This window comes from Rahnella sp. RcJ3 (assembly GCF_009498575.1).
Classification (GTDB): domain Bacteria; phylum Pseudomonadota; class Gammaproteobacteria; order Enterobacterales; family Enterobacteriaceae; genus Rahnella; species Rahnella aceris.
On sequence record NZ_QSNX01000025.1, the window covers coordinates 1 to 53,846 of the forward strand.

The following is a 53,846-nucleotide window of genomic DNA, read 5'->3' on the forward strand; positions in this document are numbered from 1 at the left end:
GATATTTTTTTCCACCGAAGTGGCTGATATCGTCTTGTGAGTGCCCACACAGATTGTCTGATAAATTGTTAAAGAGCGTACGCTGCGAGACTTAACTCAGCAACGTGGGAGGCAGATAATACTCTTTCTCCCTGAAGAGTCAACCATTTTCTTTTACAAGATGCGGTGTTTTCACCGGGTTGATTCTTCCTGACTGGGCGACTTGGTTCTTGTTAGAGGAGTCGTTGTTCCCGGTCAGTGGAGGCGCATTATAGGGAGTTCTCAGAAGGCCGCAACCCCTAATTTCAAAAAATTTTCTGAATGCTTTCTTTTTGGCCTGAACGTCTATTAAGCCCGCATTAGTGCGATTTTTTATACGATATTTGCCCAAAATCTTCAGCGAATTTGGCCACCTGCTGCCAGTCGGTATATTCCACTTCTTTACGGGTATCTGTTTCACCACCTGTCATCCGCATAATCAGTTGGATCATTATCTTATCGAACCAGCGATATCGCGGATAACGTAATGCGCCAGCAAAGACACCGCACATTGCCGGTTCCCACGGGGATGCCAGCAGGAATTTACGTACATAGGCATTAGTCTGTGGCGTTCGTTTTTCGGGTTTGCGCGCTGTCAGGTTGACGCCGAAAAAAGCCGACGGCATGTGATTCAAGGTTTCGGCGTGTTTTTTAACGAACTTATCCAGTACCGGGTTAAAGTGGCCGTAACGTATAGAAGCGCCGATCATCACCTGGTCATAGCTTTTCAAATCGACATGTTCCGCATGTACCAGATCAACAACATCGCAGTTGCACTTTTCTTTCAGCTCACTTGCTATATAAGAAGCGATAGCATGTGTCTGCCCGTCACGACTTGAATAGAGTATCAACGCTTTCATACTTGTTTTCCTTTCTTAAAACTCATTCCCGCCAGAACGTCGGCGTGAACAGCACTAATAATGTGAAGACTTCCAGACGACCAAACAACATGGTGACGATCAGGATCCATTTCGCCACGGAATTCATCGAAGCAAAGTTATCAGCCACCACCCCCAGCCCCGGGCCAAGGTTATTGAGTGTGGCGGTAACCGCAGCAAAGGCGGAGAAGTTATCCACACCGGTGGCAACAATCGCCAGCATGCTGACAATAAACACCAGTGCGTAAGCAGAGAAGAAACCCCATACCGCTTCTATGATACGTTCAGGCAAAGCTCGGTTACCCAATTTGATGGTGTAAACCGCATTCGGGTGAACCAGCCTTTTCAGCTCGCGTGAACCCTGTAAATAAAGCAGAAGAATACGGATCACTTTAAGACCGCCGCCCGTTGAACCGGCACAACCACCGATAAAAGCAGAGCACAATAATAGAAGCGGCAGGAACAGCGGCCATTTGGAAATACTGTCAGTGGTATAGCCTGCGGTGGTGGCCATTGATACCACCTGGAAGAATGCCTGATTGAGCGTTTCCAGCGGCGAGCCGTAGGTATTGTGGATCCACAGAATCACCGTGCAGATGACGACCAGCGTGAACTGCACGCCGATAAACATGCGAAATTCCGGATCACGCCAGTATACCTTGAGGTTTCGCCCGCTCAGCACCGCAAAGTGCAGGCCGTAGTTACAGCCGGAGATCAACAGGAATACCGCCACAATGGTATTAATCGTTCCGCTATGGAAATAGCCGATGCTGGCATCATGCGTCGAGAAGCCACCGATAGCGATAGTCGAGAAACTGTGGCTGATGGCATCAAAGACCGGCATACCGGCGCCCCATAATGCCAGCGCACAGGCGATGGTCAGCAGCACATAGATAAGCCACAGCGTTTTTGCTGTTTCGGCGATACGCGGGCGCATCTTGTTATCTTTCAGCGGCCCCGGCATTTCGGCGCGATACAACTGCATTCCGCCGACCCCCAATATCGGCAGAATGGCTACCGCGAGCACAATGATCCCCATACCACCAAACCATTGCAGCATCTGCCGGTAGAAGAGAATCGCTTTCGGCAAAGAATCCAGCCCGACCAGCGTGGTCGCGCCCGTCGTCGTCAGGCCGGAGAAAGATTCAAAGAAAGCATCGGTAAGGGAAAGATTCGGCCGCTCGGAGAACAGAAAAGGCAATGCCCCGACGCTGCCCAGCACCGTCCAGAACAGCACCACAATCAGGAAACCTTCCCGTGGCTTCAGCTCACTTTTCTGCTTCCGGTTTGGCAGCCAGAGAAATAACCCAATCGCCAGGGCGACAAAGAAGGTCTGACTGAACGCACGCCCCGCACCATCGCGGTAAATTAAAGCGACCAGACCGGGAATAATCATCGTTCCCGAGAAAAGGATGACGAGCACCCCCACAATGCGTGTTATGGCACGAAAATGCATGCTGGTGCGTTCCTCAGCGAATTAACCATAGAAAAATTTAAGAAACCGGACGCAGGATTAGCGTGCCACGGCTGATATCGAACAAATGGCTGACGGTTGCCGGTGCATCTGCGGCAGGCAACGCCAGAACGAGATCCACCGCCGCGCCGTATTCACTGCGTAAAATATGCCCGCCAACCTGCAAAAGCAGCGTTTCCACCAGCTGTAACTGGCTGTAATCACACTGCACCGCGAACTCCGCCAGCGGAACCTTTTGCTGCACGATAAGTTGTTTTAATGCCTGCTGAACACCGCCGCCGTAGGCTTTCACTAACCCGCCAGTACCCAGCATTATGCCACCGTAATAACGCACCACGACGGCGGTGATCTCCCCGACTCCGCTTCCCATCAGCTGACTTAAGATCGGTTTACCGGCTGTGCCCGCCGGTTCGCCATCATCAGAAAAGCCCAGTTGCTGAGAATCAGCAGGCGCGCCAGCTACAAACGCCCAGCAGTGATGACGCGCTGCCGGATGCTGGTTTCTGACCTCCTGAATAAAAGCCTTTGCCACTTCAACTCCCTCAGTTCTCGCCAGCAGGGTGATGAAGCGACTCTTCTTTATTTCTTCGCTGAAACTGACAGGCTCAGCGGGGACGGGATAAGGCTGCATCAGGCCAGCTTCAGATCACGTGTCATATTTTCGATACGATTATCGTGGATGACAATGTTGTCTTCGATACGAATGCCGCCAAATGACTTCATGGCATTGATGCGATCCCAGGCAAAGTGTTTGCTAAACTGCCCTTCGCGCCACGGTAACAGCAACGAATCGATGAAATACAAACCCGGCTCGATAGTCAGCACCATGCCTGGCTCAATCACACGGGTACAACGCAGGTAGGGATATTGCGAAGGCGCGGCCAGATGCGTGCCGGTATCATCCTGCATAAACCCGGCAACATCGTGAACCTGTAACCCCAGCGGATGCCCCAGACCATGCGGCAGGAAAGGCCCGGTCAGGTTCTGTTCCACCATGGCGTCTTCACTAATATCCACCACCAGCTTATGCGCTTTCAACAATTTGGCGATACGGTGATGCATCTGAACATGATAGTCGGTATAGCGCACACCGGCTTTAATCGTATCAATTAACGCAAGTTCTTCCGTATTGAGATCTTTCACGAGTGCTGCGAAATCACTGTCCGGTTTTGCGGCATAGGTACGCGTCAGATCGGCGGCATAACCGTTATATTCTGCACCGGCATCAAGCAGGAAGCTGTGCATTTCGGCAGGCGGCTGATTATCGAGCGTAGTGTAATGCAGTACAGAAGCGTGTTCATTGAGCGCGACAATGTTGCTGTAAGGCACATCGGTATCACGATGACCGGTAGCAGTGAGATACGCCAGATTGATATCAAATTCGCTCATGCCGGAAAGGAACGCTTCTTTCGCCGCGCGATGGCCACTGACCGCGACTTTCTGCGCTTCACGCATACAGGCCAGTTCATAGTCTGTTTTGTAAGCGCGATGATAATGCAGGAAATCCAGTACCACTTTCGGATTCACGTTCGCCGCAGGGATACCCATGCTGATCGCACGTTCCTGACTGTAACCGATGTAACCCACACGTTTGAGATCAACCGGCAACTGGCCTTTGATATCGTCAGCGTTGGCCAGCGGCGTCAGGGAAATCTCTTTCGTCCAGAAGGACTCCGGCAGCGGCTCATGGCTGTGCCAGTAATCCACCGGAGAATAGAACCACAGCTTCGGCGCATTCACGCCATCCACCCACAACCAGCAGTTCGGCACTTTGGTGACCGGCACCCAGGCTTTGAACTGCGGATTGACTTTGAAGGGATAACTGTGGTCATCAAGGAAGGTCGTCAGCAACTCACCGGAGTGAATCAGTAACGCATCAAGCTGAGAACGTTGCAGAATTTCACGGGCACGCGTCTGCAGCGTGGCGATATGTTCTTTATAAAGCGTAGTAAGCGATTCCATCCAACTGTCCTTTTTTCACCTGAATGACGATGCAGCATCTTACCACAGCCTCACCGCGACCATAGTCCCGGAAGGTTTGTGATCTTGCCTGCAAATAAAACACATCTCATTTGCAAATTATTAACATAAAAACCACACTCCAAAACATCTGGTCATACCAGATCATCCCAGATGATTCAGGAGAGACACATGCTCTACCAAGGCGAAACACTACACCTGCACTGGCTCGACGGCGGTATCGCGGAGCTGGTGTTTGATGCTCCAGGCTCGGTTAACAAGCTCGACACCCAAACTGTCGCCAGCCTGGGCGAAGCCATTGCAGTACTTGAAAAACAGTCTGACCTGAAAGGTCTGCTGCTCAGTTCGGCCAAACCAGCGTTTATCGTGGGCGCGGATATCACCGAATTTTTATCCCTGTTCAACGCGCCAGCCGAAAAACTGCATGAATGGCTGGATTTCGCCAACAGCATTTTTAACCGGCTGGAAGACCTGCCGGTACCGACACTTTCTGCCATCAGCGGTTATGCGCTGGGCGGCGGTTGCGAATGCGTGCTGGCGACAGATTTTCGTATCAGCACTGCCGATGCCCGGATTGGCCTGCCGGAAACCAGTTTAGGGATTATGCCGGGCTTCGGCGGTTCCGTACGTCTGCCACGTCTGATTGGGACCGATAGTGCGCTGGAAATTATCGCCGCCGGTAAAAATATCAGCGGAAAAGAGGCCCTGAAAGTCGGGCTGGTCGATGCAGTGGTTGAAGCCGATAAACTGCGCGACGCTGGCATCAGCATGCTGAGAAACGCCGTTGACGGCAAACTGGAATGGCATAACCGTCGTGATCCTAAACGTCTGCCGTTGAAACTCAGCCAGATTGAAGCGGCGATGAGCTTCAGCGTCGCCAAAAGTATGGTCATGCAAAATGCCGGTAAACACTATCCGGCGCCCATGAGCGCGGTGAAAACCATAGAAGCCGCGGCCCGTCTGGGTCGTGATGAAGCGTTGCAGCTGGAAACCGCCAGCTTTGTGCCGCTCGCACAATCAAAAGAAGCCCGCGCACTGGTCAGTATTTTCCTTAACGATCAGTTTGTGAAAAGCAAAGCCAAAAAACTGGCGCAAGACAGCGAAAAACCGAAACAGGCCGCCGTATTGGGCGCGGGCATTATGGGCGGCGGGATCGCCTACCAGTCTGCGCTGAAAGGCGTGCCGGTTGTGATGAAAGATATCAACGACCAGTCCCTGACGCTCGGCATGAACGAGGCTGCCAAGTTGCTGAACAAGCAACTGGAGCGCGGTAAACTCGACGGTCTGAAAATGGCTAAAGTGCTGTCGACCATTCATCCGACGCTGGATTACAGCGGCATCGAACGTGCCTCTGTGGTCGTTGAAGCCGTGGTCGAGAATCCTAAAGTGAAGGCCGCGGTGCTGGCGGAAGCGGAATCTCTGCTCGGCACCGATACCGTTCTGGCCTCGAATACCTCGACCATTCCTATCGATCTGTTGGCGTCTTCGCTCAAACGCCCGGAAAACTTCTGTGGTATGCACTTCTTCAACCCGGTGCATCGTATGCCGCTGGTCGAAATCGTGCGTGGTGAGAAAACCTCAGACAAAACGATTTCGCGCATCGTTTCTTACGCACTGGCGATGGGTAAAACGCCTATCGTGGTCAACGACTGCCCGGGATTCTTCGTCAACCGCGTACTGTTCCCGTATTTCTCCGGTTTCAGTCTGTTACTGCGTGATGGCGCTGATTTCCGCCAAATCGACAAAGTGATGGAAAAACAGTTCGGCTGGCCGATGGGTCCGGCTTATCTGCTGGATGTGGTCGGCATCGACACCGCGCATCACGCCCAGGCCGTGATGGCCGCCGGTTTCCCTGAGCGCATGGCACGGGATTACCGTGACGCTGTTGATGTGCTGTTTGATAACCGTCGTTTTGGGCAGAAAAATCAACTCGGTTTCTACCGTTACAGCGAAGACAGCAAAGGCAAGCCGCGCAAGGAAGTTGACGAACAGGCGATCAGTCTGCTGGCCGACAACCTGAAACCAGCAGACACTGACTTCTCACCGCAGGACATCATCGCCCGCATGATGATTCCGATGATTAACGAAGTGGTGCGCTGCTTTGAGGAAGGCATTATTGCCAGCCCGGCCGAAGCCGACATGGCGCTGGTCTACGGCATCGGATTCCCTCCTTTCCACGGCGGCCCGTTCCGTTATCTCGATACCCTCGGTACCACTGAGTATCTGAAAATGACTGAACAGTATGCACATCTGGGGCCGATGTATCAGGCACCGGAAGGGCTACGCGCCAAAGCGCAAACCAATGAAAGTTACTATCCGGTTGCCGCTCCGCTGGAAAACTTCAGCACCGGTAATCAGGCATAAGGACCGAAATCATGGAAAACGTAGTCATTGTTGACGCAGTCCGCACGCCAATGGGCCGTTCAAAAGGCGGCGCATTCCGCCATGTCAGGGCTGAAGATCTCTCCGCGCATCTGATGCGTGCCGTACTGGCCCGTAATCCGGCGCTGAACGCCAAAGATATTGATGATATTTACTGGGGCTGCGTCCAGCAGACGCTGGAACAAGGCTTCAACATTGCCCGTAACGCGGCGCTGCTGGCGGAAATACCGCACAGTGTTCCCGCGACTACGGTCAACCGTCTGTGCGGTTCTTCCATGCAGGCGCTGCATGACGCCGCCCGCGCCATTATGGTCGGTGACGCACAGGTCAGCCTGATCGGCGGTGTGGAACATATGGGTCATGTGCCGATGAATCATGGTGTGGATTTCCATCCGGGGCTGAGCAAAACCGTAGCGAAAGCCGCAGGGATGATGGGACTGACGGCGGAAATGCTGGCAAAAATGCACCAGATCAGCCGTGAAATGCAGGATGAATTTGCCGCACGTTCACATCAGCGTGCTCATGCAGCCACCGTACACGGGCATTTCGCTAACGAAATTGTGCCGACCGAAGGCCATAACGCCGATGGCGTTCTGACCCGTTATGATTTCGACGAAGTGATCCGCCCGGAAACGACGGTCGCCACACTGGCAGCTTTACGCCCGGCGTTCGATCCGGTGAATGGCACTGTCACGGCGGGAACTTCTTCTGCCCTCTCCGACGGCGCATCGGCAATGTTGCTGATGAGTGAATCCCATGCAAAATCTTTAGGTCTGAAAGCCCGTGCCCGCATCCGCGCTATGGCGGTGGTGGGCTGCGACCCGTCCATTATGGGTTATGGCCCGGTGCCGGCAACGCGTCTGGCTCTGAAACGCGCCGGACTGAGCGTGCAGGACATCGGTCTGTTCGAACTGAACGAAGCCTTCGCCGCACAAGCCTTGCCGTGTGTGAAAGATTTGGGACTGCTGGAAACTATGGAGGATCGCGTCAACCTGAACGGCGGTGCCATTGCGCTCGGTCACCCGCTCGGCTGCTCCGGCTCACGTATTTCCACCACACTGCTGAACCTGATGGAGCGCCGCGACGTCCAGTTTGGCGTTGCGACCATGTGTATCGGTTTAGGTCAGGGCATTGCGACCGTTTTCGAACGCATCTGATTCTCTCTTTGTGCAAAAGCAAAAAAGCGGGCATTTAGCCCGCTTTCATCAATGTGTTCTGCCTGTTTTAGTTGCCGTTTTCCCGCCTGTCAGGGGCGGGCTTTTTCATTGTTCAATCAGATGAAAGAGAAAGCATCACCAAACAGACGGTCTTCCTGCGCACCGCGCTCGGCGACAAAACGTTCACGGGCGATTTTAGCCATCTCAAAACGACCGGCGATATAAATGTCGTACTCAGCCAGTGAAGAGAAATCCTGTAAAACCGCGCTCAGCACGGTACCGCTTCTGCCCTGCCAGCCCTCTTCCGGCTGTTCAACTACCGGGATCACCTTCAGGTTCGGATGATTAATGCTCATCGCTTCCAGCTCACCAAGATCGTACAGATGCTTCAGTTCACGCCCGCCCCAGTAAATGGAGATATCGCGGTGCGGTTGCTGCTCAAGTGCGGTGATAAGAATCGAACGGACGTAGGAGAAGCCGGTGCCACCGGCAATCAGCACCAGAGGACGCTCGCCGTCTTCACGTAGCCAGGCATCGCCGTGCGGAATATCAACGGTGATTGCCTGTTCTTTCAAAATGCGATCCATCACGGCCATCGCGTACAAATTCAGTTCAGACGCGCCGATGTGCAGCTCAATCACATTGTGTTGAGCCGGCGTCGAGGCCAGCGAGAACGGGCGCTTGTCACGCTCATCCATTACCACCATAAGATACTGACCCGCGCGGAACGAGAAAGGCGCTTCCGGAACCAAGCGGACGCGATACACCGTATCCGTTATCGCCTCAACCGAGGTCACTTTACAGCTCAATGTTGTCATGCGTTCCCTCTGTGGGTCATCAAAGCAAAGCGTAGGACAAAGATTCGATTATTTTTTCGCATCGTCTTTATCATTAAGAATAGCGAGTTCATCCCAAATAGCATCGATACGCGCGGTGACTTCCGGATCTTTCACAATCGGACGTCCCCATTCACGCTGCGTTTCACCCGGCCATTTGTTGGTCGCATCCATCCCCATTTTTGAGCCAAGCCCCGAAACCGGAGAGGCAAAATCGAGATAATCAATCGGGGTATTTTCCACCAGAACCGTATCCCGCGCGGGATCCATCCGGGTGGTGATCGCCCAAATAACGTCGTTCCAGTCGCGGGCATTCACATCGTCGTCGCACACAATCACAAACTTGGTGTACATAAACTGACGCAGGAATGACCAGACCCCCATCATCACGCGTTTAGCATGACCGGCGTATTGCTTCTTCATGGTAACGACAGCCAGACGGTAGGAGCAACCCTCAGGCGGCAGATAGAAATCAACAATTTCCGGAAACTGTTTTTTCAGGATTGGCACAAACACTTCATTCAACGCCACACCCAGAACCGCAGGTTCATCCGGCGGACGGCCGGTGTAGGTCGAATGATAGATGGCATCTTTTCGCTGCGTCATGTGCGTAATGGTAAACACCGGGAAGCTATCCACTTCATTATAGTAGCCGGTGTGGTCGCCATAAGGGCCTTCCGGTGCCATTTCACCCGGCTCGATATACCCTTCAAGCACAATCTCGGCGCTGGCAGGCACTTCCAGATCGTTGGAAATACATTTCACCACTTCCGTTTTGTTACCACGCAACAACCCGGCAAAGGCATATTCAGACAGCGTATCGGGCACCGGCGTCACAGCGCCAAGAATCGTTGCCGGATCGGCACCCAGCGCCACGGAAACCGGAAAACGCTGGCCCGGATTCTGCTGGCACCATTCCTGGAAATCGAGCGCGCCGCCCCGATGGGACAACCAGCGCATGATCACTTTATTTTTACCCAACACCTGCTGACGATAAATGCCCAGATTTTGACGCGGCTTGTTCGGGCCACGAGTCACAGTCAGGCCCCAGGTGATGAGCGGCGCGGCATCTTCCGGCCAGCACTGCATCACCGGAATTTTGGTGATATCGACCGCATCGCCTTCCCAAATCTGCTGCTGACAAGGTGCCGAATGCAGCACTTTGGTCGGCATGTTCAGCACTTGTTTAAACTTCGGCGCTTTGTCGTATAAATCACGAAAACCGCGTGGCGGCTCAGGTTCTTTCAGAAACGCCAGTAATTCACCGACTTCCCGCAACGCACTGACATCTTCTTTGCCCATGCCCATCGCCACACGCTGAGGTGTGCCGAATAAATTGCACAAAACCGGCATGTCGTAGCCTTTAGGATTTTCGAACAAAAGCGCCGGACCACCTGCACGCAGGGTACGATCGGCAATTTCGGTCATTTCCAGATAAGGGTCAACTGACTGGCTAATGCGTTTCAGTTGGCCTCTCTTTTCGAGTAACGAGAGGAAGTCACGTAAATCACGGTATTTCATGCTGATTCTGAGTCGCCAGGTTGAAGGAGAGCATTATAGAGCCTCTCCGGAGTTGTTGCTGCTTTTTTGTTATCAGCAAGTTTGTTATCAGTAAATTTCTTATTGGTAAGTAAAGTCTGATAACGAAAAAGCAGTATAACCGTCAGGCCGGGTATTTTTGGTCTGACGGTGCGGAAGTTATATCGCGACGACAATCACACGCAGTTAAAAGACACCAGAGGCTGGAGCGCCTGAGTATCCTGATATTCCTGTGTGTCTTGCCCGTGGCGGAAAACCTTAAACCCCTGATTTTTAGCACTGAAGTAACTCAGATCATTGCCGGACACCTGCAACAGGCTGCCTTCACGCAACGCAATCACTGATTCAGACGGGTTAACCGCGCAGAATTCCGCAATGCGCTCATCACGGGTTTCGCCCATATGACCGCTTAAATGGGCATCGATGTAATGCGGATTGATTTGCACCGGGAACAGGCCGAGAGCAGGCAGAACCACAGAGTTGCGAACAGGCATATCATTGGTGGTGCGGATGCTTGGCGTGGCGACATTACAACCCGCACTCCAGCCAACATAAGGCACATTGCGCTCACGCACTGCCCGCTGAATCGGTACGATCAGGCTATGTTCATGCAGCATCTGATTAAGCATCCAGGTATTCCCGCCGCTGATCAAAATGCATTGTGCGCCGGCAATAGCTTCAGCAGGATTTTCTGCATGATGAATGCTACTGACGCGAATGCCCAACGTATCAGAAAGTTCCAAGGCGCGGGCATCGTAATCACTGCGGATCAGGGCGTAGGGGACCAGCACGGCAGAGGTGATATTGTGTGCCTCAAACATAGTCTGGATGCGCGTTTTAGCGTAACCCAGTAACTCAGATTCACCTGAAAGCTTGCCGTTACTCAGTAAAAACAGCTCCATGAGATTTCTCCTGATAAAATAGGATTAATAGAGGGGATAAGAACGCGCTTTTCTCCGATAATAAAAGATAACGGGCCGACAATCAGCAAACGTCTGCATAGACTTGCACTGTCTGTATCTCATGAGCGGCTTTTGGTATGCTGCCCCGCTCAACGCTTTTATGTGGGAAACTATGGAATCCTGGTATTTACTCTATTGCAAACGTGGTCAGCTTCTTCGCGCAAAAGAACATCTTGAACGCCAGAACGTTAACTGCCTGACGCCGATGATCACACTGGAAAAACTGGTGCGCGGACGCCGCACTGCGGTCAGCGAGCCACTGTTTCCAAATTACATGTTCATCGAGTTCGACCCTGAGCGGATCCATACCACGACGATCAACGCAACGCGTGGCGTCAGCCACTTCATCCGCTTTGGTGCGAAACTGGCCACCGTCCAGCCTGATGTCATCAAACAGTTGATGGAGCCACCAACAATTGAAATCCGTGATCCTGATACGCCGTATGAAGGCGATCAGGTGGTGATTACCGACGGGATTTTTGCCGGTATCGAAGCGATTTATACTGAACCGGACGGCGAAGCACGTTCACTGCTGATGCTTAACCTCATCAACCAGCCGGTTCGTCAGAGCATCGAAAATACGCACTTCCAAAAAATCTGACCGGCATCTCCGCCCAGTACAAATGATAAAGGCACCGTTAAAGGTGCCTTTATCATTGGGTTCAGCGGCGCGCGGACAATGCAAAAAGTTTACGTGTATTGTCATCCGTGATATCTGCCAGCCACTGAGGATCTTCCCCGCGCCACAGCGCGACCTGTTTAACAATATGCGGCAGGAAAGCCGGTTCATTGCGGCGGTTTTTCGGCTTGTTTTCCATATCACGCGGCAGTAAATACGGTGCATCGGTTTCAAGCATTAACCTGTCCGCAGGGATCAGCGGCAGCATGTCACGTAATTCCAGCCCGCGACGCTCATCGCACACCCAACCGGTAATACCAATCGACAGTCCGAGAGATAAATACAACTCAAGCTCCTGACGGGTGCCGGTGAAACAATGAACCACGCCGCCCGGCAAATCGGATAGCCAGGGTTTCAGCAACGCGGCGAAGCGCTCACCAGCATCGCGACAATGCAGAAACACCGGCAACTGTAATTCTTTCGCCAGCGCCAGCTGTGCCGTGAAAGCCGCTTCCTGTCGATCTGCCGGAGAAAAGTTGCGATTGAAATCCAGCCCGCACTCACCGATAGCCACAACATTGGGTAACACTGCAAGCTCACGGATACCGGCTTCAACCTGCGCATTCCAGTCACTTGCCTGATGCGGATGCACGCCCGCCGTCGACCAGCAAAAATCAGGATGCTCATCCGCCATTTTCTGCGCTTCGACACTTTCCTGCGCTGACGTTCCGGTGATCAACATGCCGCTCAGACCGGCAGTTCTGGCTCTTTCCACTACCTGCAGCCGATCTTTATCAAACTGACTGCTGGTGAGATTTATACCGATTTCAAACATGGGGAGTCCTGAAACAGAAACCGCCCAACAGGGCGGTTTCTATGTATAACGAAAGAAACTTTAAGCAGGCTGATCCGGATCGGTCTCGTTGTCGACGTCCGACCGGCGACGGCCTCCGACATAGAAACGGGCAAAGAACACGCCGATTTCAAACAACAGGTACATTGGAATGGCCAGCAATGTTTGCGAGAACACATCCGGCGGTGTTAACAACATCCCGACCACAAAAGCCCCGACCAGCACATACGGACGTTTCTTTTTCAAGTCTTCGGGTGTCGTTACACCACTCCAGCAAAGCAACACAATCGCGATAGGCACTTCGAAGGAGACGCCAAACGCCATAAACAACGCCATCACGAAATCGAGATAGTTGTTAATGTCGGTGGCTATCTGCACGCCAGCCGGTGCAGTTTTCGCAAAGAAAGCAAACGCCAGCGGAAACACGACGAAATAAGCAAACGCCACACCGAGATAAAATAACGCGGAGCTTGAAAACAGCAGCGGCATCATGAGACGGCGTTCGTGTTTGTAGAGCGCCGGAGCCACAAATGCCCAGACCTGATACAAAATGAACGGTGCAGAGACAAACACCGAGACAATCATGGTCAGTTTGATAGGCGTAAAGAACGGCGACGCGACGTCAGTCGCAATCATGCTCGCGCCCAGCGGCATTTGTTTGATCAGCGGTGAAGCCACCAACTGATAGATGTCATTTGCGAAATAAACCAGCGCTAAAAACACCACAATAATGCAGATAATGGCATTTAACAGGCGCTTACGCAGCTCAATCAGATGACTGATAAGGGGTTGTGTATCTTCAACTGCCATGTTTAACGCTCGCCTGTCGTTTGAGTTGATGAAGCCGGTTTAGCCGGTGCTGCGGGTTCAGCCACAGGGGCTTCAGCAGCAGTTTTCACAACCGGTGAAACGTCAACAGAAGCGTCAGCCGCGTGTTCCGCCGAGGCCGTCAGCTTTTCAGCCGCAACATGCGCCGTTTTATTTGAGGCCAGAGCGGCATCAACAGCACTTTGCGGTGCCGTTGCCGGTGCAGAAACCACATTGTCGGCAGCAGCAGGAGAGACACCCGCATCATGGTGCGCTTCAGCTTCATCCAGAACAGGGTTGTGGATGGTGTTGCCTTCCGCTTTGGCTTCTTCCACAGCTTTCTCTGCAGGATTCAATCCTGAATTGATCGACTGCTTCATAGATTCTGCGGCTTCTTTCAACTCGTCCATAGACGCTTTGATTTCTGGCGTGAGATTCTTCAGACCGGCTTCTTCCGCTTTCTTCAGGCTATCCTGCAATTCCTGGAGTTTCAGTTCCTGCGACAATTCGCTTTGAACTGAAGCAGCCATGGCACGAAGCGTACGGATCCAGCCTGCTACTGTTCTGACTGCTACAGGTAAACGCTCGGGCCCGAGGACAACCAGGCCAATCACCAATACCAGCAGCAGTTCACTAAATCCAATATCGAACACGGCTTATACCTGCTCTTTGTTTTGGCTCTTGGTGTCTTCTGCTTTCGCTTCTGGCTTGCTTTCAACAGACTTTGCTACGAAATCAGCATCAGTGGGAGAAACGTCAGCGTCTTTAGTTTTTGACTGGCTGTCGTCGTCACTCATGGCTTTTTTGAAGCCTTTGATGGAAGCACCCAGATCAGAACCCAGACCACGCAGTTTCTTCGTACCGAACAGCAGTACCACAAGAACAACGAGGATCAGGATTTTTGTAATACTAATACCACCCATTATTTTCACCTCAAACAGGAAGGAACGACATTTATTGCCGTCCGCAAACGGCATTCGATTTAAAACAATTTGCTCAGCTGGCGCGCTTCCATCCGATTAACCAGGAAACAACACCGGCTGCCATCAGGCAGGCGGGGTAAACCTTAACGCCACCCAACAGTAAGAGGGTTCCGCTCAGTAACAGCGTCGCACCCATTCCCAACAAATAACGAGACTGCCCCTGACGGGAACTCTGGTTATGGATCTGGGAGGAAAGCTTCTCAATGTTGTATTGCAACAGCTTGTGCTGATGCAGGCTCTGATAAACCAAATCTGGCAGTTCAGGCATTTTCTCAATCCAGAACGGCGCACGCTCTTTCAGTGCGCGGATCATCGCCGGCAGACCCACCTGATCACGAACCCAGCTTTCGAGGAAAGGTTTCGCCGTTGTCCACAAATCCAGTTGAGGATAAAGCTGACGCCCGAGGCCTTCTACATACAACAGTGTCTTTTGCAGCAACACCAACTGAGGCTGGACTTCCATATTAAAACGGCGAGCCGTATTAAACAGATTTAACAATACGTTACCGAAGGAAATATCCGCCAGCGGTTTCTCAAAAATCGGTTCACACACTGTCCGAATTGCAAATTCGAATTCTTCAACGTTGGTATCTCGCGGGACCCAGCCGGAATCGACATGCAATTCAGCTACTTTGCGGTAATCACGGTTAAAGAACGCGATGAAATTCTCCGCCAGATAGCGCTTGTCTTCCTTATTGAGCGAACCAACTATGCCGCAATCAATGCCTATGTAGCAAGGATCTTCAGGCGTTTCGTAGCTCACAAAAATATTGCCCGGATGCATATCCGCATGGAAGAAACTGTCGCGAAAAACCTGAGTGAAGAAGACCTGTACACCGCGCTCCGCCAGCAATTTCATATTGGTGCCCTGTTTTTTCAGCGCCTCAATATCAGAAACAGGGATCCCGTAAATACGTTCCATCACCATCAATTGTTCGCTGCAATAGTCCGGGTACACTTCCGGCACATACAGCATCGGGCTACCTTCAAAGTTACGGCGAAGCTGAATGGCATTCGCGGCTTCACGTAACAGATTCAGTTCATCGAGCAGCGTTTTCTCATACTCACGTACCACTTCACGCGGACGCAAACGGCGACCATCCGGTAACAAAATCGGTAGCCAGCCAGCAAGACGCGACATCAAACGGATATCAGCAACAATGGTCGGTAAAATATCCGGACGGATAACTTTGAGCACCACCGGTTTGCCGTTTTCTTTCAGGATCGCCGTGTGCACCTGAGCAATCGACGCAGACGCCAGCGGCGTCTGATCGAACTCATCAAACCAGGTTTCCAGCGGGCCACCCAGCGCGGCATCAATTTGCTGACGGGCTTTCGCACCATCAAACGGCGGAACATGGTCCTGAAGCAAAGCCAGCTGATCGGCTATGTGCGGGGGGAAAAGATCGCGGCGTGTAGACATCATCTGACCGAACTTGATCCAAACCGGCCCAAGCTGTTCCAGTGCCAGGCGCATGCGCTCACCTAACGGCTTTTCTTTATGACGATTTGGTAACCAGAAAAAAAGATAACGACCAATTCTCAGTGGTAACGTTAAGCGGATTTTAGGGATCAGTTCGTCAAGGCCGTAGATCAGAAACATGCGGATAATCAGATATAAACGTCGCATTTCCCTAGGCGTCACGGTTTGTCCTCCAGTTTTTTGATACGTTTATCCAGCGCATCCAGCTCACACACCAGTGCGGAAACCTCATCACTAAACCAGACAACTTCCAGCGGACCGGGTGCCATTTTCCACTCTTCAGTCAGCGTTTGCGCCACATAGCTCTGCTGGTGTTTCAACCCTTTTTGCAAAAAGCTGAAAACGCCCTGCACGGTCTGACTCAGCCCCTGTGCCGCAATGTCACCGATATAGGGTGCCAGAAATTCCGCAGGCTCAATTTCCGCCATATCCAGCAATGCAGAGAACTGCTGAACCAGGGCGATATCGCCATCAACTACCAGCTCGCCACTGCGCATCATGGGCGACAACTGCTGGCGATCACGTAACTTATGCAGCACTGACAGTTTCGAGGTGACGGTGCAATCTGCCGCGCCGTCCCATTGCCCGAGCACATCAATTTTCTGTTCACTGAACACAAACGTCAGTGGTGTACTCAGTTCCTGCAATTCAACACGCAGAACTTTACCGGCCAGACGTGTCCGCGCCGCCTTCATGCTGCGATCTCTGAAAAGCAGGTAATTAAGCGGCGTCTCGATAGCGGCAGTCAGTAACGGCGTTAACAACATCGGCATACTCATATCAGAATTTGAAACCCCGATGTAACGCCACAATGCCGCCAGTCAGGTTGTGATAAGTCACATTTTCAAAACCTGCGTCCGCCATCATTCCTTTCAGTGTTTCCTGATCCGGATGCATACGGATTGATTCAGCCAGATACCGGTAGCTTTCGGCATCGTGTGCAACCAGCTCGCCAATACGCGGTAAAATATGGAAGGAATAGGTGTCGTAAGCTTTGCTCAGCGGCTTCAGCACCGGTTTGGAGAATTCCAGTACCAGCAGACGCCCGCCCGGCTTGAGTACGCGGAACATGGAACGCAGCGCCTTCTCTTTTTCAGTCACGTTACGCAGACCGAAAGAGATGGTGATACAGTCAAAATAGTTATCCGGGAACGGCAGAGCCTCGGCATTCGCCTGAACGTAGCTGACGTTGCCGACGATGCCAAGATTGCGCAGCTTTTCGCGGCCCATCTTCAGCATGGAATCATTGATATCCGCCAGCACGACTTCGCCTTTCTCACCCACCAGACGGGAAAATTTTGCGGTCAGATCGCCCGTACCACCGGCCAGATCCAGCACACGTTGTCCCTGACGGACACCGCTGCAATCAATAGTGAAGCGTTTCCAGATGCGATGAATACCGAAAGACATCAGATCATTCATCAAATCATATTTTGCCGCAACGGAATGGAAGACTTCTGCCACCATTTCCTGTTTTTCATCTTTGGCTACTGTACGAAAACCAAAATGGGTGGTTTCCGGCGTCTGCTTTTCCATTATTTATGCCTGCTTTTTCAGTCGAACTCTTGGGGAGAAGTGTATCAGAACCCGTTCGAAAGCCCCATCACCGATGGTGATTCAACATATTGCAAAAATTCATGCATTGAATCACAAATACAGTGCAGGCCCTCTGACCCGCTATGTCTGCTGGTGGGGAGTTAACTCACCCGGGTTCAGCGTCTGTTCTTCTTCCGCATCAGAGGTATCGGGCAGAGATGCGGTGTCTTCAGGTTCATTTTCCGCTTTCGCTATTTCAGCCAGAGACGGACTGATAGGCCGTTTAACTTCAACACCCAGCGCGCGGAAACTTTCCACCTGTCCGATAAGATTACCACGGCCTTGCGAGAGTTTATTCATCGCGGATCGATAACTTCCCTGCGCTTTGTCGAGACTTTGTCCCATCGACTCCATGTCATCCACAAACAGCCGCAGTTTGTCGTAAAGACGTGCCGCGCGGTCGGCGATACGTTTGGCGTTCTGACTCTGATGCTCATAGCGCCACAAGTTACTGATCGTTCGCAGCGCCACCAGCAGGGTCGTCGGGCTGACCAGCATAATATTGTGCCGGAGCGCTTCGCTAATCAATTCTGGCTCACGGTCGATAGCCAGCAGAAAAGCGGGCTCAACAGGGATAAACATCAGCACATAATCGAGGCTGCGCAGACCGGGAAGTTGCTGGTAATCTTTGCGCCCGAGCAGGCGGATATGTCCGCGAACCGAGGCAATATGTTCATTGAGCGCCGCTTCCCGCTCGCTGTCATCCTCGCTGTTGAAATAGCGCTCATACGCGACCAGGGTCATTTTGGCATCAATCACTACGTCTTTATTCTGCGGTAACCTGACGACCACATCGGGTTGCATCCGGCTGTTGCTGTCAACCTGCACGCTGACCTGAGTCTGGTACTCATGCCCTTCACGTAAACCGGAAGCCTCGAGCACGCGGCTCAGCACCACTTCCCCCCAGTTGCCCTGCGTTTTGTTGTCACCTTTCAGTGCCTTGGTCAGGTTGACGGCTTCACGGGCCATCTCCACATTCAGTTGCTGCAGATTGCGGATCTCATGCGCCAGCGTATGGCGTTCACGGGCTTCCTGCCCAAAGCTGTCCTGCACCTGACGACGGAAACCATCCAGTTGCTCGCGCAACGGCAACAGTAACTTGTCGAGACTTTGCTTGTTCTGTTCGTCGGCACGGCGGCCATTTTGTTCGAAAATCCGGTTAGCCAGATTTTCAAACTGGCTGCTCAGGCGCTGTTCGCTGTTAATCAGCAGACGCTGCTTTTCTTCAGCCGCCATGCGGGTTTCATCCAGACGGGTTGAAACCTCACGCAACTCTGCTTCCTGCGCGCTGTTGATTTCCCGCTGCGCACGCAGTTCCTGATTCAGTTGCTCACACTCGTTTTGCCAGTGGGCAAGCAGTTGTAATTTTTCCTGACTGGCCGCCTGCAGGCTATGCAGTTTTCGCAGCTCAAGTTCAGCCTCACGCAGTTGCTGCTGCCCTGATTGCCGCTCGCTTTTGTGCGTATCATTTTCCGCTTTAGCCTGTTCCAGCGATTGTTCCAGCAAACGGCGCTGCGTTTCATACTCCGTCTGCTGTTGCTGTTGGCGCAGGCTGGCGATAAGCCAACCTACGAGTAAGCCCACTAACCCCGCCCCCAGGGCTGTCAGGATGCTGATATCCACGCGATTTCCCTCTTAAAGTCTCTTGCGGCCAAGGTAATGTCAGGCTGTATGGATGTCCAGTCTATTTTCTGTTGCATTGAGCCTTTGCGAGACGTCTTCCAAAAAGGAATTTCTCTGTATTTGCCCCCTTGCGATAGCCAGCCACAGAGAGCAGCATTCAAAACCAGCGGCTCAGCCACTGAATGCCGAAAGCACCTGGCGCCAGGATGCCGAAAGCCCAGATGAGTGCAGACGTCACATTCGCAATCTGGAAATATTTTTGCGGCATACCGCAGATACCGGCAACCAGTGGCACAACGGCACGAAGCGGGCCAAAGAAGCGGCCAATGAAAGCCCCGGGCATGCCCCATTTTTCAAAGAAAGCATGTCCACGAACCAGCATTTGCGGATGGCGGGAGAAAGGCCAGAAATTGCCAACCCGATCCTGATAACGGGCACCAATCCAGTAAGAAAGCCAGTCTCCCAAGAAAGCGCCTGCGGCGGCGGCGGCCCAGATGGGCCAGAACGGAATACCGGTTTCGCCGATCAGCGCGCCGAGTCCCAGCAAGATAAACGTTGCCGGGAGCAGCAGGGAAAGGAATGCCAGAGACTCACCAAAAGCCAGAAAGAAAACGATCGGTGCAGCCCACACCTGATGGGCGCGGATGAAGGTAGTGGTGTACTCAAGAAGGTCGTGAACAGTCAAAAATGCAGTTCCTTTTGTCAGAGATCCGGGAGGAGGTTCATCAATTATTCCAGATGGATTACTAACATGACCTTAACAGATCTGCTTAGCAGGGCAAAAAAACGGGCCGCCAGAGGCAGCCCATTGATGTGATGATGTGATGTGGTTGTTTTAGTTTTATAGGGACTAAATAAGCCTGCGGGCTGCTTCTACAACAATCTTCACCGCATGACTTTCAGTCTTTTTCATGGTTTCCGCATTAGGGATTTCCTGCTGCGTGCGGTTCACGATAACACCCGCCACCATCCCCGCGCGCAGACCCTGGCTTGCACACATGGTCAGCAGAGTCGCGGATTCCATTTCGTAGTTCATGACGCCCATTTCCTGCCACTCTTTCATCGATTCTTTGAAGCGACGGACAACACGGCCAGAGTAAGTGTCATAACGTTCCTGACCCGGATAGAAGGTGTCAGAAGAGGCGGTAACGCCAATGTGCGTCGCGGCACCCACGGCTTCTGCCGCCGCAACCAGCGCGGTGGTGCAGGCAAAATCGGCTACTGCAGGGAATTCCATCGGCGCAAAGTGCAGGCTCGCGCCATCAAGGCGAACGGCAGCGGTCGTGACCAGAACGTCACCGACATTGATGTGTGGCTGGATAGCGCCAGTTGTGCCGACTCGCAGGAAAGTACGGATCCCCAGTTGCGCCAGTTCTTCAACCGCAATAGAGGTCGAAGGGCCACCAATACCGGTTGAGCAAACAATCACAGATTTGCCATCAAGCTCAGCACGCCATGAGGTAAATTCGCGGTGGGAAGCCAGACGAACCGGGTTCTCCATCAATTTGGCAATTTTTTCCACGCGCTCAGGGTCGCCGGGAACAATCGCCAGCGTCGCGCCGTTTAAATCTTTTTTGGCCAGGCCAAGATGGAAAACTTCAGGCTGAGACATAACAAACTCCTCTGTGTGTAAGGTCATTTATTGGCAGGAGGAACACCCGGCAACTGTACTGAACATTGTGACGTTATTTCGTGACGGTCGTCACTATGATGTAACAACGGGAATTTCACATACATTTATTTTGTGATTCAAGTCACAAAATAAGGAGGGTGAGGGAATTTTAAACAGGCAATCTCCGCTGCCGGGGATTGCCTGTTTATCAGTTACAGTTAATCAGGCAGGAACGGCATCTGCCGCCGCACTGCGCGACCAGATCCGGTGTTTGAGCATGTCTTTCAGAAACGCCTTCAGCAACGCTCCTTCTGCTTTTTCACCTTCCACAACGCCCTCTTCCGGCACATCGTCCGTCAGCCCCAGCAGCGATTTGAAGCGGCGTGCATCGCCACTTAGCCCCACCACTTTCAGGTGTTTGTAGGCTTCGAGCACATAATGCCGTGCATCGCCATTCATCAGCAGTGCGTCGATATGCCCATGCGGAACAATCACTGCATCAACGGTGATGGAAGGCGATCCGGCAAACGTCGCATCAACCGGCAACGTAGAACCATCATCGGCAGTCACACTCCCTAAGTGACTGGCCAGCAGCTTAGGGTGAACGCCAGCGGCCTGAAGTGCCTGTAAGGTTTCCAGAACATCCGCCGCATTCACACCTTCACCCAGCAATATCGCCACCTGCCGCCCTTTGATCGTGCCTTTACCGCTGGCATACAAACTCAGCGACGGATCATTTTTCAGCCCATTCACGGGCTTCGGCGGTTTGATCTTCAGGGTGTCAGCGGAAAGGGTAATACCCAGATTTTTCGCCACTTTCTGCGCCAGCGTCTGATCAACATGCGCTAACAGATCCACGACCCGCTCGCGGATATACGGCCGCGCCACCTTCGATAATTCAAATGAGAAAGCGCCGATAATATGATCCTGCTCCGCTGTTGTCTGGCTCAGCCAGAACAGGCGCGGATGGGCATAATATTCGGCAAATGACGGACTGCGCTGACGGATTTTTTCTGCATCAACCCGTTCAGGATAACTTTCAAAGCCACCGCCGGACGCTGCCGGAGGTGTTTCCCTCGGCCAGTTATTGTTGATGGAATTCGGCTCGTAGTTCGCCGGATTCGTATCAATGTCCTGACGGTGCATGCCGTCACGCTGGAAGTTATGGAAAGGGCACGTCGGCCGGTTAATCGGAATTTCATGGAAATTAGGCCCGCCCAGACGACTGATTTGCGTGTCGGTGTAAGAGAACAGTCGCCCCTGCAACAGCGGATCATTGGTGAAATCTATGCCCGGCACAATGTGCCCCGGGTGGAACGCGGCTTGCTCGGTTTCAGCAAAGAAATTATCGGGGTTACGGTTGAGCACCATTTTGCCGATCAGTTCTACCGGCACCAGTTTTTCAGGGATGAGTTTGGTCGGGTCGAGCAGGTCGAAATCAAATTTGAATTCATCTTCTTCAGGGATCAACTGCACACCCAGTTCGTATTCCGGATAATCTCCGGCTTCGATGGCTTCCCACAAATCACGGCGGTGGAAATCGGCATCTTTCCCGGCCAGTTTCTGCGCTTCATCCCATAACAGAGAGGCTTTTCCGGCCAGCGGTTTCCAGTGGAAACGCACAAAAGTGGCTTTGCCTTTTGCATTCACGAAACGGAAAGTATGGATGCCAAAACCTTCCATCGTGCGGTAACTGCGCGGAATGCCCCGGTCAGACATCGCCCAGAACACGTTATGCAGGGTTTCCGGTTGCAGGGACACGTAATCCCAGAAGGAATCGTGCGCACTCGCTCCCTGCGGGATTTCGTTATGCGGTTCGGGTTTTACCGCATGCACAAAATCAGGGAATTTATGGGCATCCTGAATAAAGAACACCGGTGTATTGTTACCGACCAGGTCGTAAATGCCTTCATCGGTATAAAACTTGGTCGCCCAGCCGCGGATATCACGCACGGTATCTGCCGAACCACGGGAACCCTGAACGGTAGAGAAACGCACAAATACCGGCGTTTTCTTTTCAGGATCAGACAGGAAGCTGGCTTTGGTCACCGCCTTCATACTGCGATAGGGCTGGAAATAACCGTGCGCCGCAGCGCCCCGCGCATGAACGATACGTTCGGGAATGCGCTCATGGTCGAAGTGAGTAATTTTTTCACGGAGAATGAAATCTTCAAGCAGTGTCGGGCCACGATTTCCGGCTTTCAGCGAGTTCTGATCATCAGAGATTTTGGTGCCCTGATTGGTGGTCAGCGGCTGTTTTTCACCATTTTTGCGGTGGCGTTCTAATGCATCGAGTTTAGCATTGGTATTTTCCGGACTCTTCGCACTGCCGGACGCTGTCGGTTCTTTTCCTGGCGGTGTCGGTTGTGGCGAAGGCTGATAAATACGATCGCCGGGCGCAAGATCCCCCAGGCCTGGCTGTGAAGATTCAATGCCCGTGGCGGGGGCGCGGCTTACCGATTTTGACTCGCTTTTCTTGGTCACTTTAGAGGGTGATTTTGACATTGAACATAGCTCCTCGACAAAGGTTTCGGGTGTTCTGTAGACGTTCTGTAAATCTTCCATGATGACTTTCCTGATTAACTTTTAACTATAGAACATCTCTTGCGCCTTGCTGTTCATGCTTTCCGGCTATAGTTTTAATCCATAGCCACAGATTTTCGTATGGACACTTGCCTGGAGACCCCAATGAAAAAAGAAGAATTGCTTACCCTGAAACAGGCTCCGACCAGCTTTGCCCCTGCCGTCACTCCCGTCGCCAGCACCACTATCCATACCGATACTGACGGGCTGCACGCAGGCCAGACCACCATACCCTCGCAGGGCGAAGATATGCCCGCCTACCTCGCCCGTCCGGAACAGTTCACCGGTAAATTGCCGATCGTGCTGGTGGTGCAGGAAATTTTTGGTGTACACGAACACATTCAGGATATCTGCCGCCGTCTGGCGAAACAGGGTTATATGGCCATCGCGCCGGAGTTGTACTTCCGTCAGGGCGACCCGCGTGACTACACTGAAATCAGTGAGCTTTTTGCTAAACTGGTCAGTAAAGTGCCGGATCAGCAGGTGCTTGCAGATCTCGATCACACTGCACACTGGGCATCACAACATGGCGGGGACATTTCTAAATTAGGCATCACAGGTTTCTGCTGGGGCGGGCGCATTACCTGGCTGTACGCGGCGCACAATCCGCAGCTGAAAGCGGGCGTGGCGTGGTACGGCAAACTGGTCGGCGATAAAACGCTGACCAGCCCGTCAAATCCGGTTGACCGCGCCGCCGCGCTGGATGCACCGGTTCTGGGTTTATACGGCGCAGAAGATTCCAGCATTCCTCTGGATACCATTGAAACCATGCGTCAGGCCATTCGCGCAGCCAATGCTACGGCGGAAATCGTGGTATATCCGGAAGCGGGCCACGCGTTTAACGCCGATTATCGCCCGAGTTACCACGCTGAAGCCGCCGCCGACGGCTGGCAACGGATGCTGGATTTCTTTGCGCAGTATGGGGTTAAGTAATAAAAAGTATGGTGTGCAGTAAAAGGACACCGACCAGAATGACAAAAGCCCGACAGGTTTTTCCTGCCGGGCTTTTTACGGGAAGTTAACCCATTACAGCGACAACTGCCCAAAGGCACCCTGCCAGTCTTGTTCAAATTTATCGACAGCCGCCTGTACCGCAGGCGCACTGATAAATTGCTCCGCTACGTCCACCGGGATAGTGACCGACTGACAACCTGCCAGCAGACAGGCCAGAACCTGACGCGGCGTTTTAAAACTGGCGGCCAGCACTTTGGCATGCGGCGCATGCAGGGACAGCAATTGCTGCAACTCCGTCACCATCGCAATGCCATCTCCCCCCTGGGCATCCAGCCGGTTAACATACGGCGCGACATATTCTGCTCCGGCCAGCGCCGACAGGAGTCCCTGCCCGGCACCATACACCGCGGTTCCCAGCGTTGGAATTTTGCGGGTACGTAAGATCTTAATCGCTGCCAGACCGGCGGCGGTGACCGGCACTTTGACCACCAGCCCCGGCACGCGGGAATGCAGCAGTTCAGCTTCTTCCACTATCTGTTCGGTCTGATTCGCCAGCACTTGTGCAAACAGTTTCCCTTCACCACCTAATGCATCACGAAGCCCGGGCAAAACCTCCCACACGGAAGTCTGCGATTTAGCCACAATGCTCGGATTGGTGGTCACACCCTGTAACGGTAAAATCCGCGATAAACGTTTTACTGCACTGATATCAGCCGTATCCAGATAAAGTTCCATATTCTCTCCTGTCAGAGTTCCAGTTCTTGTTTAAGCAGCGCTTCAATCTGTGCTGCGGTGGTGGAATGCATCAGCACATCACGGAAACTGTCATGCATAATCCGTCGCGCCAGCTTTGAGAAAATCCGCATATGCTGATCGCCTGCAGCGTGTTTATTGAGAGTCAGCATGATGACAAACTGCGCTTCTTCATCGCCCCACCGCACCGGTTGCGGGAGTTTCGCGACGCTGATAGTCGATTGCTCAATGTGTTCTGATTTGGTGTGCGGTATCGCAAAGCCAAACCCGAGGCCGGTGGAAAATACGGCTTCGCGCGCCCAGACATCGGCGGCGAGTTTGCGCGGATAACGGCAACGCCCTGCCAGCATCAGGTTATCCACCATGCCTTTAATCACTTCTTCTTTACTGCGCCAGTCAGCATTAAGCGCCACACATTCCGCCGTAATCAACGGGGCATCGTTGACCGCCATCCTGAACTGCGCCAGCAGGTGTTCGACTTCCAGCGACGTGCGACACTGCATGGCGCGGTTCAGCAGCAGGCGACATTCGCGGCTGTCGAGTTTGGCCAGCCGTGCTTTGGTCACAGGAACCGACGGTGCACTCATGCTGATTTCATCAAGCCCCAGCCCGACCAGCAGCGGCAATACCGAGCCTTTCGCGCCAAGTTCACCGCATAAACCAATCCATTTACCGTGGCGATGCACTTCGCGCACAACGTGGTCGAGGCCGCGCAGGAAGGCCGGATTCAGGCTGTTGTAATGGCGTGTCACTTTCGCGTTATCACGGTCGACCGCCAGCAGATACTGCGTCAGGTCATTACTGCCGATGCTAAAGAAATCAATCTCTTCGCAACACTGATCGATGATGAACATCACCGACGGCACTTCCAGCATGATCCCAAGCTGAATTTTTTCATCAAACGGCACTTGCTCACTGCGCAACGACTGCCTGACTTCAGCCAGTTGATCTTTCACCCATAAGATCTCTTCCATAGAGGAGATCATCGGGATCATGATTTTCAGCGATCCGTGCGCCGAGGCGCGCAGGATCGCGCGCAACTGCGTATGGAATAACGGCAGGTATTCCTGATAAATACGCACGGCGCGATAACCGAGGAACGGGTTGTTTTCGGCAGGAATGTTCAGATAATGAACTGGTTTATCGCCACCGATATCCATGGTGCGGACAATGATGGTTTTGCCGTTGGCCGCATCCGTAGCCTGACAATAAATGTTGTACAACTCATCTTCGGAAGGAGCGCTGGCGCGATCCATATACAGCATTTCTGTACGGAACAGTCCGACAGCTTCTGCCCCATTGCCAAACGCCGCGCTGGCTTCGACCGAGTGGGCAATATTGGCCGCCACTTCAAGGCGCACACCGTCAGCGGTATACCCCGGTTTATTGAGATATTCACTTTGCTGTTCACGCAGCGCCTGATGCACCGCCTGTTCCTGACGATAATAACGGCGCACCGGTTCGCTGAGCGCACAGACAATCAGCCCGAGATCGCCGTCGATCTGCACATTCTGCTGCAAATAAGCCTGAAGTGGCTGTGGATCAACGCCAACGAGTGCAGGAATATTGAACGATCGGGCAAGGATCACAGTATGCGACGTACTGCCTCCGCTGCCGAGCAACAGCCCCTTCAGATGTGTTTTATCCAGTTCGAGAAATTGACTTGGCGTCAGTTCATCTGCCAGACAAATACTGGCTTCGCTCAGTGCCTGCTGGGAAGGAAAACGCTCCTCGCCATAGATTTGCTGTAAAAGCTGGAAGCTGACATCACGAATATCCAGCTCGCGTTCACGCAAATAGGCGCTGGACGATTGTGCAAGCTGCAAGCTGAAATGCGCGGCGGTGTCGACAATGCTTTGCGCACAGCTCCGGCCTTGCGCCACGCGGCTCAGCAAGGCTTCCCGCAGGCTGTTATCACGCAGCAAAGAACGGTGCGCTTCCAGCACTGCCGTGATCGTCCCGTTGTCCGCCATCAGCTGTAATTCGAGTGATTTTTCAAGCTGTGCCAGTCCGGTGGAAAGCAGACTTTGTTCTTTATCTTTACCCTGAGATTCCGGTAAATCCCTGAGTGTCGCCAGATTCACATTCGACAGGCTGACCAGTTTCCCCAGCGCACAGCCTTCACTGACTGAACGGGCGCGGAAAACCAGCGGAGAAAGATGCATCAGGGATTCAGGAAGCGGCTCAAATTCAGCATTTTCATCATGCTCAGGCAGGGCTTCATCGCAATGAGGCAGCTGATGTTTAATGAAATGTGCCAGCGCAGCATGCGCAGCATCTTCGTCATTCCCTTCAATGGTCACGTGACATTCATCGTTAAACAGAATATCGGCACCAATCAGTGAAAGGACACTTTTACCATCTGCAATGCGGTCAGTACGCCCATTGTGCCACTTAAATACAGACCCGAAACTGTTGCACAGCGTTTCAATATGGCTGGCCGGGCGGGCGTGAACACCATTTACCAACATGCAGGTGAAGCTCAACTTCTTGGCCATTTCTGAATCCTCATCCCAAATTCCGGTGTAATGCACCGGCTCCTTGCAGCATAAGAGTCAGGCGGATCCGATAGCTACCAGACAAAAATGACAAACACTGGATAAATGTAATGTGTATCGTTTTTTGCGAGCCAGCTCACGCGCCACTACCGTCACTAAACCGCGTATTGTCTCGGGTTATTTGAACCGGCTCGCATTTTTGTGAGGACATTACAAAAGTCCAGTAAAACACAAATTTGTCCACTATGAGCGCCACAGCCAGCAGCCTATTGTTGAGGTCGATAGCCTTTCTGTATCTGCGGTTTTTGAAATGAAACCCTGATATTTGCGATTTTCAGCCCGACACCGGTTTTCGTGGAGTTCATCATGAAAGACTTACTCAATATTCTAAAAAATACCCGCCAGCATCTGATGACTGGCGTGTCTCATATGATCCCCTTTGTGGTCGCGGGTGGCATTTTGCTGGCGGTCTCGGTGATGCTGTATGGCAAAGGTGCCGTACCGGACGCGGCAACCGATCCGAACCTGAAAAAGTTATTTGATATCGGCGTCGCCGGTTTAACCCTGATGGTGCCTTTTCTGGCGGCTTATATCGGTTATTCCATCTCTGACCGTTCCGCGCTCGCCCCTTCGGCAATCGGCGCCTGGGTCGGCGCCTCATTCGGCGCAGGATTTTTTGGCGCGATCATCGCCGGTTTGCTGGGCGGCATTATCGTTTTCTATCTTAAGAAGATCCGCGTACCGAAGATCCTGCGCTCGGTGATGCCGATCTTCGTGATCCCGATTATCGGCACCCTGCTGACTGCGGGCGTCATGATGTGGGGACTGGGCGAACCGGTTGGTTTGTTGACCACCTCCCTGACTCACTGGCTACAAGGCATGCAGCAGGGCAGCATTATTGTGCTCGCCATCATCATGGGGCTGATGCTGGCCTTCGACATGGGCGGACCTGTTAATAAAGTGGCCTACGCTTTCATGCTGATTTGCGTGGCACAGGGCGTGTATACCGTGGTGGCGATTGCCGCCGTGGCTATCGCGACACCGCCGCTGGGGCTGGGCTTTGCCACGCTGATTGGCCGTAAATACTATTCCACCGAAGAGCGCGAAGCGGGCAAAGCCGCCATGCTGATGGGCTGTGTCGGTATCACCGAAGGCGCCATACCTTTTGCCGCCGCTGATCCGTTGCGTGTCATTCCTTCCATCATGTTCGGTTCTGCTTGTGCGGCGGTGACTGCCGCCCTGGTTGGCGCGCAATGCTATGCCGGCTGGGGCGGGCTGATTGTACTGCCGGTCGTGCAGGGAAAACTGGGGTATATCGGCGCGCTGCTGGTCGGCATGGTTGTCACTGCACTGTGCGTCAACACGCTGAAATATCTGGCCGCCAAAAAGCAGTCGGCAAAAACGCGTCAGGAATCTGACCTTGATCTGGACTTCGAAATTAACTGAACCCAAAGGAAAACATCATGACTCACATTATTGCTGTCACCGCGTGCCCGTCCGGTGTTGCTCATACTTATATGGCGGCTGAAGCGATTGAACGTGCGGCAAAAGCTAAAGGCTGGGAATGCAAAGTTGAAACGCAGGGTTCAATCGGTCTGGAAAACGAACTGACGCCGGAAGATGTGGCGGCCGCCGACATCGTGATCCTGACCAAAGACATCGGTATCAAACAGGAAGAGCGTTTCAAAGGCAAAGTGACGGTGCGCGTGGCCATCAGCGATGCCGTAAAACGCGCAGATGCCATCATGGAAAAAATCGCAGCGCATCTCGCCAAAGCTGCTGTCACGGATTGATCCCAAGGAGAACGAGATGACTTCCCGCACAGAACGTCTTAAAGCCGCACTTTTCGCCAGCCCGCGTGAAATCTCGCTGGAACGTGCCCTGCTGTATACCGAAAGTCACCGCAGCACAGAAGGCGAACCCACGCTTTTGCGCCGCGCGAAAGCCACGGCATACATTCTGGATAACATTGAGATTGCCTTGCGTGAAGACGAGCTGATTGTCGGTAACCGTACGGTCAAACCACGTGCGGGGATCATCTCCCCTGAAATGGACCCCTGCTGGCTGCTGAAAGAGCTGGACACGTTTCCCACCCGTCCGCAGGACCGTTTCAACATTTCTGAGCAGGATAAACAGATTTACCGCAGGCAGCTTTTCCCTTACTGGGAATCGCATTCGATGAAGGATTTCATTAACAGCCAGATGCCGGAAGAAGTGAAAGCGGCCACTCAGACGCAGATTTTCAGTATCAACCAGACTGACAAAGGTCAGGGGCACATCATTATCGATTATCCCCGTCTGCTGAATTCGGGCCTGGATAGCTTAGTTTCAGAACTTCAGCAACACGTTGCCGGCGCGCCGGATAATGCCTTTTATCAGGCAGCGCTGATTACACTGCAGGCAGCACAGCGGCATATTTTGCGCTACGCCGCGCTGGCAGAAGAGTTAGCAGAAGCCTGTCAGGACGACTCAAGAAAACAAGAACTGGCGCGTATTGCCCGCATTTCGCGACATATTTCCGGCCATAAGCCACAGGATTTCTATCAGGCCTGCCAGCTGTTCTGGTATATGAATATCATTTTGCAATACGAATCCAATGCCAGTTCGCTGTCCCTCGGGCGCTTCGATCAGTACATGCTGCCGTTCTATCAGCACTCGCTGTCCCACGGCGAATCCCCGGCGTTTCTTAAAGAACTGCTGGAAAGCCTGTGGGTGAAATGCAACGACATCGTTCTGCTGCGCTCGTCGTCCAGCGCACGTTACTTCGCCGGATTCCCGACGGGTTACACCATTTTACTCGGCGGCCTGACCGACACCGGACGCAGCGCCGTCAATGTGTTGTCGTTCCTGTGCCTGGATGCCTATCAGAGTATTTGTCTGCCACAGCCTAACCTTGGCGTGAGAGTCAATGAACTGATCGACCGCCCGTTCCTGCTGAAAACCGCCGAAACAATCCGCCTCGGCACCGGCATTCCACAAATCTTTAATGATGAAGTGGTGGTTCCGGCATTTCTCAATCGTGGCGTGCGCCTTGAGGATGCGCGGGATTATGCGGTAGTGGGCTGCGTGGAATTATCCATCCCTGGCAAAACCTACGGGCTGCATGATATTGCCATGTTTAACCTGTTGAAAGTCATGGAACTGACGCTGCATGAAAATGAAGGAAACACCGCGATTACTTATCCTGAGCTGGTGGAACAGATCCGCCGGAAAATCAGCCATTACGTCAGGCTGATGGCGCAGGGCAGCAATATCTGTGATATCGGCCACCGCGACTGGGCACCGGTTCCGCTGCTGTCCTCCTTTATTACAGGTTGTCTGGACGGCGGCAAAGACATTACCGCTGGCGGCGCACGTTATAATTTTTCCGGTGTTCAGGGCATCGGCATCGCCAACCTCAGCGATTCCCTGTATGCGCTGAAAGGCATGGTGTTTGATCAGCAACGCCTGACCTTTGATGAATTACTGGCTTCGCTGAAAGAGAATTTTGCCAGCGAGGAAGGCCGCGCCATTCGCGCCCGCCTGATCAACCGCTTTGAGAAGTATGGCAACGACATTGATGAAGTCGATTTGATCAGTGCAGATTTGCTGCGTTTTTACTGTAAGGAAGTCGAGCAGTATCGCAATCCACGCGGTGGTCAGTTTACGCCGGGTTCTTATACTGTTTCCGCACACGTACCTTTAGGTGCGGTAGTCGGCGCAACGCCGGATGGCCGTTTTGCCGGTGAACAACTGGCAGATGGCGGACTTTCGCCAATGTTGGGCCAGGATCATCAGGGGCCAACGGCGGTACTGAAATCCGTCAGTAAACTCGACAATACACTGCTCTCCAACGGTACGCTGCTGAATGTGAAGTTCACGCCATCAACGCTTGAAGGCCAGCAGGGGCTGAATAAACTGGCCGATTTCCTCTGCGCGTTCACCCGCCTGAAGTTGCAGCATGTGCAGTTCAACGTGGTGAATGCTGAGCAGCTTCGTGAAGCGCAAAAACGTCCACAGGATTTTGCGGGGCTGGTCGTCAGGGTGGCGGGATACAGCGCGTTCTTTGTTGAGCTGTCAAAGGAGATCCAGGATGACATTATCGGCCGCACCGCGCACCAGCTCTGACCTGCGGATCCCTGTTATGGAAGCAACGGAAAGACGCGGGCGCATCTTCAACATTCAGCGTTTTTCACTCAACGATGGCCAGGGTATCCGTACCCTGGTTTTCTTCAAAGGTTGCCCCCACCGCTGTCCGTGGTGCGCCAACCCTGAATCGATGTCACCACGCATTCAGGTCATCAAAAGGCAGGCAAAATGCCTGAACTGCCGCACCTGTTTGCAGGATCCGAACGAATGTCCGAGTGGTGCAATGGAGTATGTCGGCGAAGATATTACGCTGCCGGACTTAATGACGCGCCTGCTCAAGGATGAGATTTTTTTCCGCTCGTCGGGCGGTGGTGTCACGCTTTCCGGCGGCGAAGTGCTGATGCAATACACATTTGCCGGTGAGTTGCTCAGGGAATTGCAGGCTTTAGGCATTCCGACAGCGATCGAAACGGCGGGCGATGCACCGCTGGGTCATCTTCTGACACTTGCTGATCACTGCGATCAGGTGTTGTATGACTTCAAGATAATGGATCCCGCTCAGGCACGAGCAGTGCTCAATATGGATCAGCCGCGTGTGTTGCAGAATTTCACGGCGCTGGCACGACGCGGCGTTAAGCTGCTGCCCCGCCTGCCGTTGATCCCCGGTTTCACGTTAACACTTGAAAATATGCAACAAATTCTGGATTTCCTGCACCCCTTCAATTTAACTGAAATCCATCTGCTGCCCTTTCACAAATACGGCGAAGCGAAGTATCCGTTACTGGATAAAACGTATTCAATGTATAAGACGACGGCACCGGATGCCGCAGCTATTGCGCCGTTTTATGCGATGGCCGAAAAATACGGTTATACCGTGACGCTCGGTGGATAAATTTTCTTAATCAGGGGAAACACTATGTCGCTCAAACTGGTCGCAGTAACCGCCTGTATCAGCGGTGTGGCGCATACTTATATGGCGGCAGAAAAGCTGGAAAAACTGTGTCAGCACGAAAAATGGCCGGTAAAAGTTGAAACTCAGGGTGCGCTGGGCCTCGAAAATGCACTGTCAGAAACCGACATTGCTCAGGCCGATGTTGTGCTTTTAGTCACTGAAATTCAACTGGAAAACGGTGAGCGATTTGCGCACAGCCGTTGCGTCCAAACCGGCATCCACACCTTTTTACGCACGCCGGAGAAAGTGATGGCTGCCGTAAAGAAACTCGCCACCTCGCCTCAGGGAACGAAAATCGTTCTGCCCTGACGATTACGACGCCCTATTTTCCAACTGGCTACGGTATTGCCGCCGGTATTCTGACGGAGAACGCTCAGTGCTTTTCCTGAACTGGCGGCAAAAATAGTTACTGTCGACAAAGCCACAGGCGTGCGCCACTTCCCTCACTTTCATGTCGTAGCCTTTCAACAAGTTCTTCGCCTGTTCAAGGCGGACATAATTCAGGTATTCGTTCAGCCCGATACCGCCGCTTTTCTGGAATAAATGCGACAGGTAATTTGGCGAAATATAGAAAGCCTTAGCGACAGAATCACGGGTCAGCGGCTCGCGGTAATGTTCTTCGATATACTGGCGAACGGCCTCAAAAAGCGCCTGACTGCGCGAGGCAGTTTTCACAAAGGAACTGAACAAGTCCAGCGCGTGGCTCAACAACCCTTTCACCAGAAACTGCGCCGTAGTCTGATCGCTGCGGTGCCAGGCCAGTTCGTTTAATGCCTGCAACATAAACGCCCCCACGCGCGACCCGCGCCTGCCCACATTGCCTTTTTCACCGGACGTAAACTGCGCGCCATCCCAGTTCAGCAGACTAAAGCCCAGTTGCTGCTTGCCAAATAACAGAGTCAGCGTGCGTACCGGTTCCTGCCATTGCGGGCTGTTCCAGCCTTTAGCGGGAACGAACAACACATCGCCCGCCAGCATGCGGACATCCTGATTGTTCCCCTGTTCGTCCTCGCATTTCATCATCTGCTCCCCTTCCAGAATCAGTTCCAGCCGGGGGAAATCGACCTGATAGGACAGTTCAGGCACGGAATGCTGAGCACCGGCAAAATACACCTGGCGGATACCGTGCGGATGTTCAAGTACTGGCGTTAAAAGGGGACAAAGCAGATGGGTCATGGTCAGGCTACCTTTCAGCAGAATCACACCATGATAGCGAATCTGCGCCGGAGAAAGAAAAACAAGACCAAAATTTGCGGAAGAAGATGGAAATTCCGCCCCGCCAGGCGTTGCACATCCGGTGCAGCCTTCAGGCGGAAGGGTTCCACCTGTAAAGCGTCACGGGCATGTGTCACTTTCAGAGGGCGGACTGATGCGGCAATGGCACGGGGACGCAAAAAACTCAAATAAAAAGGGGGCACCGGAGTGCCCCAAACGTTTCAGCAACAACACAACGTAAATCTAGAGAGCGTTCACTCAGGCTTTCTCAGCACGCAGACGCCTGGCGGCTTTCACCATGTTTTCCAGCGACTCGCGGGTTTCCGGCCAGCCACGGGTTTTCAGGCCGCAGTCCGGGTTGACCCACAGGCGTTCTGCCGGAATACGATCTGCAGCTTTACGCAGCAGGTCTTCAATCCATTCCACACTGGGCACATTTGGCGAGTGAATGTCGTAAACGCCCGGCCCGATTTCGTTCGGGTATTCGAAGTCTTTAAACGATTCCAGCAAGTCCATATCGGAACGTGAGGTTTCGATAGTGATCACGTCAGCATCCAGTGCGGCAATGGAATCCATGATGTCGTTGAACTCGCAGTAACACATATGGGTATGGATCTGCGTGTCGTCACGGGCAATTGCGGCATTCAGTTTGAACGCATCCACCGCCCAGCGCAGGTACGCATTCCATTCAGACTGGCGCAATGGCAGGCCTTCCCGCAGTGCCGGTTCGTCAATCTGGATGATGCCGATACCGGCTTTTTCCAGATCTTCGACTTCATCACGCAGTGCCAGCGCGATTTGTTTGGCGATCGTTTCGCGGCTGACATCTTCACGCGGGAACGACCAGCACAGGATCGTAAGCGGGCCGGTCAGCATGCCTTTCACCGGTTTTTCGGTCAGAGACTGCGCGTACTTCGCCCACTCTACGGTGATCGCTTGCGGGCGGCTGACGTCGCCGATAATGACCGGAGGTTTCACACAACGTGAACCGTAGCTCTGTACCCAGCCGTTTTGCGTGAACACAAAACCGTCCAGATGTTCACCGAAGTATTCCACCATGTCATTACGTTCAGCTTCGCCGTGAACCAGCACGTCGATACCCAGACGTTCCTGTTCTTTGATGGCTTGCTTAATATGCTCACTGATACCGGTACGGTATTTAGTGTTATCCAGACGGCCTTGTTTAAAGTCCAGACGCAGGCCGCGGATTTCAGTGGTTTGCGGGAATGAACCGATGGTTGTGGTCGGCCATGCCGGCAGGTTGAAACGGGCACGCTGCGCTTTGGCGCGTTCGGTGTAAACATGCTGACGCTCAATATCCGCAGCAGTAATCGCGGCAACACGTTTACCGACGGCCGCATTGTTTACTCGGGTGGATTCACGACGGGCGCGGATTGGCGCGCTGTATTCCGCCAGTTTTTGCTGCGCTTCGGCCGTGGGATTGTTCAGGGCAGCGGTCAGCAACGCCAGTTCGGCACATTTTTGCAGGGCGAAGGCGAACCAGCTTTTCACTTCTTCATCCAGACGGCTTTCGACGCTTAAGTCGATCGGGCTGTGCAGCAGTGAACAGGAGCTGCCGATCCAGATTTTACGGTCTTCAACCAGTGGCTTCAGACGGTCAAACCAGGTACTGAGATCCGCGCGCCAGACGTTACGGCCATTGATGACCCCCAGAGAAATCAGCCAGTCTTTTGGCAGCGCGTTGATGACGGTTTGCAGATCGTCACGACCGGCGACGGCATCAATATGCAGACCCTGAACCGGTAACTGGCGAATGGTGTCGAGGTTGTGCCCGACGCTGTCGAAATAAGTGGTCAGCAGCAGTTTAGTTTTACTCTGTTCCAGCACGGTGTAAGCCGGTTTGTATGCATCCAGCCATTCCTGCGGCAGTTCCAGAACCAGAGCCGGTTCGTCAATCTGCACCCATTCGATATCGCGTTTTGCCAGTTCAGCCAGAACCTGCTGATAAACAGGCAGAATATCGTTGAGCAGGGAAAGACGGTCAAACTGTTCGCCCTTCACTTTGCCGAGCCAGAGATAAGTCAGCGGGCCAAGCAGCACCGGTTTCACTTTGTGGCCGAGCGCCAGCGCTTCGTCCACTTCTTCCAGCAGTTGTGTCCAGGCCAGTTTGAATTTCTGACCTTTCACGAACTCCGGCACCATGTAGTGATAGTTGGTGTTAAACCATTTGGTCATTTCCGCCGCGGCAGCCGGTTTACCGGTCGGCGCACGGCCACGGCCAAGGCGGAATAAAGTATCGAGATCAACAGAGCCGTCGGCATTCTGATGACGGGCCGGTACGTTACCCAGCAACAGGCTGGTGGTCAGTACGTGATCGTACCAGGCGAAATCGCCCACCGGCACCAAATCCACGCCTGCTTCAGCTTGTTGCTTCCAGTGACGGGCGCGAAGTTCACGTCCGGTTGCCAGCAGTTCTTCCTGAGTGGAATTGCCTGCCCAGTAGCTTTCTTGTGCTTTTTTAAGTTCACGACGCAGACCAACGCGTGGAAAACCCAGAGTGTGATTCAGTATCGTCATCTTTTAAATTCCTGTTTAGCCATCCAGATGTTTACACATCCATAATCCGCAGGTAGTGTATATTCCACAAGCGCAAATTATTCATGACACAGTGAAGGACTCTCATGATCGAACTGAAACACCTGCGAACGTTGCAAGCACTGCGCAACACCGGGTCACTGGCCGCAGCCGCCTCGCAGCTTCATCAGACCCAATCGGCCCTGTCGCACCAGTTCAGTGACCTTGAGCAACGCCTCGGTTTCAGATTGTTCGTGCGAAAAAGCCAGCCTCTGCGTTTTACCCCGCAGGGCGAAATCATGCTGAATCTGGCAGAACAGGTGCTGCCGCAAATTCAACAGGCATTGCAGGCATGCAATGAGCCGCACCAGACTTCACTGCGTATCGCGATTGAATGCCACAGTTGTATTCAGTGGCTGACGCCTGCACTGGATAACTTCCATCAGAACTGGCCGCAGGTGTTAATGGATTTCAAATCCGGCGTGACGTTCGACCCGCAGCCCGCCCTGCAACAGGGCGAGCTGGACATCGTATTAACCTCTGACATCCTGCCGCGCAGCGGTTTGCACTATTCCCCGATGTTCGATTTTGAAGTGCGTCTGGTGCTGGCACCGGATCATCCGCTGGCGACCAAAACGGTGATCACGCCGGAAGATCTCAGCACTGAAACGCTGATGATTTATCCGGTGCAACGCCAGCGTCTGGATATCTGGCGTCATTTCCTGCAACCGGCAGGCGTCAGCCCGTCACTGAAAAGTGTCGATAACACGTTGTTATTAATTCAGATGGTGTCGGCGAGAATGGGAATTGCAGCGTTACCGCACTGGGTAGTAGAGAGTTTTGAGCGCCAGGGTCTGGTGGTGACCAAAACCCTGGGCGATGGCTTATGGAGCCGCCTGTACGCCGCCGTACGTGACGGCGAACAGCGCCAGCCGGTGACGGAAGCCTTTATTCGTTCGGCGCGGCAGCACGCGTGCGATCATCTGCCGTTTGTGCGCGACGCGGCACGACCCAACGCCGGTGTACCCACAGTGAGGACATAATCACAGCGGCACCGATACTAAAGCTCGGCCAGTGCGGCTGCTGTTGCCAGATGGCCAGGTTAACCAGCAGCCCGGCCGGGACGTGAAAGTTGTTCATAATCCCCAGCGTTCCCGCATCGACCTGCGTCGCACCGTAGTTCCACATGAAATATCCCAGCCCTGAAGCGCCGATCCCCAGCCACACCAGAATGCCCCATTGCAGGTCAGTGGTCGGCAGTTTTTGCGGATTGCCCCACAGGAACCACGCCACCACCGCGCAAAGCAACGCGCCGATATAGAACCAGGAAAACGCCGTGTGCTGTGGCATCGGCCGGGTTTCCATCAGGCGTTTATAGCCCACCTGTCCGATGGCAAAACAGATATTCGCCGCCTGCACCAGTAATAAGCCAATAATGAAATGTTCGCTGATGTGGTCGTAACGGATAATCGCTGCACCCGCCACCGCCAGTAACGCACTGAGCGCATAACCGATGCGGATTTTGCGGCCACTGATCAGGTCATAAATCAGCGTGACGTACAGCGGCGTCATGACCGTAAACAGCAGGAATTCCGGCACAGACAGATACAGGTACGCCTCGAAGCTGATGAGATACATGATCCCGAGCTGCATTGCCCCCACCGCCATATACAACAGAATGGTCGTAAGCTGATGGCCTTTCCAGCGCAGGAACGGCAGGAAAACCAGCGCCGCCAGCCCTAAACGGACTAACACAGAAAATACGCTGTCGACCTGTCCGGCCAGATACACGCCAATCAGGCTGAAGGAAAAAGCCCACAAAATAGTGGTGATTATGAGTAAAGGCACGGCAATTGAGCCCTGTTGTCAGTGATAAGTGTGAAAGATGCACGATTGTAACGGAATGGGGAAAACCACGAAGTGTGAAGGTGGTTTACATCTGTTCAATTATAGAGCAAACGAGAGCAATACCACGCTTTGAGGGAAACGTGCGCTCAAATACCCCGTCCGGGGGCATGATGGCATACACTTAACGTATGACTGGAAACGGAGGATGAACTGATGAAATGTTTATATGGAATGCTCGCCGCGCTGCCGCTGCTGTTTGCCGTTCAGACCGCCAGTGCAGTCGAAAAGGTGCCGAACCCTAACGATCCGTTGCTGACCAATCCGTCGCAACAGCGCATGCAACAACAACAGCAAAACAATCAGCAAATGCAGAAACGTCAGCAGGAGCAGGATTTACGCACCAGCCAGCAACAACAGCAGCTCAAGCTGAAGTCGCAAATCCAGAGCAATCAGCAACGATTGCAGATCCAGCAGAATAATCAAACGCTGGGGCAGAAGCTGAATCAGACACCTTAATATTCCGGGAGGCACTCAGTGCCTCTTAAATTCCTCATCGCCGTAATGCTGTACTGACTATTTACCTCCGGTAATATCACCACCAGAAACAATAAAAATATCCCTCCCCTTGCATTTATTATTAATGCTTTTATTATTCCCGACCGATAAGAATAAAGTCTTTCTGCCCCTGAATCAGCGCGGCTAATAAAACAGGATCCGCACCTGAAGACGCATTAATAGTGTTTTATAAAATTAAAAGGGAAATTATTGCATGAAAGTTTCAACAGGGATTACCGTAGTTGCTGCCAGTTTATTATTATCCGCCTGTGCGACGACCCAATCTGAAAAGATCTCTGCCGCCAATGGCAGCACTATTGGCCTGTACTCAGGCTTTGCCTCGGCAGATATGAATAATAACCGCTCGCCTGATGTGTATTTGCGTGAAGTCACGCCCTCTTACACCGCTGCGGGCGTTGGACTTAATGTCCTGACTTCTGTGCTTGCCGGCGGTATCGCCGTGAATACCTTCAGTAAGGAAAACCTGAAAGGGTCTGAAATCAAAACCCTGCCTGAACCGACGAAAAACTATCTGACACCCCGGGCCAGGCCGCTCATCACAAACTGGCTGCAAAAAAATGGCAACGGCTATCAGTATAAAAACAATCTGAATATTGTGGCTGCACAGTGGTTACTGGTTTATAAAGACCTCTCCAGCACCAACTCGGACTACGAGTTGCGTTACACCATTAAATTCTATAAAAAGCCTGAAGATGCGAATATGTTCTCCGCATGGGTTATTGCAGAATGTACGCCAACTGTCGTGACCGCCCCGCTTGCTGACTGGCAGGCAAATAACTATGCGCTGGTCACCAAAACCACAGAGAAATATATGGATTCCTGCCTGCTGGAACTGGATAACCAACTCCCGCGCCTGCTCAAACACTGAGTATTCTCAGCGGTAAAATAATTAAGGCGCGGGATCCGCGCCTTATTCCTGTCAGATAAAATCCGGCCCGATCACATCAATCTTATCGGTACAAATACAGTCCACGCCCCAGCCCAGCAATTCGCGGGCACGCGCCGGATTATTCACCGTGTACACCAGAATATGCAGCCCGGCGTCTTTGATGGCTTTAACGCGTTCTTCGTTGAGCAATTTGTGATTAAGATGCAGGGAAACGCATTCCAGTTCGTCAGTCAGCGCTTTCCAGTTTTCGTGCCATTCATCGATCAGCAAGCCACGCGGTAATTCCGGTGCGGCTTTTTTGGCGGCAACCAGCGCGTCGAATTCAAACGAGGAAAGCAACGGCGGAACGGCCTGATCTTTCCACAACTCCCGGGCGGCCAGCGCGACGTCGGTGCCGGTTTTCTCATCGGTTCCGGTGGTGGGTTTGATCTCAATATTCACCATCATGTGATGGCGCGCACAGCGTTCGGCTACCTGCGCCAGCAGCGGTAATTTCTCACCTTTAAAAGCGGCGCTGTACCAGTTACCGGCATCGAGCTTTTCGAGTTTTTCCCACGGCAATTCACCGGCCACGCCCCAGCCGTTGCTGGTGCGGTTCAGGGTATCGTCATGCAACAGGAAGATTTCCCCGCCTTGCGCCAGTTTGGCGTCAAATTCGATCATGGTGTGACCGTATCTGGCGCCCGTGTCGATGGCTGCCAGTGTATTTTCCGGTGCCAGTGCGCCGCCACCACGATGTGCCACAATGCGAGGATATGGCCAGGCTTTCATGTTTATTCCATCCGTAATCCGCTGTGAGTATCGAAAAAGTGTAACGCTTTCGCCGGGAAATCCAAGCGCAACAACGAGCCTGCTGTCGGGAACACTTCATGCGACAAACGCACCACGACACCGCTGTCCGCCAGTTTGCCGTGCGCCAGATTATCCGCGCCCAGCAGTTCCAGCGTATTCAGCACCATCGGGATCCCCTTCTGCGAATCATCAGTCAGATGAATATGTTCAGGACGGATGCCCACTGTCAGTTCGCGTCCTCCCCATTCCGGGCGAGGAACCGGCAGCGGCAGTTCGAATCCGTCTTCCATTACCAGCGATGTACCGTCAGTGGTCAGCTGGCCCGGCAACAAATTCATGGCCGGAGAACCGATAAAGCTGGCGACAAACAGACTTGCCGGACGGCGGTAAACTTCAGACGGCGTACCGATTTGTTCGGCAATGCCTTTGTTCATCACGATCACGCGTTCCGCCAGCGTCATGGCTTCGACCTGATCGTGCGTGACGTACAAACTGGTGGTACGCAAACGGCGGTGAAGCTGTTGCAGTTCAAGGCGCATCTGCACACGCAGTTTGGCGTCAAGATTGGACAGCGGTTCATCAAACAGGAATACCGCCGGTTCACGCACGATAGCGCGTCCCATTGCCACACGCTGACGCTGCCCGCCGGAAAGCTCACGCGGTTTGCGTTTCAGCAACGGGCCGAGTTCAAGAATGCGGGCCGCTTCCTCGACGCGGGCGAGGATCTGCGCTTTACCGAAGCCGCGAATTTTCAGGCCATATGCCATGTTGTCGAACACGCTCATATGCGGATACAGCGCATAGTTCTGGAACACCATCGCAATACCGCGATCTTTCGGTTCCAGTTCGGTGACGCGCTGGTCGTTGATATAGATATCACCGGAGGTGGTGCGCTCCAGCCCGGCAACCATACGCAGCAGGGTGGATTTTCCGCAGCCCGACGGCCCGACCATCACGATGAATTCACCGTCGGCGACGTCCAGATCAATGCTCTGGATAATCTGGTTTTTGCCGTCGTAGGATTTGGTCACTGCCTGTAATTTCAAATTTGCCATTTCAGTTTACTTCTCACTGTCTACCAGACCGCGCACAAACCAGCGCTGCATCAGGAGCACCACCGCCAGCGGTGGCAATAAGGTCAGGATCATGGCCGCCATCACCTGATTCCATTGGGTCGAGCCGTCGCCGGAGGAAATCATGCTTTTAATCCCCGCCACCGCCGTGCCCATCGAGACATCGCTGGTGATCAGGATCGGCCACAAATATTGGTTCCAGCCATAGATGAAGGTGATGACAAACAGTGCCGCAAGATTGGTTTTCGACAGCGGCAGCACAATGTCCCAGAAGAAGCGCATCGCGCCCGCGCCGTCGATACGCGCCGCCTCCAGCAGCTCATCCGGTAAGGTCATAAAGAACTGGCGGAACAGGAAGGTGGCGGTCGCCGAGGCCATCAGCGGCAACGTCAGGCCGGTGTAACTGTCGAGCATATGCAGATTGGCGATCACCTGGACGGTCGGGAAAATACGCACTTCCACCGGCAGCATCAGCGTCATGAAAATCAGCCAGAAGAACAGGTTACGCAGCGGAAAGCGGAAGTAGACAATGGCGTAAGCCGAGAGCATCGACACCGAAATTTTACCGACGGTGATGACCATCGCCATGATGAAGCTGTTGATCAGCATCCGTCCGAATGCCGGACTGCTGTTACCCGCCCCCTGCGTCCAGATCGTGGTGATGTTTTCCCACAAGTGCGTGCCCGGGATCAGCGTCATCGGCACGTCAAAAATCTGTTTGTTGTCCAGCGACGCTGCCACAAACGCGACGTACAGCGGAAAGAGGATCACCAGCACGCCGAGCAGCAGCATGATGTGGCTGAAGATATCCAGCCCTCTGCGGTTTTCAATCATTGATAACGCACCTTACGCTCGACAAAGCGAAACTGAATGAACGTCAGGCCGCAAACCAGCAGCATCAGAATCACGGACTGGGCGGCAGAACTGGACAAGTCCAGACCGGAGAAACCTTCGCGATATACTTTGTAAATCAGGGTGGTGGTCGCCTGCATCGGGCCACCGGCCGTCGCAGCATCAATCACCGGGAAAGTATCGAAGAAGGCGTACACCAGATTGACCACCAGCAGGAAGAAACTGACCGGCGAAATCAGCGGCAATACCAGATTGAAGAAACGGCGAACCGGGCCTGCGCCATCGATAGCCGCTGCTTCCACCAGCGATTTAGGAATCGACTGCAACGCTGCCAGGAAGAACAGGAAGTTGTAACTGACTTGCTTCCAGACCGATGCCAGTACCACCAGGAACATCGCCTGACCGCTGTTTTGCGCGTGGTTCCAGTTGTAGCCTATCGAGCCGAGGAAATGAGTAATCAGGCCCAGACCGGGGCTGAACAAGAACATCCACAAGACGGCGGCCACCGCAGGCGCAACGGCGTATGGCAGGATCATCAGCGTCTGATAAATCCGGCTGCCGCGCACAACGTGATCGACCAGCGCCGCGAAAAACAGCGAAACGGCCAGCCCGATAAACGCCACCATAAAACTGAATTTCAGCGTGGTGTAGAAAGAATCGAGATAGTACGAGTCCTGAAAAAGCTGCACGAAGTTAGTCAGACCGGCAAAGGTACTGGATAAGCCGAACGGATCCAGCGTCTGCACCGAATACCACAGCGCCTGACCGGCAGGCCACAGGAAGAATATCGCGGTGATTAACAGCTGCGGCAAAACCAGCGCGTAGGGCAACCAGCTGCAACCAAAACCGGGACGGTGTGAACTCATGATGGTTTACTCGTTAATATAAAAGACTCCCCGAAAGGGAGCAAACCAGGTTGGTTTTGAATTTGGCTTTTGGCTCCTCCCCCTGCGAAGGGGGAGGTTGGGAGGGGGTTTGGCAAGCGACTGAGTTGTCTTTAATACCCCACCCCAGCCCTCCCCTTCGCAGGGGAGGGAGCAAAACTGGATTACTTAGTAGAAGCTTCGAAGCGACGTAACAGTAAGTTCCCGCGCTGTACTGCAGTGTCTAACGCTTCTTTCGCCGTTTTCTTGCCGCTCCACACGCTTTCCAGCTCTTCATCCAGGATGGTACGGATCTGAGGCATGTTGCCCAGACGCAGACCTTTGGTGAACGGCAACGGTGGCTTGTTCAGCATCTGGCGGGTGGCGACGTCAGAACCCGGGTTCTTCTCGTAGAAGCCTTCTTTCCTGGTCAGCTCATACGCGGCAGTCGTCACCGGCAGATAACCGGTTTTCTGATGCCATTCGGCTGCGATTTCCGGCGTGGTCAGGAATTGCAGGAATTCGGCAACGCCTTTGTAGGTGTCTTTGTCTTTGCCGTTCATCACCCACAGGCTTGCACCGCCGATGATGGCGTTTTGTGGTGCGCCTTTGATATCTGCGTCGTAAGGCATCATGCCTACGCCGTAGTTGAATTTAGAATACTGACGGATGTCAGCCAGTGAACCGGAAGACGCGGTAGTCATCGCGCAATCGCCGTTATAGAACTTGGCGGTGGATTCGTCTTTACGACCAAAATAGGTGAAATCACCTTTCTTGTTCATATCTTCAAGCATCTGGATGTGTTTGATTTGCTCTGGTTTGTTGAATTCCAGAACCGCATCGGTGCCATCGAAGCCGTTGTTTTTGGTGGCGATTGGCAGACCGTGCCAGGCACTGAAGTTCTCAATCTGGATCCAACCCTGCCAGCCGCTGGCGTAACCACATTTCATGCCCGCTTCACGCAATTTCTCGGTGTACGCAGCCATATCCTGCCAGGTTTTCGGCGGCTGATCCGGGTTCAGACCGGCTTTCTTAAAGGCATCTTTGTTGTAATACAGCACCGGCGTGGAGCTGTTGAAAGGCTGAGACAGCAGACGGCCTTTGGAATCGGAGTAATAACCGGAAACGGTCGGCACGAACTGGGAAACGTCTTCTTTAATGCCCGCATCGCTGAACACTTCGTAAACCGGTTTGATGGCTTTGCTGGCCATCATGGTCGCGGTGCCCACTTCGTAAACCTGCAAAATCGCCGGCGCATTACCGGTGCGGTACGCGGCAATACCGGCCGCCAGGCTTTCATCGTATTTGCCTTTGTAGACAGGCATGATTTTGACATCAGGGTGCGTCTGGTTAAAACGGTCCGCCAGCGAGTTCACTTCTTTGCCTAACTCGCCGTCCATAGAGTGCCAGAAAGGGATTTCTGTCACAGCGAAAGCATTGGCGCTGAAAGCCAGCGTCAGCGCGGTGCCAATGACCGTTTTTTTGAGGTTGATGAACATGCCTGTCTCCTGAATTCTGCTGGTGTGCTGCAAGTGCAGCCTGAAGTAAGCCGGGTAGAGTCGGGAGGTAAAATGACACGGAAAAATGACAATAAGGTTACGGGAAAGTTAAGCGGGGATGACAGGCAGATGGCAGAAAATGAGGTTCATGCCGGTTAAACGTTAGGAAAAACCGTCCGCAGGACGGCTTATCTTATTAGATTTATGCTACGGTGCGTTCATTCCAACTGTCTTTAAATATTATGTTCCCATCGACATATTTCCATTGAATTGACTCATAGCGCATTTCAATATTTTCCAGATGCGTTCCTGTTCCCGAACCGGGATGAAGGCTAGGAGTAATTCCGGTGATCTTCACATTTTCCATGCGAATGTTGAAATACTCTGCTTCTACACCCGCGTCTAATATGTGATACATCTTAAACTCAGCGGATTTAAGCGTAATTCCCTGACTAATCGTACGGTAAAGTATTGGCGTCGTGCGATCAAATTCCTTTTGAAATAATATCGGTGTATGAATACGCGTACCTGTCAATTTCCCAGTATTTCTATCCGTCGGAACTGTCAGGTGGTGTGAAAGTGATTTCACTTCAATAGAACCCACACGCCCGTGAACATTACAACTTCCGATAACAGGAGAACCATTTTCATCCGTTAACCACAAATAAGCAGGATTAGACATTTTTATTTCCTTAATTTAATGTTTCGGCTTTTTTTTCCTATAGCCTTCTATTTTTCCGATGCACTTTGATACAAAGAAGAAACAAACCAGCCATCCTGCGGCATAAACGAATTTCATAGGCCACACAACTGGCAGCATAAGGCTTCCGATTAACCCGCCAACAAAAAGCACAGATTCAAAAAAATCCCATACGTTGACGACGGCAAATATCACCCATTTCGCTGCGCCTTTTGCGACAACAAGAAGCGGTTTATTGTGTGACATGCAGTTTTCGCCCTACAGCATCGATTATCCTGTCAAACGCAGGCTGTCCGCGCGTAGCACCTATGTGCACCGCATCAATGAACGGCTTAACAGCGGGTTCAAAAAGAAAGTAGGTAAGGTCATAATCATGGGGTCGAAGGAGCCAGTAAATCTCCGGTGCTTCGATGGCAAGGCTTTCTGATTTTCTTATTGAGCGCTCACTCATTCCCCCTATAAGCAAAATCATCGTCACCCTGCCAATCCAGTTTTTGGCACTTTGTGCACCGATAAATGACACTCTCGCCAGCACAGCAGCACCAATCACCGCAATAAGTTTCGCGGTAAGTAAACGCCCGGCAATCGAGGATACCACGCCACGATAGACATTATTTTGTTTGGTCACTGAAGCATATTTATCGAATTCTTTAAATATGATCTCTACCGCATTTGTTATATGCTTGTAATTGAGTATGTCATTATGTATTGCTTCAGCCATACGAAAACGCTGTGTCTGATGTGCAAAACGGGAATCTGTATCAAAATATCCTATGGCCAGGCAACCCATATCTAAAGGAACGGTAAGCGCACCATTTATTAATCCGGTAATTGTGGCTGGGGACATTATGATATCTGAAATTCTATTTGCAACATCATCTATATCACTTGAAATGTTATCGATATCTGCCACGATAAACCTCCCTGATTTCGTGTTGACATGACCTTAATACAATAAGGGTTAAATGACCAAGTGTTATAAATTCAATTTTTTTTATTAAATGTGCGGTATACCGTGGAATATCAGGGAGCAATATGAATGAGGTACTGTACCTGCCAGCAACTGCCCCTGGCTGTCTGGCAGATAGAGGTTTACCCTTAAACGACCCCACTTTTTCTGGCGCCAGAGCGACGGAGCAAAAATAAAGCGCCTTGTATAAACAAAGCGCCTTAGATGAGAAATACGGGAAAATTACAGGGCGCGTTTCAAACGGGCGACTGCCTCGTGCATTTGCTCTTCGGTCGCGGTGGCGAATGACAGACGGAAGGTCGAGTGATCCGGATTATCGGCATAGAAGAATTCACCCGGGACAAACACCACGCCCTGCTCCAGCGTCTTTTTCATCCAGTCAGCGCAGTTACGCGGCTCGCGGAAACGCGCCCACAGGAACATGCCGCCTTTCGGATATTCAAACGTCAGCACATCGCCCAGCTCGCGTTCCAGCAGTCCGGCCATGATCTGGCATTTATTTTTATACGCCGCACGGATGGTTTCGATCTGCTTCGGCAGACGACCCAGACCGAGATAATATTCCGCAATGGTCTGCGACAGCGCGCTGGCATGCAGATCTGCGGCCTGTTTGATGATGGCGACTTTATGCAGCAACCAGTCTGGCATAATGACCCAGCCCAGACGCAGGCCCGGCGCCAGAATTTTGGAAAACGTTGAGGTATAGATGATGTTATCCGCGTGACCAAACATCGCTTTCGACAGCTCAAACAGCGTCGGCTGGCGTTCGTCGGTGAAACGCAGTTCGCCGTACGGGTCATCTTCTACAATCAGGAATTCGTGCTGTGCTGCCAGTTTCACCAGTTGCTCACGACGGGCACGGCTCAGGGTTACGCCGCTCGGGTTTCCGAACGTTGGCACCAGATACACGCCTTTAATCTTCTGCGTTTTTAGGCGTTCCGCCAGCTCATCAACAATCATGCCGTCGCCATCAGAACCGACGGACAGCAGTTTAGCTTCGGCCAGTTCCAGGGTCTGTAACGCCGCCAGATAGGTCGGGCGCTCCACCACGAAAACATCATCGGGGTTCACCACGGCGCGCATCACCAGATCCAGCGCCTGCTGGGAGCCTGCAGTGACCACGATATCTTCAGGCTGCGCAACCACACCACGCTCCTGACAAAGCTCAGCAATACGCTCACGCAGCGTATAACTGCCTTCAGTCAGACCATACTGGAACGCATGTTCCGGCTGTTCAGTAATGGCCAGATGTGTGGCTTCACGCAGGCCGTCGAAATCAAAAAGCGCCGAAGAAGGAATACCACCCGCCAGCGAAATAACGCCTTCCATCTTGCTATGTTTCAGCAATTCCCGGATGGCTGAACTTTTAAGCCTGACCATACGGGCGGCGAGTAAACCTTCTGTGTTCATGACATGTTCCTGATGATGTGCAAAGTTATACGAATGTAAGAGATGTTAATTTATAGACAAAATAAAAACCGCAAAGCGCTTGCCGTGCGGTTTGTTAGATTTAACACAGATTTTTAAAATCCGATGCCAATTTATGCGCCAAGATAGGCCGCACGCACCGCTTCGTTCGCCAGCAATGCCGCACCGGTATCTTCCAGCACCACATGGCCATTCTCCAGAACGTAACCACGATCAGCGAGTTTCAGCGCCTGATTGGCGTTTTGCTCGACCAGGAAGATGGTCATTCCTTCTTCGCGCAATTGCTGGATAGTGTCGAAAATCTGCTGGATGATGATGGGTGCCAGCCCCAGCGACGGCTCATCGAGCAGCAGCAAACGTGGCTGGCTCATCAGCGCACGGCCAATCGCCAGCATCTGTTGCTCACCGCCGGACATGGTGCCTGACCGCTGCACACGACGCTCTTTCAGGCGCGGGAACAACGTAAACACGCGCTCCAGCCGTTCCTGATACTGATCGCGTGTGGCAAAGAAACCGCCCATCGCCAGATTCTCTTCCACCGTCATGCGTGAGAACACGCGGCGGCCTTCCGGCACAATCGCGATATCGCCACGCATGATTTTGGCGGTCTGCCACTGCGTGATGTCTTTCCCTTCGAAAATAATCGAGCCATTCGTCGCACGTGGTTCGCCACATAAACTGCCAAGTAGTGTGGTTTTACCCGCGCCGTTCGCGCCGATCAGCGTGACGATTTCCCCTTTATTAATACTCAGGCTGACTTCATGCAGCGCCTGAATTTTGCCGTAATGGGCGGATACCTGATTAAATGACAACATCTTGTTCTGTCCCTTAGCCTTCGCCCATTAACCTTCGCCTAAATAGGCGCGGATCACGTCAGGATTATTACGAATTTCAGCCGGTGTGCCTTGTGCCAGCGGCGTGCCCTGATTCACTACGTAGATGCGGTCGGAAATACCCATTACGAGTTTCATGTCGTGCTCAATCAGCAGAACAGACACGTTGTGCTGGTTACGCAATTCGGCAATCAGCTGGTTCAGCTCTTCGGTTTCACGCGGGTTAAGACCGGCAGCCGGTTCGTCGAGCATCAGGATTTCAGGACGCGTCACCATGCAGCGGACAATTTCCAGACGGCGTTGCTGGCCGTAAGCCAGATTACCCGCCTGACGGTTTGCCAGCTCGAGCAATCCGACACGTTCCAGCCAGTCAGCAGCGCGATCCAAAGCATCGGCTTCAGCGCGACGGAAGCCCGGCGTTTTGAACAGCCCAGCCAGCACGCCGCTTTTCAGGTGCTGATGCTGCGCGACCAGCAGGTTTTCGATCACCGTCATTTCACGGAACAGACGCACGTGCTGGAAAGTACGTACCACGCCCATGCGGGCAATTTTCTGCCCCGGTAAACCTTCCAGATGCTGATCACGCAGTTTAATGGTGCCGCCGCTCGGTTTGTAGAAACCGGTCAGGCAGTTAAATACCGTGGTTTTACCGGCACCGTTCGGGCCGATCAGCGAAACAATTTCGCCCTGATTGAGGTTCAGCGCCACATTGTTGACCGCCAGCAGGCCGCCAAAACGCATCATCAACCCTTCAACCGCTAACAGAGGTTGCGAACTCATGCCTTTTCCCCCTGATCCGCGATTTGTTGCTTAGACAGCTTCAGTTTCAGTTGCGGGCGCTTCATCGGCAGTAAGCCCTGCGGACGCCAGATCATCATCAGCACCATTAATGCGCCGAGCAGCAACATGCTGTACTCGTTGAGATCACGCATCAGTTCGCGGGAAACCACCAGCAAAATAGCCGCCAGAATGACTGCAAACTGCGAGCCCATCCCGCCGAGCACGACGATAGCCAGCACGAAGGCGGATTCCGCAAAGGTGAAGGATTCCGGGCTGACAAAGCCCTGACGCGCCGCAAACAGCGTACCGGCAAAACCGGCAAACGCAGCGCTGATGGTGAACGCGGTCAGTTTGATGCGGGTCGGGTTCAGGCCCAGTGAACGGCAGGCAATTTCATCTTCACGCAAGGCTTCCCATGCACGGCCGAGCGGCATACGCAGCAAACGGTTGATGATGAACAATGTGGCGAGCACCAGCAACAGCGCCACCATGTACAGGAAAATAATGCGGTCACTGGGATCATACGTAACATTAAAGAAGTTGCTGAAGGTATCCCAGCCGCCGTCGCGCGGCGTACGGCTGAATTCCAGCCCGAACAGCGTCGGTTTCGGGATCTGGCTGATGCCGTTCGGTCCGCCGGTCAGTTCGGTATTATTGAGCAGCAGGATGCGGACGATTTCCCCAAAGCCCAGCGTCACAATCGCCAGATAGTCACCGCGCAGCCGCAGAACCGGGAAGCCAAGCAGGAAACCAAACGCCGCCGATACCAGACCGGCCAGCGGTAAGGCTTCCCAGAATCCGATGCCGTAATAGTGATTGAGCAGCGCGTAGGTGTAAGCGCCGATGGCATAAAAGCCACCGTAACCCAGCACCAGCAGGCCGGACAATCCGACCACCACGTTCAGACCGAGGCCGAGCATTATGTAGATGAGCGTCAGCGTGGCGATATCCACCGTGCCGCGCGAGACGATAAACGGCCAGGCGATAGCGGCGATAATCAGCACCAGCGCCAGCAGTTTTTGTTTCGGCGTCGAGCCATCAAAGCTCGGCAAAACCCAGCCCGGACCCGAGACCTTTTTCAGGCCGCTGCTGACCATCGGGCGGAATAGCTGGAATACGAACACGATGGCGCAGCCGATGGCAATCCACGTCCAGCGCACTTCACCGGCGCCGTTGACCACCAGTTTTGTGCCGTCGAGGCTCAGCTGCAATCCCATGATGAATGCGGCCAGCACCAGCAGGACGAAAGCGGAGACCAGCGCATTTAACAGATTCAGGCGCTTCATACTTTCTCAACCTCCGGACGACCCAGAATACCGGTCGGCAGCACCAGCAACACGACGATCAGCAGTGCAAAGGAAACCACGTCTTTGTATTCGGTGCTCAGATACGCTGAGGTCAGCGCTTCAGCCACGCCCAGAATCAGGCCGCCGATCATCGCCCCCGGAATACTGCCGATCCCACCAAGAACCGCGGCGGTGAAAGCTTTCATACCGGCCATGAAGCCGATATACGGATTGATTACGCCGTAGAACTGGCCGAGCAGAACGCCCGCTACGGCCGCCATTAACGCGCCAATGACGAAGGTTAGCGAAATCACGCGGTCAGTGCTGATCCCCAGCAGGCTGGCCATTTTGAGGTCTTCGGCGCAGGCACGACAGGCACGGCCCATACGCGAATAACGGATGAACAGCGTCAGCGCCAGCATCGCGACAAACGTGACGACCCAGATAATCAGCTGCATGGTGCTGATGGTCGCCGCAAAGCCGTTGGTTTCACCCAGTTTCCACTGACCGGTCACCAGACTCGGTAAGGCGAGATCGCGTGAGCCCTGCGTGAGGCTGACGTAGTTTTGCAGAAAAATTGACATCCCGATGGCAGAAATCAGTGCAATCAACCGCTTGGAGTTACGCACCGGCTTATACGCCACGCGTTCAATACTCCAGCCATAGGCACTGGAAATTACAATCGCGGCGATAAAACCGGCACCGATCAGCAACCAGCTGGCGTCGATACCCATCATCATCAGGGCGGCGATAACAATAAAGGAGACATAACTGCCGATCATATACACCTCGCCGTGGGCGAAGTTGATCATGCCGATAATGCCGTAAACCATGGTGTAACCAATGGCGATCAGCGCATAAGTACTGCCCAACGTGACACCGTTGAACATCTGCTGAATGAAATAGAGGAACTGCTCTGACATACCCTATCCTTATTAATCAAGGGTTTGATAACTTGTGCTACTCCTCCCCCTGCGAAGGGGGAGGTTGGGAGGGGGTTTTGCAAACAACGCCGTTGCCATTACTACCCCACCCCAGCCCTCCCCTTCGCAGGGGAGGGAGCGGAGAACCACTTTGGTGCGGTTTTATTTGATTGGGGTAGACGTGCCGTCTTTATGCCACTCGAAAATACCGAATTCGAATCCTTTCAGGTCACCTTTTGCATCCCAGCTCAGCGGGCCCATCACGGTATCCACTGGCGCTGATTTCAGGTTTTTGGCGATATCTGCCGGTTCCATGCTGCCGCTGCGTTCCATACCGGTAGTCAGCGCCTGCAATGCGGCGTAAGTCGTCCAGACGAACGGACCGGTTGGATCCAGTTTCTTGGCTTTCAGGGCATCCACAATTGGCTGGTTAGCCGGTACCTGATCATAACGTTTTGGCAGGGTCACCAGCATGCCTTCAGAAGCATCACCGGCAATGTTAGACAGTGAGGAGTTGCCCACACCTTCCGGGCCCATGAATTTAGCTGCCAGACCGGCTTGTTTTGACTGACGCAGGATCTGCCCCATTTCCGGGTAATAGCCGCCGAAATAAACGAAATCGACGTTTTCTTTCTTCAGACGCGCCACCAGTGTGGAGAAGTCTTTGTCGCCTGCGGTCACGCCTTCAAACAGGACAACGTTGCCGCCGCCTTTTTTCAGCGCATCCTGTACAGAACGGGCCAGGCCTTCACCGTATTGCTGTTTATCATGCACCACGGCGATACGTTTTGGTTTGATAGTGTCGAGGATGTATTTCGCTGCGGTCGGGCCTTGATCAGAATCCAGGCCAGTAGTGCGCATCACCATTTTATAACCACGGGTGGTCAGGTCAGCGTTAGTCGCCGCCGGGGTGATCATCAGCACGCCTTCATCTTCATAGATGTCGGAAGCGGGCTGAGTGGAAGAAGAACACAGGTGACCGATCACGTAACGAATACCGTCGTTGATCACTTTGTTGGCAACCGCAACGGCTTGTTTCGGATCACAGGCATCGTCATATTCCACGCCAACCAGTTTGTCGCCCTTCACGCCGCCTTTGGCATTGATATCAGCGATCGCTTGTTTTGCCCCCGTAAACTCCATGTCACCGTACTGGGCGACCGGACCTGACATAGCACCGACAATGGCGACTTTGATGTCTTTTGCGAACGCCGCCTGACTCATTGCTAATGCAATACACCCTGCCAGCCAGATCTTACCCTTTGTTACTTTCATCCGATTACCCCGTTCATGTGTGTGTTGTGGTTTGCTCTTTGTTGCCTGTTCAAAACATCATCACTTAGGAAATTTAGTATAAGTAATAACGAGTTACCGGCTTATTTCGTCTTATTTTCGAATAAGACTTTATAATTCATATCATTAAACAGGAATTTTCTTCTGCAAATCAAATAGCACAATCAGAAATATGAGGTGTAAACAGAATTTTATTTGGCTGAAAAGGCGGTGTAGATTTAAACAATCAGTCGTTAACACTGGCTTTATTGATTAAAGCCAACATTTATCGCTTATGCAGAGATCACTAAAAAACTTTTCGACCTGTTACTGTACAAAAAAAGTTACGCCCGATTTCTGGTGGATTCCGCTACACTGACGCTCCCTTTTTCTGACCTTGCGCATCATGAAATTAACTATCCAAAAACTGACGTCGCTCAGCGTGCAGGACCTGATCGACCTGGCAAAAATCTGGCCGGAGCAAACTGAAAGTGACTGGCAAGCCAGCCTGCAAAATAACCGCGCGCTGTTCGCTGCGGTGTTTAATGAACGCATTCTGGGCGCAGTGAAAATCAGGCTCGACGGTAATCAGGCTGAACTGAGTGATTTGCTGGTGCGCGAAGTCACGCGCCGTCGCGGTGTCGGATTGTATCTGATGGAAGATGTGCAGGCGCAACTGCCGCAGGTGGAAAGCTGGACGATGAAAGCGGATCCGGAACCCGTGCTGGATGCATTTATGCTGGCCTGCGGTTTTGTACGTGAAGGCAATGTCTGGAAAAAATCCTGAGCACAGCCTGCCCGCGCGGATTTTCAGTCATAAAAAAAGCGACCCGAAGGTTAATGCCGATCGTTTAAGGATCAGTTGACCGATCCGGTGGCTCGTGTAAAAAGGGTTCATGCTC

Annotated in this window: 50 protein-coding genes; 13 read left to right on the forward strand and 37 right to left on the reverse strand. The window is 52.9% G+C overall.

Annotated elements, in window-relative coordinates; all coding sequences use genetic code 11:
* Positions 1-338: 338 nt before the first annotated feature.
* From hemG to pepQ, 4 genes are read right to left on the reverse strand one after another with little or no spacing between them, the layout of a single operon-like run.
* Complete coding sequence (gene hemG, locus DXU84_RS22155) at positions 339-878, reverse strand: menaquinone-dependent protoporphyrinogen IX dehydrogenase (RefSeq protein ID WP_153376665.1); 540 nt, start codon at positions 876-878, stop codon at positions 339-341.
* A 22-nt stretch (positions 879-900) separates the two neighbouring features.
* Positions 901-2,352 carry a Trk system potassium transporter TrkH gene (gene trkH / locus DXU84_RS22160; RefSeq protein ID WP_013577421.1) on the reverse strand — a complete coding sequence of 484 codons (1,452 nt, stop codon included), beginning with the start codon at positions 2,350-2,352 and terminating at the stop codon, positions 901-903.
* Positions 2,353-2,389: 37 nt separating this feature from the next.
* Entirely contained in the window at positions 2,390-3,001 is a 612-nt protein-coding gene (locus DXU84_RS22165; protein ID WP_013577422.1) for an IMPACT family protein, read from the reverse strand.
* Entirely contained in the window at positions 3,001-4,332 is a 1,332-nt protein-coding gene (gene pepQ / locus DXU84_RS22170) for a Xaa-Pro dipeptidase (RefSeq protein WP_013577423.1), read from the reverse strand. The genes DXU84_RS22165 and pepQ overlap by 1 nt, the downstream gene beginning before the upstream one ends.
* A gap of 189 nt (positions 4,333-4,521) precedes the next feature.
* Here pepQ and fadB point away from each other — a divergent pair, with 189 nt between their 5' ends.
* A complete protein-coding gene (gene fadB / locus DXU84_RS22175) occupies positions 4,522-6,714 on the forward strand; it encodes a fatty acid oxidation complex subunit alpha FadB (protein WP_153376666.1) in 2,193 nt (730 codons plus the stop codon).
* Positions 6,715-6,725: 11 nt separating this feature from the next.
* Positions 6,726-7,889: an acetyl-CoA C-acyltransferase FadA gene (fadA, locus tag DXU84_RS22180; protein ID WP_112152559.1), complete on the forward strand. Its 1,164-nt coding sequence runs from the start codon at positions 6,726-6,728 to the stop codon at positions 7,887-7,889.
* A gap of 116 nt (positions 7,890-8,005) precedes the next feature.
* Here fadA and fre read toward each other — a convergent pair whose 3' ends face one another.
* The 3 genes from fre to pepE form a co-directional block, all read right to left on the reverse strand.
* The gene (gene fre / locus DXU84_RS22185) at positions 8,006-8,707 is read right to left on the reverse strand and encodes an NAD(P)H-flavin reductase (protein WP_013577426.1); all 702 of its coding nucleotides are present in this window, start codon (positions 8,705-8,707) and stop codon (positions 8,006-8,008) included.
* 48 nt (positions 8,708-8,755) lie between these two features.
* Complete coding sequence (gene ubiD / locus DXU84_RS22190) at positions 8,756-10,246, reverse strand: 4-hydroxy-3-polyprenylbenzoate decarboxylase (protein WP_153376667.1); 1,491 nt, start codon at positions 10,244-10,246, stop codon at positions 8,756-8,758.
* A gap of 194 nt (positions 10,247-10,440) precedes the next feature.
* Positions 10,441-11,166, reverse strand: a complete 726-nt coding sequence (pepE, locus tag DXU84_RS22195) for a dipeptidase PepE (RefSeq protein WP_013577428.1) — start codon at positions 11,164-11,166, stop codon at positions 10,441-10,443.
* A gap of 172 nt (positions 11,167-11,338) precedes the next feature.
* Here pepE and rfaH point away from each other — a divergent pair, with 172 nt between their 5' ends.
* On the forward strand, positions 11,339-11,827 hold the full coding sequence (rfaH, locus tag DXU84_RS22200; protein ID WP_015690568.1) for a transcription/translation regulatory transformer protein RfaH: 489 nt from the start codon (positions 11,339-11,341) through the stop codon (positions 11,825-11,827).
* A 61-nt stretch (positions 11,828-11,888) separates the two neighbouring features.
* Here the strand turns inward: rfaH and tatD are convergent, their stop codons facing one another.
* From tatD to katE, 11 genes are all read right to left on the reverse strand, one after another.
* The gene (gene tatD / locus DXU84_RS22205) at positions 11,889-12,680 is read right to left on the reverse strand and encodes a 3'-5' ssDNA/RNA exonuclease TatD (protein ID WP_112197623.1); all 792 of its coding nucleotides are present in this window, start codon (positions 12,678-12,680) and stop codon (positions 11,889-11,891) included.
* A 60-nt stretch (positions 12,681-12,740) separates the two neighbouring features.
* Positions 12,741-13,508 (reverse strand): Sec-independent protein translocase subunit TatC, encoded by a 768-nt coding sequence (tatC, locus tag DXU84_RS22210; protein WP_013577431.1) that lies wholly within the window; start codon positions 13,506-13,508, stop codon positions 12,741-12,743.
* Between the two features lie 2 nt (positions 13,509-13,510).
* Positions 13,511-14,158, reverse strand: a complete 648-nt coding sequence (gene tatB / locus DXU84_RS22215) for a Sec-independent protein translocase protein TatB (protein WP_013577432.1) — start codon at positions 14,156-14,158, stop codon at positions 13,511-13,513.
* 3 nt (positions 14,159-14,161) lie between these two features.
* Positions 14,162-14,428, reverse strand: coding sequence for a twin-arginine translocase subunit TatE (gene tatE, locus DXU84_RS22220; RefSeq protein WP_013577433.1), 267 nt, complete (start codon positions 14,426-14,428; stop codon positions 14,162-14,164).
* A gap of 73 nt (positions 14,429-14,501) precedes the next feature.
* Positions 14,502-16,133 (reverse strand): ubiquinone biosynthesis regulatory protein kinase UbiB, encoded by a 1,632-nt coding sequence (gene ubiB / locus DXU84_RS22225; protein ID WP_013577434.1) that lies wholly within the window; start codon positions 16,131-16,133, stop codon positions 14,502-14,504.
* The gene (locus tag DXU84_RS22230) at positions 16,130-16,738 is read right to left on the reverse strand and encodes an SCP2 domain-containing protein (protein WP_013577435.1); all 609 of its coding nucleotides are present in this window, start codon (positions 16,736-16,738) and stop codon (positions 16,130-16,132) included. The genes ubiB and DXU84_RS22230 overlap by 4 nt, the downstream gene beginning before the upstream one ends.
* A 13-nt stretch (positions 16,739-16,751) precedes the next feature.
* On the reverse strand, positions 16,752-17,507 hold the full coding sequence (gene ubiE, locus DXU84_RS22235; RefSeq protein WP_013577436.1) for a bifunctional demethylmenaquinone methyltransferase/2-methoxy-6-polyprenyl-1,4-benzoquinol methylase UbiE: 756 nt from the start codon (positions 17,505-17,507) through the stop codon (positions 16,752-16,754).
* A gap of 141 nt (positions 17,508-17,648) precedes the next feature.
* Positions 17,649-19,190 carry a DNA recombination protein RmuC gene (gene rmuC / locus DXU84_RS22240; RefSeq protein WP_013577437.1) on the reverse strand — a complete coding sequence of 514 codons (1,542 nt, stop codon included), beginning with the start codon at positions 19,188-19,190 and terminating at the stop codon, positions 17,649-17,651.
* A gap of 157 nt (positions 19,191-19,347) precedes the next feature.
* Complete coding sequence (locus tag DXU84_RS22245) at positions 19,348-19,875, reverse strand: DedA family protein (RefSeq protein WP_013577438.1); 528 nt, start codon at positions 19,873-19,875, stop codon at positions 19,348-19,350.
* A gap of 165 nt (positions 19,876-20,040) precedes the next feature.
* On the reverse strand, positions 20,041-20,802 hold the full coding sequence (gene udp, locus DXU84_RS22250) for a uridine phosphorylase (RefSeq protein WP_013577439.1): 762 nt from the start codon (positions 20,800-20,802) through the stop codon (positions 20,041-20,043).
* Between the two features lie 222 nt (positions 20,803-21,024).
* Complete coding sequence (katE, locus tag DXU84_RS22255; RefSeq protein WP_015690570.1) at positions 21,025-23,307, reverse strand: catalase HPII; 2,283 nt, start codon at positions 23,305-23,307, stop codon at positions 21,025-21,027.
* A gap of 183 nt (positions 23,308-23,490) precedes the next feature.
* On the opposite strand from katE, the gene DXU84_RS22260 reads away from it, so the two are divergent.
* Positions 23,491-24,318: a dienelactone hydrolase family protein gene (locus DXU84_RS22260; RefSeq protein WP_013577441.1), complete on the forward strand. Its 828-nt coding sequence runs from the start codon at positions 23,491-23,493 to the stop codon at positions 24,316-24,318.
* Positions 24,319-24,411: 93 nt separating this feature from the next.
* On the opposite strand, the gene fsa is transcribed toward DXU84_RS22260, so the two are convergent.
* Both fsa and ptsP read right to left on the reverse strand, forming a co-directional pair.
* The gene (gene fsa, locus DXU84_RS22265) at positions 24,412-25,074 is read right to left on the reverse strand and encodes a fructose-6-phosphate aldolase (RefSeq protein WP_013577442.1); all 663 of its coding nucleotides are present in this window, start codon (positions 25,072-25,074) and stop codon (positions 24,412-24,414) included.
* Positions 25,075-25,085: 11 nt separating this feature from the next.
* Positions 25,086-27,590, reverse strand: coding sequence for a phosphoenolpyruvate--protein phosphotransferase (ptsP, locus tag DXU84_RS22270; protein WP_015690571.1), 2,505 nt, complete (start codon positions 27,588-27,590; stop codon positions 25,086-25,088).
* Positions 27,591-27,956: 366 nt separating this feature from the next.
* On the opposite strand from ptsP, the gene DXU84_RS22275 reads away from it, so the two are divergent.
* Genes DXU84_RS22275 through DXU84_RS22295 form a run of 5 tightly spaced genes read left to right on the forward strand, consistent with a single transcriptional unit; the run spans position 27,957 to position 32,919 of the window.
* The gene (locus DXU84_RS22275; protein ID WP_013577444.1) at positions 27,957-29,036 is read left to right on the forward strand and encodes a PTS fructose transporter subunit EIIC; all 1,080 of its coding nucleotides are present in this window, start codon (positions 27,957-27,959) and stop codon (positions 29,034-29,036) included.
* A gap of 17 nt (positions 29,037-29,053) precedes the next feature.
* Complete coding sequence (locus DXU84_RS22280; protein ID WP_013577445.1) at positions 29,054-29,383, forward strand: PTS fructose-like transporter subunit IIB; 330 nt, start codon at positions 29,054-29,056, stop codon at positions 29,381-29,383.
* 16 nt (positions 29,384-29,399) lie between these two features.
* On the forward strand, positions 29,400-31,697 hold the full coding sequence (locus DXU84_RS22285; RefSeq protein WP_153376668.1) for a formate C-acetyltransferase: 2,298 nt from the start codon (positions 29,400-29,402) through the stop codon (positions 31,695-31,697).
* Complete coding sequence (locus tag DXU84_RS22290; protein ID WP_153376669.1) at positions 31,663-32,550, forward strand: [formate-C-acetyltransferase]-activating enzyme; 888 nt, start codon at positions 31,663-31,665, stop codon at positions 32,548-32,550. The genes DXU84_RS22285 and DXU84_RS22290 overlap by 35 nt, the downstream gene beginning before the upstream one ends.
* Positions 32,551-32,574: 24 nt before the next feature.
* Positions 32,575-32,919, forward strand: a complete 345-nt coding sequence (locus DXU84_RS22295) for a PTS fructose-like transporter subunit IIB (RefSeq protein WP_013577448.1) — start codon at positions 32,575-32,577, stop codon at positions 32,917-32,919.
* Between the two features lie 3 nt (positions 32,920-32,922).
* On the opposite strand, the gene DXU84_RS22300 is transcribed toward DXU84_RS22295, so the two are convergent.
* Positions 32,923-33,786: an AraC family transcriptional regulator gene (locus tag DXU84_RS22300; protein WP_153376670.1), complete on the reverse strand. Its 864-nt coding sequence runs from the start codon at positions 33,784-33,786 to the stop codon at positions 32,923-32,925.
* Positions 33,787-34,083: 297 nt separating this feature from the next.
* Complete coding sequence (metE, locus tag DXU84_RS22305; RefSeq protein ID WP_153376671.1) at positions 34,084-36,363, reverse strand: 5-methyltetrahydropteroyltriglutamate--homocysteine S-methyltransferase; 2,280 nt, start codon at positions 36,361-36,363, stop codon at positions 34,084-34,086.
* 104 nt (positions 36,364-36,467) lie between these two features.
* Here metE and metR point away from each other — a divergent pair, with 104 nt between their 5' ends.
* Positions 36,468-37,403: an HTH-type transcriptional regulator MetR gene (gene metR, locus DXU84_RS22310; protein WP_013577451.1), complete on the forward strand. Its 936-nt coding sequence runs from the start codon at positions 36,468-36,470 to the stop codon at positions 37,401-37,403.
* Here the strand turns inward: metR and DXU84_RS22315 are convergent.
* Positions 37,309-38,208, reverse strand: coding sequence for a carboxylate/amino acid/amine transporter (locus DXU84_RS22315; RefSeq protein WP_370461820.1), 900 nt, complete (start codon positions 38,206-38,208; stop codon positions 37,309-37,311). The two genes, metR and DXU84_RS22315, sit on opposite strands and share 95 nt — an antisense overlap.
* 213 nt (positions 38,209-38,421) lie before the next feature.
* Here DXU84_RS22315 and DXU84_RS22320 point away from each other — a divergent pair, with 213 nt between their 5' ends.
* The gene (locus DXU84_RS22320; RefSeq protein ID WP_013577453.1) at positions 38,422-38,724 is read left to right on the forward strand and encodes a DUF2756 domain-containing protein; all 303 of its coding nucleotides are present in this window, start codon (positions 38,422-38,424) and stop codon (positions 38,722-38,724) included.
* 253 nt (positions 38,725-38,977) lie between these two features.
* The gene (locus tag DXU84_RS22325; RefSeq protein WP_153376672.1) at positions 38,978-39,652 is read left to right on the forward strand and encodes a hypothetical protein; all 675 of its coding nucleotides are present in this window, start codon (positions 38,978-38,980) and stop codon (positions 39,650-39,652) included.
* A 51-nt stretch (positions 39,653-39,703) separates the two neighbouring features.
* Here DXU84_RS22325 and ugpQ read toward each other — a convergent pair whose 3' ends face one another.
* The 14 genes from ugpQ to DXU84_RS22395 all read right to left on the reverse strand — a co-directional run bounded on the left by ugpQ (position 39,704) and on the right by DXU84_RS22395 (position 52,947).
* A complete protein-coding gene (gene ugpQ / locus DXU84_RS22330; RefSeq protein ID WP_013577455.1) occupies positions 39,704-40,444 on the reverse strand; it encodes a glycerophosphodiester phosphodiesterase in 741 nt (246 codons plus the stop codon).
* A gap of 2 nt (positions 40,445-40,446) precedes the next feature.
* A complete protein-coding gene (locus DXU84_RS22335; RefSeq protein ID WP_047607693.1) occupies positions 40,447-41,520 on the reverse strand; it encodes a sn-glycerol-3-phosphate import ATP-binding protein UgpC in 1,074 nt (357 codons plus the stop codon).
* 6 nt (positions 41,521-41,526) lie between these two features.
* The gene (gene ugpE, locus DXU84_RS22340) at positions 41,527-42,372 is read right to left on the reverse strand and encodes a sn-glycerol-3-phosphate ABC transporter permease UgpE (protein ID WP_013577457.1); all 846 of its coding nucleotides are present in this window, start codon (positions 42,370-42,372) and stop codon (positions 41,527-41,529) included.
* Positions 42,369-43,256 carry a sn-glycerol-3-phosphate ABC transporter permease UgpA gene (gene ugpA / locus DXU84_RS22345; RefSeq protein ID WP_013577458.1) on the reverse strand — a complete coding sequence of 296 codons (888 nt, stop codon included), beginning with the start codon at positions 43,254-43,256 and terminating at the stop codon, positions 42,369-42,371. Before ugpA ends, ugpE begins: the two co-directional genes overlap by 4 nt.
* 182 nt (positions 43,257-43,438) lie before the next feature.
* Positions 43,439-44,752: a sn-glycerol-3-phosphate ABC transporter substrate-binding protein UgpB gene (gene ugpB / locus DXU84_RS22350; RefSeq protein WP_013577459.1), complete on the reverse strand. Its 1,314-nt coding sequence runs from the start codon at positions 44,750-44,752 to the stop codon at positions 43,439-43,441.
* 202 nt (positions 44,753-44,954) lie between these two features.
* Positions 44,955-45,434 carry a type VI secretion system tube protein TssD gene (locus tag DXU84_RS22355; RefSeq protein WP_013577460.1) on the reverse strand — a complete coding sequence of 160 codons (480 nt, stop codon included), beginning with the start codon at positions 45,432-45,434 and terminating at the stop codon, positions 44,955-44,957.
* Between the two features lie 15 nt (positions 45,435-45,449).
* Entirely contained in the window at positions 45,450-45,698 is a 249-nt protein-coding gene (locus tag DXU84_RS22360; RefSeq protein WP_013577461.1) for a hypothetical protein, read from the reverse strand.
* A complete protein-coding gene (locus DXU84_RS22365) occupies positions 45,685-46,299 on the reverse strand; it encodes a hypothetical protein (RefSeq protein ID WP_153376677.1) in 615 nt (204 codons plus the stop codon). The genes DXU84_RS22360 and DXU84_RS22365 overlap by 14 nt, the downstream gene beginning before the upstream one ends.
* A 345-nt stretch (positions 46,300-46,644) precedes the next feature.
* Complete coding sequence (locus DXU84_RS22370; RefSeq protein ID WP_112198750.1) at positions 46,645-47,832, reverse strand: PLP-dependent aminotransferase family protein; 1,188 nt, start codon at positions 47,830-47,832, stop codon at positions 46,645-46,647.
* 131 nt (positions 47,833-47,963) lie between these two features.
* On the reverse strand, positions 47,964-48,665 hold the full coding sequence (livF, locus tag DXU84_RS22375; RefSeq protein WP_013577464.1) for a high-affinity branched-chain amino acid ABC transporter ATP-binding protein LivF: 702 nt from the start codon (positions 48,663-48,665) through the stop codon (positions 47,964-47,966).
* A 27-nt stretch (positions 48,666-48,692) separates the two neighbouring features.
* Positions 48,693-49,463: a high-affinity branched-chain amino acid ABC transporter ATP-binding protein LivG gene (gene livG, locus DXU84_RS22380; RefSeq protein ID WP_126125259.1), complete on the reverse strand. Its 771-nt coding sequence runs from the start codon at positions 49,461-49,463 to the stop codon at positions 48,693-48,695.
* Complete coding sequence (locus DXU84_RS22385; RefSeq protein ID WP_112152570.1) at positions 49,460-50,749, reverse strand: high-affinity branched-chain amino acid ABC transporter permease LivM; 1,290 nt, start codon at positions 50,747-50,749, stop codon at positions 49,460-49,462. The genes livG and DXU84_RS22385 overlap by 4 nt, the downstream gene beginning before the upstream one ends.
* Positions 50,746-51,672: a high-affinity branched-chain amino acid ABC transporter permease LivH gene (gene livH, locus DXU84_RS22390; RefSeq protein ID WP_013577467.1), complete on the reverse strand. Its 927-nt coding sequence runs from the start codon at positions 51,670-51,672 to the stop codon at positions 50,746-50,748. The genes DXU84_RS22385 and livH overlap by 4 nt, the downstream gene beginning before the upstream one ends.
* Before the next feature lie 162 nt (positions 51,673-51,834).
* The gene (locus DXU84_RS22395) at positions 51,835-52,947 is read right to left on the reverse strand and encodes a branched-chain amino acid ABC transporter substrate-binding protein (protein WP_013577468.1); all 1,113 of its coding nucleotides are present in this window, start codon (positions 52,945-52,947) and stop codon (positions 51,835-51,837) included.
* 403 nt (positions 52,948-53,350) lie between these two features.
* On the opposite strand from DXU84_RS22395, the gene panM reads away from it, so the two are divergent.
* Positions 53,351-53,731 (forward strand): aspartate 1-decarboxylase autocleavage activator PanM, encoded by a 381-nt coding sequence (gene panM, locus DXU84_RS22400; RefSeq protein ID WP_013577469.1) that lies wholly within the window; start codon positions 53,351-53,353, stop codon positions 53,729-53,731.
* Positions 53,732-53,846: the final 115 nt, after the last annotated feature.

Excerpts from the sequence above, each read along its gene's own strand:
- fre (WP_013577426.1), bottom strand. The coding sequence starts at position 8,707 with ATGACAACATTGAGCTGTAAAGTGACCTCGGTTGAGGCGATAACGGAT.
- DXU84_RS22280 (WP_013577445.1), top strand. The coding sequence starts at position 29,054 with ATGACTCACATTATTGCTGTCACCGCGTGCCCGTCCGGTGTTGCTCAT.
- DXU84_RS22395 (WP_013577468.1), bottom strand. The coding sequence starts at position 52,947 with ATGAAAGTAACAAAGGGTAAGATCTGGCTGGCAGGGTGTATTGCATTA.
- tatD (WP_112197623.1), bottom strand. The coding sequence starts at position 12,680 with ATGTTTGAAATCGGTATAAATCTCACCAGCAGTCAGTTTGATAAAGAT.
- rfaH (WP_015690568.1), top strand. The coding sequence starts at position 11,339 with ATGGAATCCTGGTATTTACTCTATTGCAAACGTGGTCAGCTTCTTCGC.
- fadB (WP_153376666.1), top strand. The coding sequence starts at position 4,522 with ATGCTCTACCAAGGCGAAACACTACACCTGCACTGGCTCGACGGCGGT.
- fsa (WP_013577442.1), bottom strand. The coding sequence starts at position 25,074 with ATGGAACTTTATCTGGATACGGCTGATATCAGTGCAGTAAAACGTTTA.
- DXU84_RS22295 (WP_013577448.1), top strand. The coding sequence starts at position 32,575 with ATGTCGCTCAAACTGGTCGCAGTAACCGCCTGTATCAGCGGTGTGGCG.
- DXU84_RS22325 (WP_153376672.1), top strand. The coding sequence starts at position 38,978 with ATGAAAGTTTCAACAGGGATTACCGTAGTTGCTGCCAGTTTATTATTA.
- livH (WP_013577467.1), bottom strand. The coding sequence starts at position 51,672 with ATGTCAGAGCAGTTCCTCTATTTCATTCAGCAGATGTTCAACGGTGTC.
- DXU84_RS22285 (WP_153376668.1), top strand. The coding sequence starts at position 29,400 with ATGACTTCCCGCACAGAACGTCTTAAAGCCGCACTTTTCGCCAGCCCG.
- katE (WP_015690570.1), bottom strand. The coding sequence starts at position 23,307 with ATGTCAAAATCACCCTCTAAAGTGACCAAGAAAAGCGAGTCAAAATCG.
- DXU84_RS22165 (WP_013577422.1), bottom strand. The coding sequence starts at position 3,001 with ATGCAGCCTTATCCCGTCCCCGCTGAGCCTGTCAGTTTCAGCGAAGAA.
- metR (WP_013577451.1), top strand. The coding sequence starts at position 36,468 with ATGATCGAACTGAAACACCTGCGAACGTTGCAAGCACTGCGCAACACC.
- livG (WP_126125259.1), bottom strand. The coding sequence starts at position 49,463 with ATGAGTTCGCAACCTCTGTTAGCGGTTGAAGGGTTGATGATGCGTTTT.
- pepQ (WP_013577423.1), bottom strand. The coding sequence starts at position 4,332 with ATGGAATCGCTTACTACGCTTTATAAAGAACATATCGCCACGCTGCAG.
- ugpB (WP_013577459.1), bottom strand. The coding sequence starts at position 44,752 with ATGTTCATCAACCTCAAAAAAACGGTCATTGGCACCGCGCTGACGCTG.
- ugpQ (WP_013577455.1), bottom strand. The coding sequence starts at position 40,444 with ATGAAAGCCTGGCCATATCCTCGCATTGTGGCACATCGTGGTGGCGGC.
- hemG (WP_153376665.1), bottom strand. The coding sequence starts at position 878 with ATGAAAGCGTTGATACTCTATTCAAGTCGTGACGGGCAGACACATGCT.
- DXU84_RS22355 (WP_013577460.1), bottom strand. The coding sequence starts at position 45,434 with ATGTCTAATCCTGCTTATTTGTGGTTAACGGATGAAAATGGTTCTCCT.
- DXU84_RS22365 (WP_153376677.1), bottom strand. The coding sequence starts at position 46,299 with ATGTCCCCAGCCACAATTACCGGATTAATAAATGGTGCGCTTACCGTT.
- DXU84_RS22360 (WP_013577461.1), bottom strand. The coding sequence starts at position 45,698 with ATGTCACACAATAAACCGCTTCTTGTTGTCGCAAAAGGCGCAGCGAAA.
- livF (WP_013577464.1), bottom strand. The coding sequence starts at position 48,665 with ATGTTGTCATTTAATCAGGTATCCGCCCATTACGGCAAAATTCAGGCG.
- trkH (WP_013577421.1), bottom strand. The coding sequence starts at position 2,352 with ATGCATTTTCGTGCCATAACACGCATTGTGGGGGTGCTCGTCATCCTT.
- ubiE (WP_013577436.1), bottom strand. The coding sequence starts at position 17,507 with ATGGAAAAGCAGACGCCGGAAACCACCCATTTTGGTTTTCGTACAGTA.
- metE (WP_153376671.1), bottom strand. The coding sequence starts at position 36,363 with ATGACGATACTGAATCACACTCTGGGTTTTCCACGCGTTGGTCTGCGT.
- udp (WP_013577439.1), bottom strand. The coding sequence starts at position 20,802 with ATGTCTCAGCCTGAAGTTTTCCATCTTGGCCTGGCCAAAAAAGATTTA.
- pepE (WP_013577428.1), bottom strand. The coding sequence starts at position 11,166 with ATGGAGCTGTTTTTACTGAGTAACGGCAAGCTTTCAGGTGAATCTGAG.
- ugpE (WP_013577457.1), bottom strand. The coding sequence starts at position 42,372 with ATGATTGAAAACCGCAGAGGGCTGGATATCTTCAGCCACATCATGCTG.
- panM (WP_013577469.1), top strand. The coding sequence starts at position 53,351 with ATGAAATTAACTATCCAAAAACTGACGTCGCTCAGCGTGCAGGACCTG.
- DXU84_RS22335 (WP_047607693.1), bottom strand. The coding sequence starts at position 41,520 with ATGGCAAATTTGAAATTACAGGCAGTGACCAAATCCTACGACGGCAAA.
- tatE (WP_013577433.1), bottom strand. The coding sequence starts at position 14,428 with ATGGGTGGTATTAGTATTACAAAAATCCTGATCCTCGTTGTTCTTGTG.
- DXU84_RS22230 (WP_013577435.1), bottom strand. The coding sequence starts at position 16,738 with ATGTTGTTAACGCCGTTACTGACTGCCGCTATCGAGACGCCGCTTAAT.
- ptsP (WP_015690571.1), bottom strand. The coding sequence starts at position 27,590 with ATGGCCAAGAAGTTGAGCTTCACCTGCATGTTGGTAAATGGTGTTCAC.
- DXU84_RS22275 (WP_013577444.1), top strand. The coding sequence starts at position 27,957 with ATGAAAGACTTACTCAATATTCTAAAAAATACCCGCCAGCATCTGATG.
- DXU84_RS22290 (WP_153376669.1), top strand. The coding sequence starts at position 31,663 with ATGACATTATCGGCCGCACCGCGCACCAGCTCTGACCTGCGGATCCCT.
- fadA (WP_112152559.1), top strand. The coding sequence starts at position 6,726 with ATGGAAAACGTAGTCATTGTTGACGCAGTCCGCACGCCAATGGGCCGT.
- DXU84_RS22320 (WP_013577453.1), top strand. The coding sequence starts at position 38,422 with ATGAAATGTTTATATGGAATGCTCGCCGCGCTGCCGCTGCTGTTTGCC.
- ubiD (WP_153376667.1), bottom strand. The coding sequence starts at position 10,246 with ATGAAATACCGTGATTTACGTGACTTCCTCTCGTTACTCGAAAAGAGA.
- DXU84_RS22370 (WP_112198750.1), bottom strand. The coding sequence starts at position 47,832 with ATGAACACAGAAGGTTTACTCGCCGCCCGTATGGTCAGGCTTAAAAGT.
- ugpA (WP_013577458.1), bottom strand. The coding sequence starts at position 43,256 with ATGAGTTCACACCGTCCCGGTTTTGGTTGCAGCTGGTTGCCCTACGCG.
- DXU84_RS22300 (WP_153376670.1), bottom strand. The coding sequence starts at position 33,786 with ATGACCCATCTGCTTTGTCCCCTTTTAACGCCAGTACTTGAACATCCG.
- DXU84_RS22385 (WP_112152570.1), bottom strand. The coding sequence starts at position 50,749 with ATGAAGCGCCTGAATCTGTTAAATGCGCTGGTCTCCGCTTTCGTCCTG.
- tatC (WP_013577431.1), bottom strand. The coding sequence starts at position 13,508 with ATGGCAGTTGAAGATACACAACCCCTTATCAGTCATCTGATTGAGCTG.
- DXU84_RS22260 (WP_013577441.1), top strand. The coding sequence starts at position 23,491 with ATGAAAAAAGAAGAATTGCTTACCCTGAAACAGGCTCCGACCAGCTTT.